This window comes from Psychrobacter maritimus (genome assembly GCF_029953575.1).
Taxonomy (GTDB): Bacteria; Pseudomonadota; Gammaproteobacteria; order Pseudomonadales; family Moraxellaceae; genus Psychrobacter; species Psychrobacter maritimus.
Genome location: NZ_CP124526.1, coordinates 1,614,802 through 1,672,472, shown reverse-complemented (window position 1 = coordinate 1,672,472; position 57,671 = coordinate 1,614,802). Strand labels below are relative to the sequence as shown.

The following is a 57,671-nucleotide window of genomic DNA, read 5'->3' as shown; positions in this document are numbered from 1 at the left end:
GCCTAAGTTAAGCGCAATATTATCGCCTAAACCAATGATGGTCAGTTTATCGGCGATGATATAAGCCAGCACGCAGAGTACACCTGTCAGCCACAATAATTCATAACGACCAGCTAATACGCCAGAAAAGTCACCAAACTGCCAAACACTTAGCATTTGTAATGACTCAGTCTGATACGCGATGAAGGTCGTCACTGCTTCAATGATGCCGCCAAAGACAATACCAATCAGCGGAATCATTAAAAAGTCTGTCGGTGGAATACGGTGAATCAGCAGCATAAATAACATCATGCCAAATAGAGCAGCGATGGTTGCCACGCCCATTTTAATAATAAGCGCACTGGCTGGAAACAGCAAGCTGACCACGAGCAACCCTAGCGCTGCACTTTGGGTAGCACCAACCATTGATGGCTCAACGAAGCGGTTTTTTAGTACTACCTGAATAATCATTCCAGCCACTGCCATTGCGATACCTGTTAAGATAATGGCAATGGTACGCGGTAGTCGGCTGACTAACATTAACGAGCTGTCTGAGTTGGCGCTATGACTGATGAGGCTTTGCAGGATACCTGACCAGGAAAAATCGGCTACACCGATTGATAAGCTTAATAACACCAAAAGCCCCATAATGATGAGGCTAGCGCTGTTAATGAACCATGGTGCCATAACGGCACGTCGAGGTTGAGCGCTAAAACTATTGCTCGCGCTTTTTGACGACTTTGCTGAGCTAGTGGACAAAGAAGCGCTTGCTTTATCCTCAACACTGATCTTATTAGAAAATAACGGCATAAAGTTTGCTGGCTTAGAAATTTATTGACGCACAAAGTGATCGTTTGAGGACAGTTATCTAATAATGCTTAATAAATCTAACGATTATTTAGCATTATTAAAAGCGTCTTTAATGGTCGTTAAATCTTTAATCCATTGATAATAACCGCCGAATGCAAGATAAGAGTCTGGACTGAGATATACCACTTGATCTTTACTCCAAGCAGTGGTTTGGGCAACCAGTTTATTATCTAATACTGCTTTTGCTCCAGCACTGTCTTCACCAATTGCCGCGCTACGGTCAATGACAAACAACCAGTCTGGATTGGTCTTTTGTAGATATTCAAAAGACACTGGCTGACCGTGGTTACCATCTTTGATTTGTCCATCCGCTATTGGAATATTGAGTACGGTGTGAATAAAACCATAGCGTGACTCAGTACCATATACCGACATTTTATTGCCATTGACCATGACGACTAGGCCTGTGCCCTTATCTTTGGTGGAAGCTTTGGTTTCTGCTAACAGGTCATCAATGTCTTTTTGCAGTTTGGCCGCTTGCTCACTTTTACCAAACAATACTCCTAAATCAGCCAGGCGGCGCTTGCTCGATTCATAAATATCGGCGGTATCGACACTCATATCAAGGGTAAGAGCAATGTTCGAAAGTTCATCGTATTTTTTAGCAGTGCGGCCGCCAATTAAAATTGCCTGCGGTTGTAGCGCATTCAAGGCTTCAAGATCTGGCTCAAATAACGTACCTACTTCTTTTGGCTCAGGTTGGTTTTTTGCTTGCAGATTGTCTAACAACATATTGTTTGGCATACCTTGAATAGGCACATCAAGAGCGGCTAAATCTTGCATTAGCGTCATGTCATATACTGCAATGGGTGATGGGTTCATCGGTAAGCTTACTTCACCTTTTACGGTATCAATTTTTACAGTAGTGGCAGACTCGCCATTACTAGTAGCATTTGAGACTGTATCTGTCGTTTTATTTTCTGTTGTAATCGTTGCAGTTTCAGAGTCGCTAGAGTCGGATGATGTACAGCCAGTCAAACTAACAGTGGCTACTAATGCCACCATCATAGTGGTTAATAAAGGACGCTTGAATACAGGTACTGGTGTAGAGAGTAAAGTGGTAAACATAAATAACTCATTATACAGGTTATAGAAAGTTGGTTAATCAAACGACTGCCAAATATATGAAGGGTAGTAAAGAGTCTGCATAACTGTATTAACAACAGTGTTCTTCGCTATTTATTTTGCCTTCAATCTTCAATCTTATTGCTTATTTCGTTTTTTGTAAGGTCAGATAAGTAAACAGCGATTATCATAGAGGAGTTAGTGATATATATCAATGATAATGAGAACTATTGTCATTATTTATATTGGTTATTTTCATAGATAGAGGTACTCATCTTTCTAGCAGCTTTTAAGAAACAGCTTGCCTTCCTCTTAAACCTATTTAAAGTAGAGAGGGTAATTTGTAAGCGGAAATTAACATCTGAAAGATAATTATTGTTAATAGTTATCGTTTGCATTACTATTACATTTTATTTTATAGACTTATTAGGCTGTTATGGGTTCAACAAGTTTCAATGTGCCATCACTTAAATTAACATCAACAGTTATGGGTTGTGTTGTCACATTACACTTGCTGACAGCACTTGCATTGGTGATAGTCAAAACCCCTGTGACTACTATTAAGCCACTTAAAATAACGCCACCTATAGAAATACAGTTGGTGTCAGAAGTTACGACAATTGCAGAGCCGGTGACGGCAGCCGCAGAAGTCGAACCTATTAAAGCGCTCAAACCACAATCTGTTAGCGTACCTGAGGCAAAACCAGAGCCTAAAAAAGCCGTGCAACCAGTTGTGAAAGAAGAGACATCAAAGCCTCAAGTTGATACTAAGCCAGCTACTGCGACAACAAAGGTAGTAAATAGCAAGCCTGTCATCAAACAACCAATAAAATCACAAGAATCAGACGCAGCAGCTCAAGCAAGCGCTTTAGCAGCCGATAACGAACGTAAGATATTGGCAGTACAGGCTGAAAAGGCTACTCAACAAGTGCATGCCAAAGCTATGCGAGAGGCTCAGGCAGCAGCGGATGCCAAAGCAAAGGCAGATCGTGAAGCGCAAGCCGAATCCGATGCCAAAGCGGCAAGAGAAGCCGCACAAGCCGCTGCTCGTGAGAAAGCCAATCAACAAGCTGCCGCCGCCGCAAGTAATACCCCCGTCAATTTTACTGCCACTAACGCTAACTGGGCCTCAGCACCGAGTTTTAGTTTTCCTGCTCGTGCCAGACGAGCTGCCAAATCAGGCGAAACCTTTAGGGTGGTTTTGATATTACAAGTTAATAAGCAAGGCGGCATTGATAATGTGAGCTTAGCGCAATCTTCTGGCAACGCTGCACTCGATAGAGAAGCTCAGCAACAAGTACGTTCTGGTAAATTTAAACCCTTTACGAAAAATGGCGTACCAGTGGTGGGTAATGTGACTTTACCTATCAGTTATGCAGTGCCGTAAAAGTTAGTTATTTACCAAGCCCATTATTTTCAAAGCGTCACTATTTATAATTTTTCATGATAAGTCGTTATGCGGTACTCGCAACGAACTCATATGATTGCATAACATATTAAGGAGTCTGATATGGACTTTACAAGCTACTGGCAATACAGCGATTTGGTGACCAAAAGCTTGTTTTTCTTGCTATTGGTCTTATCGGTGCTCTCTTGGGTAACTGGTATTATTCGCATATTACAAAGCCGAAAATTGGCCGCCTGTGTTGCTGATGATTTGAGTCAGCAGGTTGAGATGAAGCGTTCAGCTGTGACTAACTCTGATGCTGCTATGCGTCGATTAGTCATTGAGCAAGCATTATTAAAGCATATAGGGCGTTACCGTTTTGCTAGCGAACGTGGCTTACCTATTTTAGGTACCACTGCAGCGATCGCGCCATTTATTGGGTTATTTGGTACAGTGTGGGGTATTTTTCACGCGTTACATAATATCGGTACCAGTGGGCAAGCAGGACTTGGACAAGTGGCAGGGCCAGTTGGCGAGGCGCTCATTATGACAGGTCTCGGTATTGCCGTCGCAATTCCAGCAGTGGTGTTTTATAACCTTGCCGTACGTATCAATCGACGGGTAATGTACCATGCCAATGATAGAGCCCATGATTTATTGGCGCAGTCTGTTAATTTAGCAGCAATGCAACCTTCAATGGAGCCTCATAATGTAGCTGAAAAGCAGGGTATAACCACTAATGTCACTGGTAGTAAGAGTGCTCATAGCAATAGTAGTATTCATACTGATAAACAAGAAGCTTATCAACAGTAGCAGTGCTAGCCTTTATTTATAAAGCTGTTGTAAACGATAGAACTGCATGGTTTTTTTCAAAGCAAAAATTTATGATTTTGTATAAGACTGATACACAATTGAGAATATTATGGCATTTCAGTTAGGTGATGATGACGTCCAAAGTATGAATGAGATGAACCTCATTCCACTTATTGATGTCATGTTGGTATTAATGATTATCTTTTTATTGACAGCGACTGTTTTGAACCCAACAGTACCGCTTGATTTACCCAAGACCAGTGCGCTAATCAATGAGCAGCCACCTGAAGCAATCCAAATCAGTATTGATAAAGATGCCGGTATTTTTTGGGATAGCGATCCTATTAGCATAGAAGAGTTAGATACTCGTTTGCAGCAAGAAAGTGATTCAGGCAAAGACCCTTCTATTCAATTGCGCGCGGATAAAGACAGCAAATATGATACGGTGGCGCAAGTGTTAGCATCGGCAAGCCAAGCAGGTTTAAGTAAAATTGCCTTTGTTAATGAATAACAATGAAAAATAGGAGTCATTTACCATAGTTGGCTTTCTATATAATCAATCTCGTCCCGCTATTATTAAAAATAACTAAGATAATAATAAAAAATAAATATAATAACAATCTTTCTCTTCCGCCTTGCTTGGGTAACCTAGCGAGGTTTTTCTTATCCAGTAGATAAGGTCAGAGTGCTAAAGTTATCTTGAATAGGCTTAATCTTAGAAGTTCTTTAAGCTCTCTAATAGAGAGGTTGTAAATACCTCTCCATGAGATTGGTTGTAAAACTGATAGCTACAACGCTCCTCAAAGTGCTCACAGACTTCCTTGGCGAATTCTTTTTTACTCATCAGAGTAGGCGCTACTACTGGCATAGTGGTCTGCTCTGGAGAGTGACTAAAAGTGAGTCGTATTTGTTTGTGTTTATTATTGGATATATCTGCAAGTTGCGCTTTAGGAAGATTTTGATATGCCTGCCAATAGTTAATCATCTCTCCATTTTGCCACCAAAGTGATGGATCTGCACTGAAATACTGCTGATAAGCTTCAGGATGCTTGAACAAATTATATAACACAAACAAACCACCGTAAGAGTGTCCCCAAATGGCTTCTTGCTTCGGTTTCTCGCCCAACTGTTCATATACCCAAGGTTTAATTTCTTTTTCAATCAACGCATAAAAGTTTTCTACACCGCCGTTTAATCGCTCTCTACCTTCTTCTGTAAACGCATTGTTATCTGTAGTGTTGGCTAATAGTGGTGGGGTATAGTCATAAGCTCTGGCGTCAACATCAAAACGATAAGGCGTCTGATAGCCTATGAAGACCAAAGCGGGCGCTGATTTTTGTGGTGTGGATTTGGATAATAAGCGCAGCGTTTCTTTGTTTAAATCATCAATAGCCGCATTGCCATCAAGCATATAAAGCACTTTACTAGGAGTTTTTACAGAATTGTTAGAGAGTAGATGATCGGTTGTCTGCTCAGGAATAGCTAACCACACTTGATAATGACGAGGTTTTGCATAGGCTTGCAGCGTTTTCAATTGTGAATCGGTTAAGCTAGAGGAGGATAGTTCTGGTGCAGGTGCACTGAAGGTATGATATACGAAACGATACCCGATATCTTTGGCATGCAATAAGCTCATATCTACGGTCTTGGTCAAGTCAGGTTTAGCATAGCTTGGTGACATCATTACTCCTGCCATAGTTATCGTTATAATTGCAAGGCTTCCCTGAAATCTTGACATACTTATCCTTTATTATATTTAGTTTATTGAAAAAAGCCTTAGACATAGCGTTGCTTATATTGAAGCTGTAAGAGGATTAACAAATGCAGTTTATATCACTGATAATGATTGACAATTAGTTACAATATCGTAATAATAATGCATATGATAATCGTTATCAATAGTATTGCTTTCTAGTGGTTCTGTATTTCACAAAAATCCTTCTTATGAGATTAAATTATGTCACGTTCAACTCAGTCATGTTTCAGCAAAAACCTATTATCTAAAGTTTCTATTTTATCTATTGCACTATTATCTTTAGGGGTTGCAGGCTGTCAAAATACGATGTCATCATCTAGCGCAACGCCTGTATCTACCTCTAATGCTGTCACCACGGGTCTCATGAAAACTCAAAGTAACTATGCTGATACCCGTTATTTAACGATTGACGGCAAAGATTATCCTGTTTCTGAAAACTCTGCTCGAGTAGTCATCAATAAAGCGAAAAATGCACCAGAATTGGTCGCTGATATTTTTGATGGAAAAGGTAAAGTTGCAGTACCAGGCTATAAAGTGATGTTGATGGTTCGAACGAACTCAGTGGCTGCAGAAGGCAGAAAGCTAGATAATGGTAAAGTTATCGATAATCGCATGATCCATCGTGGCAGCAAAACTCTTGTTGGTATCCCTGTTGTCAATGGTCAAGCAAAACTTGATCAGGCACAATTATTAAATTTCGATATCATTTTTGACGATTTAACAACAGTCGTTGCAGAGGGCGAAGTGGTCAAACCACGTGGTACCAAACTAACCAAAGCAAATATACCAGTTACCAATAAAAAAGTGGTCGTACACTCTTTGACCTTACCTAACATTGCTAGCGGTGAGAGTGCAGGTGGTGGTGTTAATTTCGAAGCCAGTGCAACAGTAGATGGCAAAGTCATAAAAACTGGCGCTAATAGTGCTTTTAATATCTTTTATACCGCGACTAGTGATAATGCTAGAGGATTCTAGTTGTTGAGTGCTAACTGGTAAGAACAGACTCTGACTTCACTAGATGAAGCCAGAGTCGTTTCCGTTTAATCGTTATCTGTTTTTAAAACCACTAACAAACCCAATGGGTTATCTACTATTGCTTTAAGGAATTCTCACGTGGTTAATAATACCTCCAATCAATCCTCGCATTTCCGACTATCTCCGCTATGCTATTCTGTTTTATCGTTACTCTTTATGTCAGTACCAGCGACTGCTGCTGAATCACAAAATAATGCTGATTCAGAGCCTAGCACCACATTAGATACAATTGTCGTTACCGCAAACCCTTTATATGCCATTGATCCGAGTGAAGACAATAATTTATATAATGCCAATGTCGCGACGGTCGGCACCAAGATACCAGATTATCTAGAAAATATTCCACAGTCTATCAGTGTGATCACCCAAGCGAAAATCGATGACTTAAATCTTGATACCCTAGACCAAATTGCTAAGCGCACGACAGGCTTACGCGTCCTGCAAAATGATGATGGGCGCTCCTCTATTTTTTCTCGTGGTTATGAATATGACCAATACAGTATCGATGGGCTCGCCTCTCCAATGGCAAGTATCAATGGCACCTTGCCTAATTTAGCGGCATTTGACCGAGTAGAAGTCATGCGTGGTCCATCTGGCTTGTTTAATTCAGCGTCAGAGATGGGCGGTGTGATAAATTTGGTTCGAAAGCGTGGTGAAGCCGATGGCAAGCAAATCTTAGAAGCCAATGTTAGTAACCCAACAGGTTATGGCGTAACTGCTGATCTACAAGGCAGTTTAAGCGCCGATGACAGTCTGGTTGGTCGAACGGTCCTGCAATACAATCAGCGTGCTAATCCAGTAGTTGATGATATCGGCGGAAAAGACAATCAAAATAGTACGGTCTATGTCAGTGTTGATAAGCAATTGAATGATTCCAGCAAATTTGGTCTAGGTTATTTAATGCAAGATCGACAAATCACACCTAATAATGGTCTACCAACTTTTGCAGATAAATCATTAATATCTTTACCTCAAGATAAATTCTATGGCGCTAAATGGAATGACTTTAACAGTCAGAGCCATGATGTGTTTGCCGATTTTGAGCATCGTCTTGCCAGTGCCGGCGTCATAAGTGCCGGTATGCGCTACTCTGATCGAGAGGCTGATTATAATTATGCTTTTGCAGGAAGCGCCCTTGTAGACAATAAAACCAATGTTGCTGGTATTGGTGCAGATATTCATGAAACGTCACTTAGTGCTGATGTCAATCTAAGCCAACCTTTTAAGATTGGCAACCATCAAAGCGAATATGTCATTGGTGCTGACTATAAACGCTTTAAAACTGATAATGAGAATGCACGAACTCAAGCCTTGGGTAAAGGGCTCACAGTCGAACAAATCAACGATTTGAACGAAGTCAGTATTATTGAGCAAGCACGTCGCGGTGAGAAAGGTTTTGCCCTCGTACACACTGAAAATACGCTGAGTGAGACAGGTTTATATGGCAAAGTCAATTATAAACCTATCGATAAGTTAAGTTTAATCGCCGGTGGTCGTTTGAGTCACTATGAGATAGAAAGTGATGACAAGATTAGCAATGCTAATGCCAGTACTGACAGTAGTAGCAAAGCCACCGGCTATGGGGCTGCTGTGTATGAGTTGACGCCAAATATCAACGCATATGGTAGTTATACCCAAGTATTTACCCCACAGTATGTCGCCAATAAAGACGGTGAGTTACTAAAGCCGCGTGAAGGCGATCAAATAGAAATCGGTCTAAAAGGACATTGGCAAGATACCTTATCTGCAAGACTAAGTGCCTACCGTCTGACCGATGAAAATGCTGCTGCTCCTACAAAAGATGGCGATCAAGTTGCATTAGGTAAACGTCAAATGCAAGGCGTAGAACTAGAAGTTAATGGCGAGATTATGCCGAATTTGCAGGTATCTGGCGGTTATAGCTATCTAGATAGTGATATTAAACAAGCATCAAGTGATAGGGATGATGGCATTTTCTTACTAATGCCAAAGCATTCTGCGAACCTTTGGGTAAGCTATGAAGCGGATAATTGGCTTGCTCGTCCATTAACAGTAGGATTGGGTGTCAACGCCGTCGGTGAGTTTTCTTCCTCTCAAGGTATCAAAGCAGATTCTTATAATACTTGGGATGCAATGGTCAGTTATCCATTTAATGATCAGCTCACCGGACAGTTAAACGTCTATAACCTCTTTAACAAAGACCATTATGTCCGCGTCGGTTCACTCAATACCTTTAATATTCCGGGTGATGAGCGTGAAGTAAAAGCGTCATTGTCTTATAAATTTTAGAAATAGTCATGGCTTGTTAGGTTACAAGCCTAATAAATGAGGCGCATTGAGTGGATCAAGCGCCTTGTCTTTTTTATAAAACTAATTTTTTATAAAGGGTGCATTATGTCCCAAGTTTTTGATCAACATTATACAGACAAAGTGCCATTACCCGTGGCGGCTAAAATAAAGTTCATGAACCATATCAATGATGAACACCAAGATGAGCTGGCTATGTTTGTGGAGGCATTTGCTGACACTAAGCTCAGTAATGATGTAGCGGTTGTGGTGGCAGAGGTTTATAGCGATGGATTATTGCTCGAAGCAGCAGCTCAAAACTCAGAAAGTCTACCAAGTCATAAAGCTGAATCGTTGCCTGATGTGGTCAAGCAATTCTTTATTGAATTTGAAAATGTGATTGATGAAACGGTTACTTTGAAGTCGCAATATATCAACCTCTTGCAGGTGGCTTCAAAGAAACTTGGCAAGCAGGCGATAAAACAGCAAGAGCGTTATTTCACTGTGATTGATAGTTATTACGCCAGCCCGAATATGTATCGATTGGTCGTGATCGCGCCTGCTGACTCGCCACTGAATCATGCAGGATACGCTTATCTGTTTGAAATGAATACTGACATATCAAACAGTCATGAATCTGCTAATGCCTCTGATAACGCATCGGAGAGGTTACAACGTTATTATACCTTGCGAAAAGCATGGCAAGATGCAGGAACTCAGCGAATACATGGCTGGGTGGATACTTATATTCATGGTGACACGCCTGGTGGAAATTGGGCAAGAGCGGCTCAAGCTGGCACGCAGCTCAAAAGTGTTCGCGATTATCCTGAAAAGATTGCGCATTTAAATGACGGACAATGTCTGCTTATCTGCGACGAAACGTCTATACCAACAGTCGCTAACTTATTAGAAAATTGGCACAATCCAATAGCGCCAATCGTCATTGTCGTTACTCATGATGTGGCAGATAGAGCGTATTTACAAGATATCGAATTAAGTCAGACATTAGCACAGATAGATAATTTTAAAAAAGATAGTATAACGCATATCTTAAATACGCCAACCACCAATCTTCCTGATGCTGTCTTGTCAGTTATAGATACACGCTTAGAAGGCGCATCTATCGTTATAGAAAAGGTTTGGGGAGCGCTTGGAGCGTCTGATGCCAAAATATTAAAGCGTCAATTAAAGGCTAAGTTTGGTTTGTCTCGCCAAGATATGGTGATGAAAGTGTATTGGCGAGCGTCTTAAAAGGTGAGTATGAGTCGCTTTGAACTGTCCCGACTATATCGGAGGCTGTTTATTTAAGTTAGGCCGCTAGATCTAACGGATTGAGGTTATCATAATACTGTTTTTCAAACTCAAAAGGTGGCACATCATCAATAGCGCGATACTTAGTAGAAAATGCTTTCGCTTGTGCTTATATCTGGCTGAAATAATGAGTGTTCAACACGCCTAAATAAAAATAACCTTAGATTATAAAATAACAGTCATTCTATAAAACGGTCTAAATATGTCTGCACCAAAACCTTCCTTGTCCAATAAACCGATTGCCACTGATCGCGTGCGCTCTACTGATTTACCTGTTGCATGGATTATGATGCTTGGGTTGATTGTGGCGGTAGGGCCATTATCGATTGATATGTATCTACCAGCGTTACCATCAATGGCGGACGACTTTGGCGTATCAACTGCCTTTATGGCAAACTCCGTCCCTGCCTATTTTGTCGGCTTGGTATTTGGGCAGCTATTTTATGGTCCGTTAAGTGATCGTATTGGTCGGGTTAAACCCTTATATTTTGGTATGATTTTATATGTCATTGCTTCGATTGTGTGTGCCACCACAAGTAATGAATACGTATTGTTTGCTGGTCGTACCTTGCAGGCCCTTGGTGCTTGTGTTGGGGCGGTGGTTACCCGAGCTGCTATTCGTGATCGCCTGACTGCCAAACAAACCGCCAAAGCCTTTTCTATTATGATACTGGTAAAGGGCTTGGCACCAATATTAGCGCCGTCACTTGGCGCACTATTTTTGCAGTTCTTTAATTGGCACTCTATCTTTTGGTTTTTAGCCGCTTTTGGAACGCTTAATTTATTATTGACGAAGTTTTTCTTTTTTGAAACGCTCAGCGAAGAAAATCGTAATACGCGCCCTGCTAAGGAGGTGCTCAGTCAGTACTGGGACTTATTAAAAGACCCGGTGGTGTATCAGAAAGTATGCTGAGGAGATAAAAGGAGGGTGACAGTCAAAGCAAGATGATATATTTGAGGTTATGAAGACACAAATAGATATCAACTGCCCCGACTGTCACAGTCCCAGTTTAAAGAAAAATGGCAAAAAAAGCTATGGCAAGCAAAACTACCAATGCAAAGCCTGCAAGCGTCAGTTCATTGGTGATCATGCCTTAACTTATAACGGCTGTCACTCTAGAATAGAAGATAAAATACGGCTAATGACAGTGAGAGGCTGTGGCATTAGAGACATTGCTATTATAGCCTCAGTTAGCATTGGTAAAGTGCTTAGCACCATAGGCTCATCTGTTTATAAGATTGCGCCTAAGAAGCGCTACTATGAACGCTTAGAGGTTGATGAGTTCTGGACTTACGTGTATCGCAAGAAGCGTAAAGTCTGGCTCATCTACGCTTATGACCGTGCTACCAATGAGATTGTCGCTTATGTCTGGGGCAAACGTGATTTGAGAACGGCTAAGAAGCTAAGAGCACGTCTAAAGCAGCTCAAAGTCAGCTATGACTCTATTAGTATGGACAATTGGGATAGCTTTATAACGGCTTTTAAACCAGATCATAAGCGAGTTGGCAAACAGCATACGGTAGGTATAGAAGGTAATAACTGTCGCTTGAGACACCGATTACGTCGAGCGGTTAGAAAGACTTGTTGCTTCTCAAAAAAGCTTGATAATCACTTTAAAGTATTCGATCTGGTGTTCTTTTATGTCAATTATGGCTACGTCTGATGTCAGCATACTTTTTAGAACACCACCAATAATTCATATAAGTATTCTCAAATAAGGTGATTTTGGATACAGCTATGCTAATTTTTAGCAAGTGATTGAGAGCCTCCTAACATGGAGATAAGCAATAATCTTATTATTGAGAATAAGTGCCAGATTATTGATGTTATAGGATCTCGATTAGTGTTGAATCTGAGCGATCGAATATAGCTCATTTTTAATAGGTAATGCAATGAAATATCACTATTACACCAGTATGAACCGCCTCGAATCTATCGGATTATTTAATAAAGTCGGGCATTTCAGTCAGTCAAGAAATATGCTCACATATACAGGTACTTCAGTCGGATAAGGTTAATTGCGTTACTCACAGACAACATCGTTTAAGTAAGCATAACTCTGAGAAATAGTCTCAAATAGGATTTTCTATATGTGAGTTCCTTGCTTCTAAGTTGGCTTACCACCAACACCATCCAAAAACTGACAGACAGCTTCTGATAAATCTGAGAGAGCGTTTCCCTGAACATCGACTTGTTCCAATTTTTTGAGATTGGTAATACTATCAGGCAGAGTTTGTAGGCCATTGTGATAGAGTCCAAGACCTTTCAGTTTATTCAAATTGCCTATCGAGCTTGGCAGGGTTTTGAGGTCAGAAGCACGTATGTCTAGTTTTTCAAGGTTTGTTAAATTTCCGATACTCTCAGGCAGGGCTTTCAGTTTTTCGTTATAGTCAGTTCAAAATAAAAGCGATACGTTATAGCTATGTGCGACTGGTATAAATTTTCCTTGCTTGCTGTTATCACAGAGGCTACGAAAAATTCATCTCAGTCGCACTGTATCGATTTTAAAGTAATTCTACTATAGCATACAGTTCAATACTTGTGAGTTTGCTTAGATTGCCAATAGCGTCTGGTAACTCCTGAACCTGCGTTCCTCTCATATCAAAATGGGTAAGCGATGTTAGATTTCCGAGCTCATCAGGAAAGCTCTCCAAGCTTTTTGAAAAGATATTAAGCGATTTAAGATTCTTTAACTGACACAGTACCTTTGGGAACTCAGTAAAAGAGCACTTCATATAAACCAGCGTCTCTAAGCTGTCTAATTGAGCAATCTGTTCTGGTAGCTCCTCAAAACCTCTTAGTCTAAGGTGTTTTAGGTTTGTTAAATTGCCGATAGCGCCAGGTAGTGGCTTAGTGGACTCACTTTCGCTTTGTAATACTGGTTTATTATCAATATAGCTATAACTTGTAGATTTTCCATATCCCAAGTCTAGTCGCTCTAACTGGCGTAACGCTTCAGGTTCACGAGGGATAGTGCTGTCAGAACTGCCTGCTATATTATGGTTATCCATCCAGTCCCATATCTCTGTCATCCAGTCTTCAACGCGCGTATCTTGATTGATAGTGCTGTTGTCATCTTGGTTGGTTTTATCGCTATATGCTGTCATAAGGTTACCTGTTAAATAATGATGGTTAAATGAGGTGAGTGCATTCAAACTTTTAGTGGGTTTTATTGCTATGTGTCAAACTTAAGAGTCGTTAGGCACAGTAATAAAACCAAAGGAAGCCATATTTTTAACAAAGCTTAGACTACCGGTGACTGAAACTGATAAAGGTTTATGACGCTGTTTGGATGGGTTGCTTAAAAAAGCGGAATAGCAGAAAGCGCTCATAAGACTCAGTAGCTGAGTATGAGGAAAATGATTGAGAGGTTTAAAGTTTGGATGTAATTGACTAGAGATAGTCATAAAGAAATCTCCTGTTGCTCTGTCTGTGTCAAATTGAAACGACATAGTCACCTTACAGAGCGAAAAGGAGGTGTGCGTTTTACCAGTCTTTGTTTTTCATCGCGCTGGAAGTAGCGGTAAACCCACGATGTTTTTTTATCATAACAAGCTGTTTAGCATTTGTCAAAAGTGACATTGAGCTATGCTGAAGGAATTCTAGAGAAGAATGACAATATCTTAGCGACTGCAAAGCAGTTAGGCATAGCCATGCAAACCTTATCTAACTGGCAGAATAAAGCGAATGAAGGCTATTGTATTGTCTCAGCATACTGAGTCTTTGATAGTATTGGGGCAGTCTGTTATAAGTGTTTCCATTAGAGCAGTCTATTTTAAGTGGTCTATTAACAGGTTTAAAGAGTAAAATGACTGGTTCTGTTGAGATATAGATCGCTAAGACCGGTGTGGTTTGATTTTTATCGTCATGCTGCGTAATCAAAATCTCCCAAGTTAATGTCTACGGGATTGACAGCGGAGGTCATAGAGAGTGGGATGAATTTCATGATTGTTAATACATTTACGATTGAACCTGTCCAAAACTTAATTACTGCATCTACTGCAGCGCTAGGTTGTGGACTACTCATTGGTCTAGAAAGAGAGCGTAGCAAACAACGTGAAAATCAACACAGCTTTGCAGGTATTAGATCTTTTGCAATTTGCGCTCTATTAGGGGCAATTTGCTTTTCTTTCGGCTTGTTTATGGGACTCATAGGAGCATTGATAGTAGGTGGTATAAGTATCATCTCTATTCATAAACAAATTGAAGATCCAGGTGTCACCACTGAACTTGCTTTTATACTCACCTATTTTATAGGCGGACTATGTTTATGGCATATTCCTTATGCAGCGGCACTTACCGTCGTCCTTACCTTCCTTCTAATGACAAAGCATTCAATGCATGGAGTAGCGGTTAGATGGATTACTGAGCGTGAATTTAAAGATGGTATCTTTTTACTGGCTTTACTTTTAATTGCACTTCCTTTAACCCCCAATAGGGATCTTTGGGGTTCAGTACTAAATCCTTATATTATTTTAAAATTATTGATATTAATTTTAGCCATTCAAGCACTAGCACATATGGCAAAGAGGCTTTTACCATCACGCCACGCCATGTTTTTATCTGCTTTAGCATCAGGATTTATATCCAGTACAGCCACGATTGCAAGCCTTGGAATAGAAGTTCGTCAGGGTCGTGCAGATGCAAAAGAAAATGCTGGAGCTGCCCTTATATCCTGTGTCGCAACAGTCGTACAACTTCTTATTATCGTTGCAGGCGTAAGTTTTAGTTGGCTTAAAATTTTATTATTCCCATCTATTATTGCCATGATAGTTTTAATTATTCCTGGGGTATGGTTGATGAGAAAAACTCGATCCGAAGAGAAAGCTAAGTTAGCTGATACACCCATGTTTAGCTTAAAAGAGGCAGGTATCATTGTAGTGACACTTACTATCATTCAAGTACTTGTTTATGGTTTAAGTTTATGGCTGGGTGACGCCGGTCTTATTGCAGGAACCGTACTGAGTTCTATGTTTGAGGTGCATGCAGCAATGGCTGCTGTAGTCATGCAAGGGAACCCAACTAACCCTATTTTATTGCTCGCCTTATTATTAGGTTTAGCGACACATGCAATTTCTAAATCAATTAATGCGGCAATTACGGGTGGTTTTCAATACGCACTTGCTTTTGTTCCAATCCAAATTATTCACATGACTGTTTTAATTATATTGATATATACTATGACGAATAATTAAAAAATTTCTCTACTTCATTGGTGTAATGGACGTTTTTCATGCTGATACAGGGTCTAATGTGTAGTGGTATAATAAAATTGGACAGCTTATAAGGGGTTATACTATCTCAAAAAGCATATGTAGTGGCACACTAAATTTGGACTATATTTAAGAGAAAATATATTGCATACGAAAAAGCCAGGCAGCCCAAGCTGCCTGGCTTTAAAATCTTGAACAACTTATCTATGATTATGCTCCCGCCATACAGCATGCTCACATACCTCACAGCACCAACGCTCTTTTGAGCGCATATATGGAATGTCTGCTGGTATCTGTAAAGGACACACATAACCACAGTACTCGCATCGCACATCATCTAAATAAGCAAAACATTCACCGACTGTCTCGAATAGTACCTGTGCGCCAATCTCATACTTTTCACAGATGGTTTCTACATGAGCAATATAGTCACTTTCGTTATCATACGCCCAGTAATCCTCACAGATTCTTAGATCTCGCGCATTCTGCGTCATATTCGGCTGAAGTTTTACACTCATCACATTCTCCTTAGTAGCCGTCATAACCAGACTGCGGTAATAGCTCATAAAGTTCGCTCTGAAGCTTGCTGCTTATATCTTCCACAAAGTACCCATCCTGAGTATCCAAGCGCTTCTGCACCCATACACGCAGTGCCATATCATTATCAAAGCATCGCTTCACTTCTAAGAAGCGTGCTAGGTCATAACCCGATGAAATATATAACTCACGCATTAATGCATTAGCAATAAGGTTTGCATCTGCACTGATTGCACCGTCAGGTTTAAGTTCAGCAAACAGCTCTTCATAATTGATAATTGTCATAGTGACGTCTCCTTGTCAGTTTGTGCATTAGAGCTATTTGTATTTGCTGCGCTGGTTAGCTTTTCCTTACTCGCCAGTAGCAAGTTATCCATCGCTGAGCCATCCTGACGGGTGATATCAGGCACATAGCGGCTATACACCCGAAACAGCATCTCAGTACTACTGTGACCCATCTGCCGGGCTATCCACTCAGGATTCTCACCAGCAGCGAGCCAAAGCGTCGCTGCCGTGTGCCGAGTTTGATAAGCCCGCCGATGTTTAAGGCCGAGCAGGGCAAGTGTAGGCTTCCATACCCGTCTATTCACATTGCGGTATTCCATCGGATTGCCCTGTGAATTGCAAAACACAAACTCTGACTTACCAAAGGTGCGTGCCTTCTGCTCTAGTAGGGCGTCATAGACCAACTGCGACATCGCAATATCACGTTGTGAGCCTAACGTCTTAGTCGGGCCCATCTCACCGTTTACTAATGCTCCTCGAATACTGATCTCACGACGATCAAAGTTAATGCAGTCCCATTTCAGCCCATCAATCTCACTGGTACGCATCCCGGTAAAGAAGCGAATGGTGTAGTAGGGCTTATAATCCGCACGGACATGCTTTAAAATCAGCCATACCTCACTCAATGTAAACGGATTTACATCCGGACGAGCTTGCTTAAGATTCTTAATATTTTTATAAGGCATCTCAAACTCATGGCGATCAGACGCTTCTTCTAGTATCATACGAAGAAGTATCATGATCTGATTGATTCGTGCTACTGACAGACTTGACTGACCATCTTTACCGTAACGAACTTTGGCGAGGGAGCTACGGAAGGTCAGCAAGTCTGGTTTTTTTATGGCGTGTACTGCTTTGCCACCAAACTCAGGCAACAAGTACTTATCCAAGATAATCTGCGTCTTTTGCCGATAACTCGGCCGCCATTCAATCTTTTTCTCCTCATACCAAATCTCTGAAAACTGCCTAAAGGTGGGATTACGACTGATACAAGCTTCCGCTCTATCAGCCAGTGCCGTCATCTCTTTTAAACGCGTACTCTTCGGAAAGTAGGCGCCATAGTCAAAGATGCCTAGGGTTATTTTTGCATCTATCTCTTTTGCCACTAAAGTCAATTTTTTAACGTTTGCGGGAGTATCAGGGAAGATTGTTGTCTCACGGCAACGAATATTCATATATGTGAAATCTATGAATAGCTTGCCACGCCTTGCTCTTACTGATGCCATTGTTAATCTCCTTGTTTAAATAAAACTTACTGTAAAGCCATACCATTGATCGCACTCATAACAGGTTTGCACATATCCTCTTCGATACGCTCCCATACATATAAAATCTTCCGACCGCCAAAAGGACGAATGTAGTGAATATTTTCAATCAAGACAGTATCCTTAAGCTGGTTACGGATAGTACGAGCATCGTATTTGATACGTTCAGCTAATTCTTGAGTAGTGAGATAAGTCTGTGACATAATAGTTCTCCATGTGAAATAAATTTACTATTAGTGAATGATTAGTTATCACTAATGAGTACATATTATCTATAAATATTATCACTTGCAAGCACTTTTTTATCACTTTAGGGACTTTGTATATGATTAAGCTCAATTTACCTGTTTTATTTGCACAAAGAGGCATCCGTGTAGCTGATGCTGACAGGATGTCTAAACTAGGAAGGTCTACTTTGTATCGAATGTACAATAATGAAGTCACTAGAATAGACTTTGATTCATTAAATGAGCTTTGTAAGCTTTTAGATTGCACACCCGGCGATATTATCCTCTATGAAGAAGATGAAGTTTGTGAGGAAGAGAGTTCAAAAGAAAGTTAGAATGCTTACTAGGATGGTTGTTCGAAGTGTCTTGAAAATCATTAAGCTTAGCGCCGATACATATTTTACTCGGTCTAATTACTTTTAAATATTAGGTTGTAGTCATCACTGTTTAAGCGACAATTAATTTCGAATGTTATAAATATGAAATAGATTTCGGAAAATTTAGGCCTCTAAAAAACACGTTTTTTGCTGAATTGAGGTTGGGCTCAAAAATCAGCATAGTGCCAAATTCACTAGGTTAGGTGTCATGATGGTTTTTGAACCAAAAATAGCTAGGTTGTGGTCAGATACGTATACGCAGTTTTAGGGCAGGGCACGGTTTGGGCACCAAATGGGCACCGCTCTAAAAACGCCCCTTTTAGTTAGTTAGTTTTTCTTAATTATTACTAAGATAGTTTTATTGAAAAACCGCTGTAACCTATGAAAATTGGACAAAAAAAAGCCTCACTGTTAAGAGGCTTTTTTCAATTTACATCATACAACTTCATAACTTAAGGAATAACAAAATAATCCTTTAAAGCCTTTATTCTATTGATATTGAGCATTTATAGATATATCATGTACTACAACGTACAACATTATTATATAATATAAAGCATTCTAAATGGCTACCAAAGTGGCTACCAGAATGGCTATCAAAAAGGGTTAAGGTAATGGCAAAGCAAGAGATAAAACTAGACTCACAAATACCAAAGGCCATAAGAGAAGCTACTCAAGCTGGCAAGACAACTATTTACCCTATTGCTGGCTATAAGGGCTTAGAGCTAAGAGTTAGACCGCATAAAGATAGCCCAGACGCTACAGCCGATTTTAGACACCGTTATACCCACCCAATTACTGGCAAACGCCCTTATATGACGCTAGGACAATACCCAGCGTTAAGCCTTGCTGATGCCCGTCAATATCACAGCGACAATATGCAACTACTAGCCAAAGATATAGACCCTTTAGAGAACAAAGAAACACAGAAACGGCAAGAAATAACCGATCGTCAAAACATACTTAATCATTTCATTAATGAGTGGCAAGCATTACAGGATAGTAAGAACCTGAGCGCAAAAACAATATATAACAATCAGCTACTAATTAAGCCCATCAAACAAAAACTAGGGCATATGAAAGTAACAGATATAACGCCAAGTATCGTTATAAGGTTTATTCAAGATATACAAAAAACGCATCTCAACAAAGGGTTAAGGGCTAAGATCATACTTAAAAGCATTTTACAAATAGCTAAGGCTCATATGATTATTGAGTACAACCCAGCAAGCGACCTACAAGGAACGCTTAAAAGCCCCAAAACACAACACCGCCCATCATTAACAGACCCAAAAGAATTTGCCGAACTGCTAAGAGATATTGACCAGCTAGACGATGCAAGCCAGCTTTATAATAAAAGAATATTACAGCTATTATCGCTTACGTTTGTTCGCATTGGTGATGCTTGTACTATGAAATGGAGTGATATTAACTGGCTTAAAAAACAATGGGAGTTTAAACCGCAAAAGTCTGGCAATAGAGGCGATATGGTGGCCAGTATCGTTATACCACTAGCACCGCAAGCCATAGCAATATTAAAGCAGATGCAAGCCTTAACAGGTGATAGCGAGTATGTATTTCATAACCCTAGACGCAAAAAAGAGCCTTATCACCATACGCAAGAAGTGAATAAAGTATTGAATGGTGATCTAATGAATAACGGACTAGGCTATAAAGATATTCACAGCCCACACGGTTTTAGAAGTAGTGCAAAAACTATGCTAATGGAGCGGCTAGGTTATGACGAACTGATAACCGAACTGGCACTAGGCCACCGCATGCTTAACGCTTATGGCACTGCTTATAGCCGTATGGATTTACTACATCAAAAAGCTAATATGATGACAGCATGGGCGAACTACCTAGACGATATTAAAGCAGGTAAGTTTGACAATGTTATTCATGCTGATTTTAAGAAAGCAGCCAAACAGAACCACGGCTAAAACCTAACCAACAAAACCCACCAATGGAGAAGTAACAATGATGACACTAGACACCAAACCAACACGCCAGCAATTAGATGACCGCGCATTTTGGGATAGTTTACCGCCAGATGGTGCAGAATATGACGGCTTTATGTATGTGCCTACTTATTCTATTTTGCGTGATGATGAGCCTATCAATCTTAAGACAGATAACGGCAAAATATTAAGAAACTCGTTACCTTATGAGTTGGCAGTTACAGAGGTGCAACGCCTATCTAAAAAGCATGACAATATCACCTTAAAGATCACTGGGTATGGTCAAAGCCTAGTAAGAATGGATAAACGATTAACAGCATAACCTTATTTAGCGACTAAACACCGCTACAATGACCATGCAAGGCTAGGATTAATTACCCGAACGCCAGCCATTTCATGCCTTAGGCTGGCATGCCTTGCACCTATTTTTATTAAGGTATGAATGACAAGTAAGGCATGATTATGGCAGTACTACCAAAGAAGTATTTATCGGTTTACGATGTAGCAGACTATCTAAATGAATTAGGCTATGAATACGATTTAAACCAGTCTTTTGATAGGTACAAATTGAACAAAGATATATATGAGTTCGTGTTACACAATCAAATTAAATTAGTTTATAAAGCATTAAGCATAAATTTTACGTCTGACTATATTGTCTTGCTTGAATATCAGGCTAAGGCTATCTTGATTGAAGATAATATTACAAGTGCTGGTGGTTCAAGTTGTCTTATTTATCAGCATGAAGATGGTAGTTACCCAAAAACGGGAAATGAAAGAACTAGTATTGAGTATCAACAAATCAATTTAGATAGTATATATATACCTAGAGTTGAACTCGATAATCTATTCAAAAATGATATTAGCCAACAGCTAATAATAGCAAAAGCTGAAATAACAGATCTGGAAACTGAACTTGCACAAGTCAAAGCGCAATTAAAAGAACAAATAGACAATCCAGCAAATGCAGAAATTGACGAAGGACAAGGCGATACTCTACTAATACTAGGGGCTGTAATGGACTGTATTAAGGAAGTTGCAAAGCCAAACTATACCCAAGGGTTACTAATAAACGCTATAACGGATAAGTATAAAAACACTTCTAGCTTAACCCAAAGCACTTTGACAAAGAAATTTCCAAAAGCTAAAACCCATTTAAAACAGAACGTTACGTCTTAAACCCTTTCTATAGCAATTTTGCTTTTTTCTATAGAAACGACTTACAACACCCCACACCGCACAATAAGCCTTAACAACTTTCATTCACTGAATAGGAGTTAAGGCAATGCCTAACACTACCCACGCAGCACCCACCAATAAGCTAAACCTAGCTTACCTATTAGCGAACCCAAAAGAGCTATATCAGGTTAAGCAGATAGCCGATGTATTCCAAAAACACCCTGAAACCATTAGACGCTGGATCAAAGCTGGCACGATAACAAAGCCGTTATCTATCAATGGCGTTTACTACTTTAAAGGTAGCGATATTGTGGACTATCTAAACGCTACTAATGAGGGGGCTTAATCATGGATAAGCTAAAACGCAGCCAAAACCAAATAATCAAAGACCATCTTTTAACTGGCCAATCAATCACACGCTGGCAAGCTATCGAACTTTATAGAATAGCCACGCTACCCACGCGCATTAATCAGTTAGAAAATAAAGGCTTAACCATACAGCGCAAGCGAGTAGATAAAGACGGCAAACACTGGAACGTCTATTGGATTGATACCGCTAATCTAGCTAATGGGGTGCAATCATGAGCCAGTCAAACGACATATTAGAGCCGCGCCTAGTGGCAGTTGATAGTTATTACTTGTCTGTCATTGATGACCGCATACAAGATCTATCAAACGATAGCGAGCACCTAGCAATGGCACTTAGTGCTATCCATACCGATGATGACGCAAGCCGCGGCGTTATTGTGGCTGTAAGGTCTGCCTTACTTGCTAATAGTGAGCTGGCAAGTATCGTTAGCGAGATGTTGAGTGGGCTTATCCTACTACCTGAAATCAAGGTGAATAATGATGAGTAATAGCGACTTAGTAAACGAAGTTATAGACAGGTTAAAAGATGAAGGTTTTTTGATGATAACTGATGACTTTATCGACCAGTTAATCATTACCTTACACGCCAATGTGAGCGCCATTAATAGCCTGATAGAGATAGTAGAAGTAGAAAATCAATTACTAGCTATACGCGGCTCGCTACCTACAGGCAGTAGGCAAGTAAATTCACTCAAAGAGCTAGCCACACGCATAGCAGAAATAGCGTTTAATGTTGAGGGGGTAAGAGATGAGCAACGATAACAAAAGCAATCCAAAAGCCGACCACGGGCCGCACAGCACCAGCCAACCGCAAAAACGCGGCTTACTACTTAGCTTTATCATCTTTATGGCATGGGTTATAGGCATTGGCTTAGCATTGGCATTGATCGCTTGCGACCCAGCAAAAGCGCAAGGGGTTACTTATGAGCAGCGATAACCCTAAAACATTCATGGACGCTCAAATGGCCTATGCTAAATCAATACATGGCAGGGAACAGAAAAGGCGTGATAAAGAGATGCAACGCTACCACCAAATCAAACGGGCAGCGGACAAGATACAGCAATCATATGATGATGACGGCAAGGAGGGTGACAGATGATCACACCACAAACCGACAGCCAAGAAAAAACCCGCGGCAAGGCGGGCTTAGTTAGCATTTTAGGTGAACATCAACCAGCAACGGCGCAAACGCTACAAGATGACGAACTGCTAAAGAAATTACACGATATTTTAGAACCTAACAGACTACTAGATATTAAGGCTAATTTGTCAGTAAATCAAGGTGAGCTACTAACCACTGGCATGGTGGGCCTAGTATTGCATAACAAAGACTATGAGCCGGTAAACTTGTTATGCATGCCACCAAACGGCAAGCCCAAAGACTATGTAGTGACTGATCCTTTTGAAACGGCCGCTTTTATCATTGGCACGATGGACAGCACCCACGAACTAATAGCCGTTGATAATATAGCTGATGCCGTAGAGCTGTCTTATATTTTGTTAGGTGAACCGGTGACGATACTAGCCAGCCGTGATGAGTGGTCATTTAATGACATGGTTAAGCATTTTTCACAAGATGCACCCGTTACCGTGATGACTACAGCGGACGTTAAAGACAAGTTTATAAAACCACTGATAGGCTCAAACGTGAGGGCCGTTATTACCAGTGAACGCACCGTATTAGAGCACTTAGAGTATGGCTCGTTAAGCTATCAAGCCATATTAGCCCTTGATGATACAAAGATAATCGACCTAAAAAGCACAGCATGGCCCACACCTGAGCCGCTATCAAGCGACCCAAGCAAACCGACACGCTACCCAATAGAAGCATGGGACGGACTGCTACAAAAGGTCATTAAGAAAATAGCTTATTATCAGCAAGTGCCTGATGCTATGGCCGGTCAATGTATCTTAGGCGCACTAGCCCACATGGGACAGGCCCACGTTGATGCACCTATTGGCTATAAGCACATGCCGGCAAGCCTGATCTTAATCACTGAGGGGGAAAGTGGCAGCGGCAAAACGCAAGCTATGGACTTAAGCCACCATAAAATAAAAGAGTATGAGCAGAAACAGTATGAGCAATATATAACAAGGCATGAGGAGCACAAAGCACAGCTTGCCAGCTTAAAAGGTGCAGAACTCAAAGACTACCAAGCCAATGAGCCAGCACCCCACAACCCCGAACGGCTATTTAAAGATGCCACTATTGAGCCGGTACTCGATAAGTTTGTTAATGGTGAAATTACAGATGCATCATGGTCCACTGATGACGCGGCCCAATTCTTTAATGGTCATACAATGAAAGGTGACACAGCCGGCAACGCACTAGCAGCCATTACAGACCTTTACAGCGGCGGCGAAGTGAACCGGACACGATCACAAAAGAACGCTTATGCCAACCCACGCACCAAAGCCTATAACGTGCGTATGACGTTAATGCTAATGGCTCAACGTATTATCTTAGAACCGGCCTTAACTGATGACATGATGAACCAACAAGGCTTTTTAGCAAGGGCCTTGATTGCATGCCCTAACAGCTTGCAAGGTTATAGAACATGGGACGATATAGAGCGCAGGCAGCAAAGCCCATTTATGGATAGCGACCTACAAGCCTATTGGAGCAGATGCAACGACCTACTAGACCCCGTGGACAGTAACGCGCCCACCGATGAGAAAGGAGCACCTAAACGCTTTAAAATGTGCTGGCAGGACAAACAGACAGAACAAGTATTCTATGAGCATATGCAGGCAATAGAGAACCAGCAAGCTAAGAACATGCCATTAGAGTATTTAAAAGCGTATGCCTCACGTATGGCAGAAAATGCCAGTCGCATAGCTACATTGATAGCATTCTTTGATAAGCGTAAGACCATTACCACCGATGACATTAAACGGGCTTTTATGTTGGTTAGCTACTCAACGGCCGAACGCTTGCGCTATCAAGATGCAACGCCAACCGGTGAACAAACTGACCTTGAAAAGCTAAGCATATGGTTAATAGACAAGGCCAAAGCTTACAACCCAGCGGTATTAAATAAGTCTTTTGTGACACAGCATGCACCCAATGCGCTAAGAGGTAAAAAGCTTAATTACTTACTTGATGACCTAGAAAGCATGGGGCATATCAGGTTAGAAAGTGAGGGCCGCCGCCGCTTAGTGTATGTTAACCCCAAGCTTATGACTGATTAGCGACCAGTAAAAGCCGCTAGACTTGCTAAACTTACCTACAGCCCTTACCAGTTAAGGGCTTTACTTTAGCTGTATGACTGCTAAGCATTGCTAGACTTGCTAATCTATCGCTAAACTTAGTCAATACAGACGAACGTTAGCAGAACTATAGCAACTTTAGCGACCCTTAGCAGGTGGCAAGCTAAGCCAAACGCCTTATAAATAAAGGGATAGAGCGAACTTTAGCAACTTTAGCAGTTTTTTTAGATATACAACTATATTAGCAGGCGTTTATCGTCTGCCTTTATAGTGTAAAGAAACCCTAAGGTTAAGCGCTCACTGTTTATCATGGTATAGCTCTTACTACACATCTATTTAAAACTTCTAATCACTTTGTACTTAATTTCTTGGTTATTAGCCTCTAAGACATCAATCAAAGCGCCTTTATAACCTATTTGTTTAGACTCAGACAGATCATACTCAACATCATTATTAAATGCAGGTCTAGCTGTATCACTACTAAATTCTCGATAGCCTATATTAATTTTATTGCCAACTTTACCGTTATAAATTAAAGTTTGTTGGAAGCTGTTTTTGTTAGCCGTTTCCCAGTTTTTACGTTCAAACGGGGCTTGATTACAAGATGCTATAATATTGTATATCGTCATAACGCATAACGAGTTATCTTCCTTACGAATAGCTAAGGACATTGGTGGATCAGATAAGAGCCCTTTTGTGATATTACCTCCATCGATACCGCCAACCATTTTATAGTGTTCATATTTTAGGTCATCACCTTGTTTTGCAAAGTAACCGTTAGTTAAGCTATAACCGCCTAGTTTCATTGGACTACTTATATAGATAGCTTCCTGTTGAACCATAATGCCCTGTGTTAGCATATGATCGCCAAGGCTAGCAGTTGTAATAATTCCTACTGGTGGCTTATTAATTTCTTTCGTTGTAGGCGTGTAGTTGTAGCTAGGGGTAGCACAGCCCACCATAGATAGACTAATGGCAGACATTAATAATAGCTTTTTCATAATTTAATAAACCTCAAAATTCAAAACGTAATTTACTCAAAATAGAAAATGATATGTAGTCATTTTTTAATGGCAGTGATAAGTGCCTCTTTTAGTGTCGTTATGACAACCTGCTGAGTTAGTTCCACCACCATGAGCGAATGCGGCAGAAGCGAATGTTACTGTGAAGACTACTATTAATAATTTTTTCATAATTTTTCTACTATAGTTGATTAATAAAGACTTCACTATACAAACAAAATTCAATTATTGATATTTAGTAGATTATTGAAAAATCATAGATTAAAACTGTTCTATCAATCGACCCAAGCATTAGTGTTATAATATAACAACTCACTTAATGATTTAGATAACGATTATAGGTAGTCATGCCAGCCATTGCCACCACTCGCAGCCTTAGCGACTATTCAAAGATTAATATTTCAACATATCAGGAGAAGTTAAAACAAGCAGCCGAACCCTTTTTAGATCTTAGTTATCAATACCGTGGCAAGGCTTATAACTACTCTATTCAAGTATCAAAGACCCCATGCAATTATGGCGGTTATCGTCATTGGTTTATATGCCCGTCATGCTCAAAGCGTATAAGCGTTTTATATTTTGCTGCTACTTACGTTTGTAGGCATTGCATAGGCTGTAATTATGGCTCGCAGTTACAGCAACCAATAGACCGCTTATTCAGCCGCTTACATACGATTAGACAGCGTTTAGGCTGGCAAGCAGGGATTGCCCACGGTATTGGTGAACGACCCAAAGGAATGCACCACAGCACGTATAACAAGCTGATGAATGAGCATGAGCAGCTAACGGCTAAGGTATGGCAATCTACACTTGATAAACTAAATTGCACCCATTGAGGTTAAGAGATGCGACTACCTGACATTAACGACTTGATCCAAGACTTACAGCTTGCAAAGCAGATAGCGATTGAAGATAGAAACCCGAACGCTTTAATCATGGCCACCGTTAGCCAAGCAAAGTTACTAGGATTAGATAAGCCGCAGATTAGAGATGTTAATGCCGATGCCGTGCAGACCATTAGCGACCTGATGAATGAATTGGCAAACGATGACCAGTTGCTAACTCAAAGGATAAGCCATGCAAAAAATGAGTATTGATGACCTGATGACAGAATTAGACGATGCTAGATTGACCGCCAAAGCCAATGGTCAAGCGTCTGCTATGGTAGCTGCTACGATGAGTAAAGCAAAGCTACTGGGGCTAGATAAAGGTGATAGTGATAAGGACAGCGAGGTAATGCCCGTTAAGATAGTTATTCAAACTGTAGACGCTCGCAATCTTGATAGAGTGTGTTAGTTTTCGGACACGTTAGAGGGGGGCTATAAATCGAGATTAAACAGGCAAACCACATAAGAGCGCCACTATTCACACGCACAAGAAAAAAACTGTTTCAAAAAAAGGTTAAAGCGACTTTTGCTACAAATGACGTAAGCGTAGGACTTACAGCTACTATAAGTAAGTTAATGCCATGTTAAAAAGTTAAGAGAGGTTAAAGCAGAAAGCAATAGCTAAACTTTTAATTACGCGCGCGCAAAAATATGCATATGGCAGCGGTCATTACTAATAAAGAGCTAAACAATCACACCGCCCTATGGCCACCAGTAAGCATAGGTAACTATGAAAATGGCTACCAAACTGGCTACCATATAGCAGGTAATTTAAGAAAACTATATTATAAACAATAACTTACGCATAAAAAAAAGCCTCACTGTTAAGTGAGGCTTTTTAAGTATTTGGAGCGGGAAAAGAGATTCGAACTCTCGACCCCAACCTTGGCAAGGTTATGCTCTACCACTGAGCTATTCCCGCTAATTATCAATTAACTATCGTCAGTTGATGAAGGCGTATTATACGCAGTTTTATTTGTCTGTCAATACCTATCACGAAAAAAAGTAAAAGTTAGCAAAACAGGCATGTCATCCAGCCATAATTTTATGTTATAACAGTTTATTATAATATGTATTCCAAAAGCTTTGTATGGAAGAAATAAGCTGGTGTGCATTTTATAAAAAACGTCGTTCTTATTGATAGTCATCAATATTTATAATCTTAAGCATTAAGGATAAAAAATGAGTCAACAATACACAATCGCTGATTACTTATTTGATCGTATCGCTGAAGCGGGTGCGACAGAAATATTTGGCGTGCCCGGTGATTTTAATTTAACGTTTTTGGATAACGTGATTGCTTCTGATAAATTGCGCTGGGTCGGTAACACCAATGAGCTAAATGCTGGTTATGCTGCTGATGGCTACGCACGCGAGCGTGGCTTTGCCGCTATGGTGACGACCTTTGGCGTGGGCGAGCTGTCGGCAATTAATGCCACGGCAGGCTCTTTTGCCGAGTATGCACCGGTATTGCATGTGGTCGGTGCTCCAAGCACGGCGTTACAAGATTCAAAACGCCGGATTCACCACACATTGGGTGATGGCGTATTTAATCATTTTATCAAAATGGTTGAACCCGTCACCGTCGCGCGCGCGCATATCACGCCTGATAACGCGGCCTCTGAGATTGATCGCGTCATTCGCTTGATTCTAAAAAAGCATCGCCCCGGCTATTTGTTATTATCACCAGATGTGGCAAAAATGCCGATTTATCCGCCAACGACCAAGCTTGATGACAGCCAAGAAGATATTACTAGCCAAGCAGCGTTGGCAGATTTTAAACAAGCATTGATAGATTTTTTACCTAATAAAACCACCACTTTGATGGCAGATTTGATGGTGCATCGTTTGGGGTTACAAAATCAGCTAAAAGCCTTAATCGCTGATACCGACATTCCTTATACCACGCTGTCATGGGGTAAAACCCTGCTTGATGAAAACAGCGAGCGTTGGGCGGGTACTTATGCAGGCGTGGCGTCACGTCCTGTGGTTAAAGATGCAGTAGAAAATTGCGAATGCTTAATTAAAATCGGCGTGCAATATACCGATACTACCACTGCAGGTTTTAGCCAAGATATTGATGAAAAAGTCGTGGTCGATTTGCATTATGAGCGTGCGTCTATCAGTGGTCGAAACTTTGCGCCGATTGCACTAAAAGATGCTCTGCAAACCCTACATGAAGTCATGACCTCGGGTATTGAGATTGTGCCCAAGCAATTCTGTAAAGAGATGAAGCCGCATGAGCAAAACGGCAAGGATGATGAGCCGATTCGCCAAGATGACTTATGGCATATCATCGCTGACTCTCTCGATGATAAAAACCTCGTGTTCTCTGACCAAGGTACGGCGTACTTTGGTATCAGTGATGTGCGTCTGCCAGAAGGCGTGACCTCTTATGGGCAACCGATGTGGGGCTCAATCGGTTATACCTTGCCAGCGAGTTTGGGTGGTGCTATCGCTTCACCGCATAAGCGTAGTATCTTATTGATTGGTGATGGCTCGGCTTTATTAACGGTGCAAGAAATCGCGGTAATGATTCAAGAGCGCATCAATCCGGTGATTGTACTGATTAATAATGACGGCTATACCGTTGAGCGGGCGATTCATGGTGAAAACCAACGCTACAATGACATTCCTAAGTGCGACTGGCAAATGATGCCAAAAGCCTTTGGTGCGACGGAAGAAAATAGCTTAATTATGAAAGTGGAAACCGCTGGCGAATTAAAAGCGGCGTTGAAAAAAGCCGCTGCCACCAAAGATAAGCTGGTGATGTTAGAAGTGATAGCAGATAAGCATGATATTCCACCATTATTGGCTGATATCAGCGCCGCCCTTAAACCTAAATAGCCTAAGTAGTATAAAGGGTTTTAAATTAAAATAGATGAATACTTTTTAATCACTTTATTTATTAAAACCATACATTAAAAAAGCTTATAAAAAAATCCCTATTTGGCGTCATGCTAAATAGGGATTTTTTATGTTGTAGCATGGCAATTTTTATAACATTAATGATGCGTGTGGCTAATGTTTTATGGCGCTGATGATTTATTATCGACCATTTTGCTTGGGATGTTCATTATCATGCTAAATTATGCGATTAACACATGATAGGAGATGGGCCGTCATGATTTGGCTAAAAATGCTTATTGGCGCTTTGATGGTATTACTGATTCAACTTTTTGCGCAGACGCGCTTCTTTTATTTGGCAGCATTGGCACCGCTGTTTCCCACCTTTACCTTAATTAGCCATTTTATTGTCGGCACTGAGCGTAGTCCTGCTGACTTAAAGGTGGCATTGATTTTTAGTATGCTGGGTGTCATTCCGCATCTTATTTATACCTTGGTGGTGTTTTTTAGCATCAGTTATGTCAGCTTATATAAGGCGCTTTTATTGGGCGTGGTTGCTTGGACAGTGGCAGCGGCTATCTTAGTGATTGCATGGCAATATATTCAAGCTTAATGGTGATTTAAAAACGGCAATATTTTCTACTATTCAAACAATAGAATAAAAGTGGCTTTTTATAAACTGATGTTTTAGAAGCTGATAAAGCAAATGAAATGATTAATAAATGATTAATAAAGGATTTTAAGACGATTGCTATGAATATAGGTTCTCTAGCTTTGGTCAACGATGTTATTCTTAAGGACGGTTTTATTATTTTGTCTGCAATATCAAACACGATGCTATCCGCCGCAAAATAAGGTCAATATCAATATCAATATCAATATCAATATAAAGGTTAGTACTTAGATCAATACTATCGCAATCATTCCACTCGTTATCACTGATAAAATAGGGCTTAAAAAAAGATGGATACCTTAAATATCCTGTATCTCGTAGGAGCAGTATTAATTTTTGCCAGTATCATGGCAAGTACGTTATCGGCGCGTTTGGGCGTTCCTCTTTTGCTATTGTTTTTAGTCGTTGGGATGCTGGCGGGTGAAGAAGGCCTGTTAGGTATTGAGTTTTCTCAATACGGTCTTGCGAACTTTGTCGGGCAAGCGGCATTGGCTTGTATTTTATTAGATGGTGGACTGCGCACCTCTTTTAAATCTTTCCGAGTCGGGCTAAGACCAGCCATCACGCTTGCCACGTGGGGCGTACTTGCGACGGTCATCATACTGGGTGTGTTTGTCACGTGGCTGCTCGATGTCGATTGGCGCTTTGGATTATTGATGGCGGCTATTGTCGGTTCAACCGATGCGGCAGCGGTATTTTCATTGCTGCGTAATGGCGGGGTTAAGCTTAACGACCGCGTCCAAGCGACGTTGGAGCTAGAATCCGGTGCCAACGACCCGTTAGCTATTTTATTGGTGACGGGGTTGATTGCTTTAAATGTTGACCCTGCCGGACAGACAGCATTTGGCTTTTTAGGCTTGCTGTTACAACAGCTTAGCTTTGGCCTTGGTATGGGTTTGCTGTTTGGCTATTTATTGGCAAGGCTATTACCGAAAATACATTTGGCAGAAGGCATGTATGCCATCTTGATATTGTCGGCGGGCTTGGCGGTGTTTGCAGCGACCAATTTAATCGGCGGTAGCGGGTTTTTAGCCGTTTACCTCACCGGGGTGCTGATAGGCAACCATAAAGTACGCTCAACCGAGCATGTCATGCGGGTGATGGATAGCTTTGCTTGGTTATCACAAGCGGTCTTGTTTGTGGTGCTGGGTCTACTGGTCACGCCATCGAACGTGCTCAATGTTTGGTATTACTCGGTCGCCATTGCCGCCTTTATGATTTTGATTGCTCGTCCTATCGCCGTTTATAGCAGCGTTAAACCTTTTAAATTTAAAGACAGAGAAATCGGTTTTATCTCTTGGGTCGGCTTACGCGGTGCAGTGCCTATTACTCTTGCGATTTTACCGGTGATGGCAGGTATTGATGGCGCCTTTATGTTGTTTGATATTGCCTTTGGCGTGGTGGTTTTATCTTTGATTTTGCAAGGTACGACCATACCCTTTATGGCGGATTTATTTAAAGTACGTATTCCCAATAATAAAGACCCTGAAGAAAAGCATGAGGTTTGGGTATCGGACAAAGCGAGTATTACGTTATATCAGTTCCAAGTAAAGTCAGGGGCGTTTGCGATTGGTCGCCATCCGATGGGCATCTCTAACCGCGTCAACCCTGATGAGATTAGTGTGTTTGCCTTAGTGCGCGGGCAGCAGATTGTCATTGTCGATGAAAATACCAAGCTCAAATTTGGTGATAGTGTCTGGTATGCCATGCGCGGCAATCATGCCAGTCAGATAGCTAAGATTTTTAATGATACAACCTTAGACCGTAAAGCCATCGATGACTTTTATGGTGATTGGCTACTATCACCGAGTGTTAAACTGGGCGATTTGCCATTTTTTACCGGTGTTATGACTTCTGAGTCTTTGGTCGATAAGCTTAAATCTAAACCAGAAGATAACGAAAAAAGCATGTGGGAGCAAACGGTTGCTGAATATGTCAAAGACAGCTTGGATATGGCGCCGGTATCGGGTGACACGGTGGCGATTAACGATGAATGGTCACTGGTTATCAAAGAAGTCGATGATAAAGGTAAGCTTAGAACGATTGGTTTAAAACGCGAGGAGCTACCCAAAGCGGGGTAGCTGTTTGCCGTTGTTATTTATCGTTATTGTCTATACAAAGCTCGTGATTCTATAAAAGCCCCGTCATTTGCTGTAAAAAGTCAGCAACGTGCTTATGCAAATTTTCTCGATAGGCCCAATGATGCTTGACCTCGTAACTTGCCTCATTGGGCAACAGTATTTTCATCATCCCCATCTCTTCATAACGCTTTGCCAAATCATTGGGCAAGTAGCCGACATGATGACCTGCCAAAATCAACTGCGCGGTCGCCTCCATATGGTAAGTGGTGGCGCTTAATGTTTTTGGGCGGACATGATTGATACTCAAATCGGTAATATAACCTCGTTTTATCCAAGGATAATTTTGTTCCAAATCCTCAAAGGTTAAACCTTCTGCCTCATAAAATAGCCGATGCTCGCGTCCGCAGCAGACCACTTGCTTTTCGATAAATGCTGGCTGAAAGGTCAATAGGGGTGGGAAGCTGCCAAAATAGCCCACGCCAATATCACTTTCATTACTTAAAAGCTTATCAAGCATACTCTCAGGGCTTTGCACATCGATAGAAAAATGTATCAATGGATTATTACGATAGCTTGCAGCCAAGCACTGACGTAACGCATCATAAAAAACCGTCGGCATTTGATCGATAAGACACAGTCGAATATGACCGCCGCGTACCGAATCTAATTGCCGAATATAATGCAGTTGATGCTGAAAGCTGGCCACCGCTTCGGTAAAACTTAAGCAAGCCTCGTAAACCGCGGCACCGTCTTCGGTGAGCTTAAAGCCCGCGCGCCCGCGATGACAAAGTGTCATACCCAAACGATCTTCTAAATGGGTTAAATGACCGCTAATGACAGACGGCGTGACATTTAAGCGTGACTGCGCGGCGGTCACACCTTGACACTCCACGATGGCCATAAAGCTCCGTAAGGTTTTGATATCAATTTTTATTAATTCATCTAGCATCGAAAGTCATGTCCCCGTATCTATTGTCTTAACCGATTTTTTTATAAAACTTCTATAAATAACGAATAAATCAAAGTTACTACGAAAAACCAGAAGTTTACTTCTAAATTTTACCATGGTCTCGCCTCTGATATTTAGGTATTGTCAGAGCTATAAAAAAAGTGACATAGATAAAAAGTGACATAGATAAAAAGTGACATAGACAAAAAGTAATATAGATAAAAAGTAATATAGATAAAAAGTAATATAGATAAAAAGTAATATAGATAAAAAGTAATATAGATAAAAAGTAATATAGACAAATTGTCTGTTTTGACCAATCGATACAAGGATGTAAGTGATGAAATTTAATCAACCATTAAGCGGCAACGACATGCCAAGATTTGGCGGCTTCGCTTCTATGATGCGCCTGCCAACCCAAGCCGATGGTGAAGGGCTAGATGTGGCATTCGTTGGGGTGCCTTTAGATATCGGCGCCTCAAACCGTAGCGGTGCAAGATTGGGACCGAGACAGATTCGTGATGAATCACGCATGATTCGCCCTTATAACGTCGCCACTCGCGCAGCTCCCTTTGAGTCCTTACAAGTCGCTGACATTGGCGACGTGCCTATCAATACCTTTAACCTGCTAAAAAGCGTCGATATTATCGAAAAATTCTATACCGATAAAATCGTCAGTCATGGCGCTATTCCTTTAACCTTAGGCGGCGACCATACCATTGCCTTGCCTATCTTACGTGCGCTCGCCAAAAAACATGGCCCTGTGGGTATGGTGCATATCGATGCGCATGCCGATATCAATGATGAGATGTTTGGTGAAAAAATCGCCCATGGCACGCCATTCCGCCGAGCTGTTGAAGAAAACCTCATCGATGGCAATCGTGTGGTGCAGATTGGTTTGCGTGGTACGGGTTATAGCGCTGAAGAGTTTGATTGGTCAACCGAGCAAGGTTTTCGCGTAGTGCCTGCTGAAGAATGTTGGTATAAATCACTGACACCTTTAATGGCAGAAGTGCGCGAAAAATTAGGCGCTGGCCCGGTATATTTAAGTTTCGATATTGATGGGATTGATCCTGCGTTTGCACCGGGTACGGGAACCGCTGAAATTGGTGGCTTGACGTCAACGCAAGGTATCGAAATCATTCGCGGTATGCGCGGCCTTGATGTAGTTGGTGGCGATTTAGTAGAGGTGTCACCGCCGTATGACCCGTTTGGTAACACCTCGGTACTAGCCGCGAACCTGCTATTTGAGATGCTATGTATCCTACCGGGCGTGCGCTATGACGATAAGGTCAAAGCCATTTATTGAAAATAATTTATAAACCCAAACTGTCCTTTATAAGGAATTAAAGGGCAGTTTGGGTTTAGCTTGGATTTGATACCGAACGACTTATTTAATTGCTATTGAATTTTTTAGGATGATTAACTCATGACGCATTCTCTACAAACGCCTTCTTCATTGCCAAATTCCGCGCCAACTGCCTCATCTCTAACTTGTGGTGAGCTGCTCGTACAGTGGCTAGAGTATTATGGGGTGGAGACGGTATTTGGTATTCCGGGCGTACATACGGTCGAGCTATATCGTGGCCTGCCCAATACCGATATTCGCCACGTGACACCGCGTCATGAGCAAGGTGCAGGCTTTATGGCCGATGGTTATTACCGCGCTTCTGGTAAAGTCGGAGTGTGCTTTATTATCACCGGTCCCGGCATGACCAACATCATGACGGCGATGGCGCAAGCATTGGCAGATTCTATCCCGATGCTGGTGATATCTAGTGTCAATAAAGTGCAGCATACCGGCAGCGGTGAAGGGCACTTGCATGAATTGCACGACCAGCAAGGTATGGTCAGTAAGGTTGCGCTTATGAGTAAAACGATTTGGCAGCCTGAGTCATTACCCAAAGTCATCGCTGAAGCTTTTGCGTTATTTAATGGCGCGCGTCCGGGACCGGTGCATATCCAGCTGCCCATTGATGTGATTACCGCCGATGCCAGTCATGTCGCCAAGCCGCCTAAGCTAAATAAGCTAGATGCTTCTCTAAACAGCCAATCTGCTAATAATATTTTGACGCAATTACAAGCAAACAAACCGCTACCTCATCCTGCGCAATTGGATTTGATTATTGAGCAGCTTAAAAGCGCAAAAAATCCAGTCTTACTTTACGGCGGCGGCTGCGTTGATGTTAATCATGACGCACAAAAATTGGCAGAACTTATCGATGCACCGACGTTTTTGACCATTAATGCCAAAGGTTTACTGCCACCTGCTCATCCGTTGAGTTTGGGTAGCAATCAGTCATTGGCTGTTGGTCGCGCTGTCATTAGCGAGGCCGACTTAGTATTGGCGATAGGTACTGAGCTTGGCGAGACTGATTATGACGTTTTCTTTAATGGTGGGTTCCAAATCAATGGCACGTTGATTCGTATCGACTGCGATGCTCAGCAATTACAGCGTCCGTTTAGAGCAGATATTGCCGTATTGTCGGATGCGCAAATGGCTATCAGCGGTTTATGTACGCGCTTAGAGAATCAACCGCTGAATCATCAAGCCCTCGCGCGAGTAGCAAAGGTAAAGCAAGCGTTGATAGAAGAAATGACGCCAGATTTTGCTGGTCAAAACGCACTGCTACAGCTGATTCGAGATGAAGTAAAAGACGTCATTTTCGTTGGCGATTCAACCCAACCTGTTTATAGTGGCAACCTTGGTTTTGAGGCTTTAGCCACGCGTCGTTGGTTTAACTCATCGACTGGTTTTGGCACCTTGGGTTATGGTTTGCCTGCCGCGATTGGTGCCATGATTGGCTCAAAAGCGCCGGTTATTAGCCTGATTGGCGATGGCGGCATTCAGTTTACCATCGCAGAACTCATCTGCGCCGCCGAGCTTGAGCTACCATTGATTGTGCTGTTATGGAACAACCAAGGTTATGGTGAGATTCGACGTTATATGGAAGAGGGTGGCCTGCCACTGATTGGGGTCAATATTAAAACCCCGAACTTTGAGCCATTAGCCGCAGGATTTGGCGCAGGTTATCGTCGAATCACGGATAAGCAGCAGCTGCTCGAGGCATTAAAAGAAGACATCAAAGGCAAACAACCAATTATTTATGAAGTTGATGAAGCCGATAAATTTCTTCTTGAAATGGGTAAGACCTTTACCTGCTTTAGCTAATATTCTAAAGCGTCATTGGTACTAAAAATAACTCATAAAACGTTATCCAACTGTTTGCGCAATTCGCTCAATCTATGGACAGATTGGGCCGCGAAAGAAAAAATTGGCGCTCGACGCCTATCAAGGAGGATTAAATGACGAATTATATAGATAAATCCCAGCAGCCAATTTTAGGCAACGATACCATTGTTTCAGGCACCCCTGAAGGCCTACATTGGCGAGCTTCCATGTGGAAATTTTTGCTATTTTCAGCACTGGGTATTGCGCTGTTTATTATTCCCTTTCAGTGGGATGGCAAAATCACCATTTTATTGGGCGTACTAACCGATACTCTGCAAGCAGTGCTGGGTAGTTATGTGGTTTACGCGGTATTGGCCATTGTGACGGCTTCCTTTATCGGAGCACTGGCCGTTAAGGTATTAAGACCCAATTTGCCCGCAGGCTCCATGTGGACAAAGCTTTTTGATGTCGACTGGTTTTGGCTTGCTGCTCGCTTTTTGGGCGTACTGTTTGCGTGGATGATTTATTTACAAGTTGGCCCTGAGTTTATTATTAACCGTAATACCGGCGGCGTGATTTTTGAAGACCTGATTCCTATTTTGATTCCTTTGTTCTTTTTTGCCATTTTATCCTTACCATTTCTGACTGATTTTGGTTTGATGGAATTCTTGGGTACTTTATCTAGCAAGATGTTTGTTAAATTATTCAGATTGCCGGGTCGCTCTGCGGTCGATGCGATGTCTTCTTGGTTTGGTGCCGCTTCCATTGGCTTGCTTGTGACTATGCAAGAGTATGACAAGAGTTACTACAGTCAGCGTGAAGCAGCTATTATCGCGACGACTTTTTCGGTCACCTCCATCGCCTTTACCTATGTGGTTGCCAAAACCATCGGCGTTGACAATAACTTCGTATATTTTTATCTGACCATTGCTTTAACAGGCTTTATTGCTGCCGTTATTATGCCGCGCCTACCACCATTGTCTATGAAGCCTGATACCTATCATTCAGGTAAAAGTATGCTGGATGAAGAAATTCCTGCTGAGTACTCTACCTACCAATGGGCGGTCAATCGTGCCGTTACGCGCGCGCATTCTATGCCCAGTTTGGGTAACGTATTCAAACATAGCTTAAAGAATTTATTTGATATATACCTTGGCCTCATTCCTGTGATTTTCGCTATCGGTACCATTGGTCTTGGTTTGGCAGAATATACACCGGTCTTTAATTGGCTGTCTGCGCCGCTCGTGCCATTGCTTGAACTATTGCAGATTCCAGAGGCAGCAGAGGCGGCTCCAGCGATGATTATGGGCTTTGCCGATATGTACTTGCCAGCCTTGGTCGGTAAAAGTATCGAGAGTGAAATGACGCGCTTCATCGTTGGTGCTGCTTCTATTACCCAGATTATCTATATGTCTGAGGTGGGCGCGTTGATTTTGAAATCAAACATCAAGCTTAACGTGTTAGAGCTGTTTTTGATTTTCATCTTACGGACGCTGATTAGCTTAGTAGTCATTACGTCAGTGGCGCATCTACTGTACTAAAACGTCCTGTTATATAACGCTAACGGCTATTGATTCTGATATACAACGATACTACACCCTCAGTCGGTTTTGCCTTGATAAGGTAAAATCGACTGTTTAATTGGCAATATGAATAGAGTCTGTTAATAAGCATTTTCAATAAAAATTACACCGTAAATAAAAATAGTAAAAGGAAAACAAACATCATGGACACGACAAACTTTGCATCTATATCAAAATATATCGCCATACAAACGATGCAAAATGAAGTTAGGTTAAATGCCGCCTATATCGATGGGGATTGGGTCACTATTGAAGCATCTGATTCAGTAGATGAGCATGCTTTATATGACCCAAGCTCTGGCGAGGTCATTGCAATAACTCGTTTGTGTAATAGCGCACAGGTAGAAAGCGCAGTTAATGCTGCGGCTCGTGCTTATCCGTCTTGGTCGCAGACCAGTGTCAATGAGCGCGCGCATTATTTACAGGCTATTGCAGATACGATGGAGCAGCAGTTTGATAAGCTGGTTGGGCTGTCTGTATTGAATAACGGAAAGCCGATTGCAGAGGCGAAAATAGACGTGAGCGACGCCATTGCTTGTTATCGCTATTATGCCAATCTTATCAATGCGCAGACGACTTGGTCTGAGGTCACCACCAACGAGACAGGCATACGCTTATTAAAAACCTATGCACCCGTTGGTATTTGCACCCTTATCGTGCCTTGGAACTTCCCGATGGTCACTACTGCTTGGAAATTAGCACCGGCATTGGCGGCAGGTTGCACCGTACTGTTAAAACCGTCAGAGGTGACACTATTACCAGAATTGATGCTGGGCAATATATTGTCCGCTATTGAGCTGCCAAAAGGGGTGGTCAATATCCTACCGGGCGCAGCTGAAGTAGGCGCAGCGATGACCAGTCACCCACTCATTGACAAAGTTTCTTTTACCGGTAGTAATATCGTCGGCGAAAAGGTAATGAGCCAAGCAGCAAAAGGTATCAAGGATATCAGTCTAGAGCTGGGTGGTAAGTCCGCCATCGTGGTGTGCGCAGATGCTGATATTGATTATGCCTGTGATTTAATCATGGGCGGTATATTTACCAATGCCGGTCAAATCTGTTCTGCAACCTCAAGATTGCTTGTCCATCAAGATATTGCCCAGTTGTTATTTGAAACACTGAAAACAAAAACAGAAGGTTTGAAAATTGGCGATGGTTTTGCTGCTGACATGCAAATGGGTCCATTGGTCAGTGCGCAGCAACTTGCGCAAGTTAAAAAATATATCGATATCGCGGTTGATGAAAATCTTAATTGCCTAACAGGTGGCGAGATACTAGAGCGGCAAGGATATTTTGCAACGCCGACCATTTATACGAATGTGCCAGTGAGCAGCCAGTTATGGACAGAAGAAGTATTTGGACCGGTGTTGGTCAGTACTACCTTTGCAGATGATGCACAGGCGATTGAACTTGCCAATGATAGTAAGTATGCCTTGGCAGCGACTATTGTCAGCGCCAATGAGACTGCAGCGTTAGAGATGGCGCTACAAATTCAATCTGGTCATATTTGGGTCAACGAGCAGCAAATCGTACTGCCTGAAGCAGGTTGGGGCGGGTTTAAGCAAAGTGGCATTGGTCGCGAGTTGGGTATTGATGGCTTGTCTGCTTATCAGAAGAGTAAGCACGTTTTGCTACCGTCGTAATTGCTGTTTTTATTGCTCTGTCAAAAAATCCCCTATATAGGGGATTTTGGTTAATGCTTAGCCATTAGCAATATGATGAATAACTACTACCTACCACATCAAATCATCTGGAATCACGTAAGCGGCATAGGGGTCATCTTCTGCTAGCTCAACCTCTGACTTATCATTCGATACCACCATAAAGCCTTCTAGCTTGGAGTTGATGCGGTCAGCCAAGGGGCGCGGGAGCAGCGCATAATCGTCTTCTAAGCGCGCAATCACCACATGACCTGCCACTATCTGGTCATAGAGCTTTTGGGTAATATAAATCTTTTTAATTTTAGCGTCGTCAACAAACTGATAGGTAACATCGCCTTGTGTCTCTGTGATTTGGTGTTGCTTAATCATCTGAATAACGTTGGCTCTTAGCATTTTTTCTTCTAAAAGTTGCTGTTTTTCCTGATTGAGCTTTTGGTCTTTTTCTATTTTTTTGGCTTGGGCTTCTGCCAAGGCTTTTTTGGCTTCAAGGTTTGAGGCGTCACCTGTGCGCTTGGCATGCTGCGACTGTTTGCTGATTTTTTTGGCTTTTTTGCTATCCACCAATCCAGCTTTTAAGAGTTGTTCTTGTAGGGCGTTTTTGGCCATGTCTGTATTACCTAAGTGAAATTACCTAAATCTGAAATTACTTAAATCATAATATTTAAAAAGTCATGGTAACAAATTTTGCCCAGACATGTCATTACATTGAGCGGGCTATTAATTATTTGACGTAGAACTCTGATGAGTAATAGTATAAATTTAGCGAGAGTTAGAAGCAGTGTTTAGAATTAGATTTATTAAACCAATTTTCGGTCAATAAAAAAGGTTACCAGTTTCTTGAAAACCTAATATATTCAATAAGTATGGTGAATCTAAGATGAATTTAAGCTATAAATTCATCTTAGATAGTTCGATGGTTATATGGTAAAAATATACTTAAGAAAGATTCTTGACTCTCATATTTGACTTAGGCGGCCGATATATCTAACTGCACTGCTTGTACTCGACTCTTTTTACCATCAACCGCAGCATTTAAGTTAACAAGGAAAATCGCAATAGCGGCAATAACACCGGGAATGGCGATAAATAAGAAGTTCGTTTGGTGGCTTAGCTCAAGTGTCAGTAACGCTCCAGTCAAGATAGGACCTACGATAGCGCCAATGCGGCCGATACCTGATGCCCAGCCCATAGCCGTCGTACGTACAGCAGTCGGGTAGTACTGAGCGACAAAGGTGTAGAGCAGTATCTGTGAGCCAATAGTGGTTGCTCCGGCAATGGCAATCAGAGTATATAGCACCACCTGAGGGCTATTGTAGCCAAGCAGTATCAACGACACCGCACCTAAAGCAAACATAACAGTTAAAACAGGTTTCAGATGGAATCTATCAGCCAGTACACCGCCCCCGATTGCACCGACCATACCGCCGATATTGAGTGCAAATAAGAACAGCATACTAGCACCTAGCGAGTAACCGGCCTGAATCATAAGCTTTGGTAACCAGCTGGCGAGAGCATATACCATTAACAAGCACATAAAGAAGGCTACCCAAAACATAGTGGTGGTAAAACCTCTGTTTTTTAGGAATAACGCTTTGATAGGAGCGTCATCGCCTTTGGTTGGTTCATCTAATATTAAGTTGGTTGAAGCCGTGATGGTCTCTTGTGGTGCAAGTTTGCGGACGATTTTTTTGGCTTCATCATGTCTTTTTTCTTTGACCAAATACATTAAGGACTCAGGTAGCATTTTCCAGATAATTGGCAATAGCAGGGTAGGTATTCCTGCAATATAAAACATAATCTCCCAACCGTAATCTACCACCAAAAACGAGCCTAATAATGCTGATGCCATTCCGCCTATCGCGTAACCACTAAACATAATAGCAACCAGAGTACTACGGATACGTTTTGGGGCATATTCAGAGGTCAGCGCTACACAAATCGGCATTACGCCGCCGATACCAAGACCAGCAATGAAGCGTAAAGCAGCAAACTGCATCGGACCATTAGCAAAAGCACCGAAAAAGGTAAAGCTACTGAATAGACCGACGCAGATCATGATGGTCTTTTTTCGACCGATTTTATCAGACAAAGTACCAAAAATCATGGCACCAAACATCATGCCAAAGAGTGCTGCGCTGGCCAGAAAGCCTGCTTGTACCGCGGTCAATGACCACTCCTCCATGAGTAACGGTAGGGCCACGCCATAAATAATAAGATCATAACCATCAAAGATAATGATCAGTAGACACCAAAACAGTACCTTCCAATGAAAAGGAGCAAATTTGGCTTCATCAATAACTTTATTGATGTTTAAGGTTGGTGATTCCATTCGTATTTCTCCATGGGTAATATCCTTATAAGTGTCTAACAAGTTATTGTTTTCTAATGATCAAGTCAAAAACTCTCTAAGTATTAGTTTATACCTAGAAGGTATGGATTTTTTATTAACAGATGGGAGTGTAAGAGTGTATAGATAGCTTTGATAAAAGAAGCAGAAAATGAAAAAGAGATTTTCTTTAAGCAAACGCATTAATAGTCAGTCAGGCTACGGATATACGTTATATTTGTTTTTTATGAGAAAAATATGTGCTTATTATTAATAGCTAATATCTATTAATAGATAGGTAAAAAAAGATTGCTCATATATCTAAAAGATATATGAGCAATCTAAATGTAAAGAATAGCAGTCATACAAACACCGCCAACATTACAAATGGCAGTGAGTGTATTTGGACAAAGGCTATAGCACCATTAATGTTTCAAATACTGTCGCACGAGCTGATTAAATGCTTCAGGCTGTTCAATATTCGAGATATGCGAGGCATCGATAGTAGCGAGCGTAGCGTTAGGGATGTGATCGACCATATATTGACCATCGGTAACCGTCGTCACTGGATCCTCAGAACCTGCAAGCACTGTGACAGGCACGCGGACATTTTTTAATTGCTCGCGAGTATCAGCGACAGATAATGCCTCGCAGCAGCTGGCATAACCCTCGCTACTGCCAGCTGCGAGAGCGTCAGATAATGCTTTAACGACATCAGGATAATTATCGATAAAACTTGCTGTGAACCAACGCGAGGCAGCGGTAGCGGCGATAGGTTTTAGTCCTTGCTCACGTACCAATTGCGCGCGATCTACCCATGCTGCCTCATTACCAATCTTTGCGGCGGTATTGCATAGCATCAAGTGATGGAAGCGCTCAGGATGATTGATAGCTAACCATTGACCAGTCATGCCGCCCATAGAGATGCCACAAAAAAATGCTTTATCAATGTTTAAATGATCAAGCAAATCAATCACATCTTGTCCAAGCTGATCGAAACTATAAGGACCTTTTGGTGCGGAAGACTTACCATGGCCACGGGTGTCATAGCAGATAATAAAATAATCGTTTTGTAAGGCATCGATTTGCGGCTGCCACATATGATAGCTGGTACCTAAAGAGTTAGAAAATATCAGAGCAGGATTGCTGTTATCACCAAAAGTGGCATAGTTTAGGGCAATTTCTTGGTTATTAAATATGGGCATACTAAGCATCCTTATTTAGGATTAAAATGTTGAAGGCATATGTAGGGATGAGTATTACGCTTGGTAATTAACCCGTTCAATAATCATCGCAATGCCTTGTCCAACCCCAATACACATCGAGCAAATAGCATAACGCTTATCAGTTTTCTCAAGTTGATTGAGTGCTGTTAAAATTAAACGTGCGCCTGAGGCACCGAGTGGATGACCAAGGGCAATGGCACCACCATTAGGGTTGACGCGCGCGCTGTCATCAGCTAACCCTAAGTCACGCGTACAAGCGAGAGCTTGAGCGGCAAAGGCTTCGTTTAATTCAATGACATCCATCTCATCAAGTGACAGTCCAGTTTTTACCAGTAGTTTTTTTATCGCTGGTGCTGGAGCAAAGCCCATAATACGTGGCTCAACGCCTACCGTAGTTGAGGCCACAATACGTGCACGCGGTTTTAGATTGAACTTTTTCACCGCTTGCTCTGATGCCACTAAAAAAGCCGCTGCGCCATCATTGATACCTGACGCATTGCCAGCCGTCACGGTGCCATCTGAGGTGACGATAGGGCGCAGTTTGGTCAACTTCTCAAGCGTGGTATCAGCGCGAGGGTGTTCATCGGTATCGACAGTGATAGGCTCGCCTTTGCGTTGCGGGATGCTGACAGGAGTAATCTCATCTTTGAAAAACCCTGCCTTTTGCGCCGCTGCGGTCCGTTGTTGACTACGTAGGGCAAAAGCATCTTGGTCAGCGCGATTGATATTGAATTGCTCTGCGACATTTTCAGCGGTTTGCGGCATCGTTTCCGTGCCATATAGCTCATCAAGCTTTGGATTGATAAAGCGCCAGCCCATCGTGGTATCTTCAAGCGTTTGACTACGATCAAAGGGTTTATTTGCTTTACCCATTACCAATGGCGCACGGCTCATGCTCTCAACGCCACCTGCGATAATCAAATCAGCTTCACCGGCTTTAATCGCATGAGCGGCGATGGCTAACGCATCCATTGAGGAGCCGCATAAGCGATTCACCGTAGTGGCAGGCACTTGATAAGGTAGGCCAGCTAGTAACGACGACATACGTCCGACGTTGCGGTTGTCTTCACCGCTCTGATTAGCACAGCCGTAGATGACGTCATCTACTTGTACCCAATCGACATTGGCATTACGTTCCATTAACGCCTTGATAGGGATAGCCCCTAAGTCATCGGCACGGACAGGGGCTAGACCGCCGCCGTAGCGTCCAAATGGGGTGCGAATGGCATCGATAATATAAGCGTTGTTTAAACCAGTGGTTGAATCAGTCATCATCCTTGTCCTTTTTATTATTTTGAATTTGTAGCGTCAATTAATGTCGCACCCGTCAATGCTTGTAAGTTCGCAAAGCTTAAGTCATCGACCATTTCAGTGACGGCTAAACCTTTATCAGTGACATCAATGACACATAAGTCAGTATAAATACGATCAACACAGTTTTTGCCAGTCACGGGGTAGGTAAGCTTGCTAACGATTTTAGGGTCGCCAGTTTTGGTGGTGTGATTGGTCATCACAAAGACTTTTTTGGCACCGACGGCTAAGTCCATAGCGCCGCCAACAGCAGGTATTGCATCTGGCGCACCCGTGCTCCAGTTGGCTAAATCGCCATTGGCAGCCACTTGAAACGCGCCTAATACACAGATATCGATATGACCACCGCGCATCATGGCAAAAGAGTCGCCATGATGAAAGAAGCTGCCGCCATCGAGCATGGTGACGTACTCTTTTCCGGCATTAATCAGCTCGGGATCCTCTTCGCCTTTAGTAGGTGGGGGTCCAAAAGCTAATAAGCCGTTTTCTGAATGTAAAAAGACATCTTTATCATCAGGTAGGTATTGCGCAATTTTGGTCGGTAGTCCGATGCCTAAATTGACATAGGCGCCATCTGGAATATCTTGTGCAGCGCGCTCGGCGATTTGATCGCGGGTCAAAACGGTGTAGGAAGTATGGCTCATGATTATGATCCTTATAATTAGCAGTATTAAGCGGTGGCTGTAGTAGCTGTGCTAGAAAGTTAAGCGCTAGCAGATTCAGTGCTAGCAGGCTGAATTTGCACCACATGCTGCACAAAAATACCCGGTGTAATAATGTGTTCAGGATCAAGCGCGCCAAGCTCAACCGTTTCAGAGACTTGGGCGATAGTAATATCAGCCGCCATTGCCATGATTGGGCCGAAGTTACGGGCAGACTTGCGGTACACCAAGTTGCCCCAACGATCGCCTCTAGAAGCTTTAATTAAAGCAAAATCAGCCTTAATGGGATATTCAAGAACATAGTCTTTACCATCGATTTCTCGAGTCTCTTTACCTTCTGCGAGTAAAGTACCAAAGCCTGTGGGCGTATATACCGCACCGAGTCCCATACCAGCTGCTTGAATACGGCAAGCCAAATTCCCTTGTGGTACTAGCTCCAGCTCAATCTTGCCAGCATGATAAAGCTCGTCAAATACCCAAGAGTCCGATTGACGCGGGAAAGAGCAAATGATTTTACGCACAGCACCTGTTTTTAAGAGCTTGGCAAGGCCATGGTCGCCGTTACCGGCATTATTATTAATGATGACTAAATCCTTTACGCCTAAATTAATAAGTCCATCAATCAGTTCAGCAGGTTGACCCGCTGTGCCAAAGCCACCAATCATAATGGTGGCTCCGTCTTTGATTTGACTGAGTACGTCAGCAATACTTTTATCTGCTTTGTTAATCATATTAATATCCTATAAAAAGTCATATGAGGTAGTGTCTTTAAGATTGATAAGCGGTGTACAGGTTGAGTCATTGCTCTGAAACTACTTAAATTTTTCCGTAAGAGACTTGCTCTTAATTGGCTTCATTATTAGAGGTCGTTAATGAGATAGATGATGTTGGTAGTAGGCGTTTTTTGGTCAGAATATAGTGAGCAATCATGCCGATAAGAATGCCCCAAAACACAGAGCTTAATCCCAAAAAGCTCATACCCGATGCTGTCGCCAAAAAGGTAATTAACGCTGCATCTCTTTGCTCATCATTTTTCATAGCAATGGTGATATTGGCAGAAATGGCACCGATTAACGCAAGGCCGGCCAGTGCCGCGACAAGCTCTTTTGGAAGCAAGCTAAATACCATCACGATACTGCCAGCAAATAAACCGCCAAATAAATAGAAGATGCCATTAGCGACACCTGCGATATAGCGCTTTTCCTTAAGTTCATGCGCATCTTTGCCAGTACAAAGCGCGGCTGTGATAGCGGCAAGTACGATAGTGATACCGCCGACACATGCAACTGCTAACGAGGCGAGGCTTGTAACACTCACAATAGGCTTGGCTGGCGTGTCGTAACCGCTAAGATTTAAGATCGCCATACCGGGTAAAAACTGGCCAGTTAAGCTCACAAGGATGAGTGGTATAGCGAGGTTAAACGTTGAGTTCCACGACCATTCAGGGGCAATAAAAGTAGGTATAGTGATGGCTAAATCGAAATGGACAGGGTTCATTTTGCCAAGTAAGACGCTTAAGATAACACCGCACAGTAGTACCCAAATCATCGTATAGCGCGGCGAAAAGCGTTTAGCTAATAAATAGCAACCGAGCATGCTAAAGACGATAAATGGCATACTATCAGTGGCTTTAAATAATTCTAAGCCGAACTGAAATAAAATCCCTGCCATCATGCCAGCGGCAATACCGTTAGGAATCCATTTTAATATTTTGTCGAAGTAACCTGTCGCTCCAACAATAAATATGACAATCGCCGAGATGATATAACCGGCAACAGCTTCATTAATACTCATCTGTGGAAATAGGGTAACCAGTAAAGCGGTACCAGGGGCGGACCATGCTGTAATAACCGGTGTTTTATATTTAATGGATAAATATATACCAGGAATGGCAGCACCGATGGAGATACCCCAAATCCAAGACGCCATCATGGCATCTGATACTTGTGCGGCTTGTGCGGCCTGAAAAAAAATAATTAAAGGCCCCGCATAAGAAATAAGAACCGCTAAGAACCCTGCAACCGATGCGGAGAGCGACCAGTCGCTTTTTAAGGTTTGGATTACAGAGGCCATATTGCTTCCTTGCAAATTAGCATTCGTTACGGGGTTGCAAATTAAGATGCATGCTACTGATTGGCAGATTTATTATTAGCCTTCGTCGCCACCGCCCACAGGAATGGTACTTCCAGTAATATAAGAAGACTCATCGGATGCTAAAAACAAGATGGCATTGACTTGCTCATCAATCGTGCCGTAGCGTTTCATAAAGGTGCGATCAATGGTCTGATCAACCACCGCATTCATCCATGATTTTTCATCATCAGTTAATGGTTTGGCGTTACGTGGAATCTTTCTGGGCGGCGCTTCAGTACCGCCAGTTGCTACAGCATTCACACGGATGCCATCGTTTGCATACTCAAAAGCGAGCGATGCGGTCATGGCGTTCACGCCGCCTTTCGCTGTCGAATAGGGTATGCGGTTGATACCGCGAGTAGCGATAGAGGACACATTAACAATAGTGCCTGATTGCTGTTTGACCATGGTTGGTAATACCGCATGACAACACCATAATGTTGGAAATAATGAGCGGCTGATTTCCTTTTGGATTTCTGCTTCAGAGAAGCTGGTAAAAGGTTTCATCCATATTGCGCCGCCGACATTGTTGACTAATATATCGATACGCCCATAGCTATCAAGTGCCTTATCAATAGCCTCTTTAGCACCTTGATGGGTTTCAAGGTCAGCTTGAATGGTAATTGCCTCTCCACCATTAGCGATAATTTCAGCCAGCACCTCTTCTACTAATGGAGAAAAGTCTGCCATGACGATTTTTCCGCCTTCACTTGCTAAGCGTAATGCGACTCCGCGTCCGATGCCTTGGGCGGCACCAGTAACGATACATACTTTATTATCAAATCTTTTACTCATGACAGTCTCCTAAAAATCTTGCTCATGCTTTGCTAGTAGAGTAATACGGCTAGGCTACGTTATTGTTCACTGGGCGTGAATTTTTCATAGTAAAAATTACTCGGTTTTAGATTGCTGCTGTCTAACCAATTACTCACCGCATCCACCATCCCTAACGGACCACACAAGTAGACATCGACGTCACCATCGTTCAGCCACTCATTATCAACATGACTGGTAACATAGCCTTTACGCTCATGATTACTGTCTTCAGCGGCGACACAGGTGCGGTAGTCAAACCAAGGGTGGTTTTGTTTGACTTCTTCTAGTTTCTCAACTTCTATAAGATCAAAGTCGTTGGTGACGCCGTAGACCATCCTGACAGGATGATGAGCACCAGACACCTCTAAGCTTTTTAGCATCGATAAAAAAGGTGCGATACCAGTACCACCTGCTAGAAATAGGGTCGGGCGGATTAGAGGGCGCAGGTAAAAGCTACCAAATGGACCCTCAAAATTAATCTCTTGACCTATAGTCGCAGTATCAGATAAAAAGGTGCTCATTTTGCCGTTAGGAATATTGCGGACGACAAACTCAGCCTGATTGGCACTAGGTATAGAGCTAAATGAATAGGAGCGTGTCTCGTTAGAATCAGGAATACTGACATTGACATACTGGCCTGGCAAAAATACTAGCGCATCTGGATTGTCGACTTCGACGCCAAAGTGAATGGTAGATTCTGACAGTACATTCAGCTGCTGTAGTTTGCCTTTGAATACAGACTTGCCGACTTTGCAGGCTTCAGAGGAGGTTGGTACTTTGATCACGCAGTCGCTTTCTGGAATCATCTGACAGGTGAGTACATACCCTTCAGCAGCTTCAGCTTCTGTCAGTGCATCTTCGATATACATATCAGGGTGCATGTCGTAGCTGCCAGATTCACAATGGCAACGGCAAGTACCGCAAGCGCCATCAAGGCAATCCACAGGGATATTAAATTTTTGACGATACGCTGCTTCGGCGACGGTTTCGTCGGCTTCACATTTGATGAAGCCTGTGACGCCGTCTTCGAACTGTAGAGCAATATTATATTCCATGAGAAATATCCCTTTTCAACACGTATTAATTAAAAGCTAGTGGCTAAATAATGAGTGAATAATGATTAGACGTGATAGACGTCCATGATTTGATGCACATAGTCGTCTTTTAAGACCACATACTTATCCAAAATTTTTGGTTGGTCTTGAGTCATGTCTATTTTGTACTGAGAGTAACCCCAATAGGTATTGGTCTCGTGATAGCGAAAGGACTTGTTGATCCAGTTGAAACGCACCGTCACAATACCGTCATTGTCTTCGAGTAGTTCAATATTCGATAAATTGTGCGTGGTACGCGTATCAGGAATGGTCGCTGATGAGCGCTCAGTCTCGATGCGGAAGATACGATCTTCAAGACCACGGCGATCCGGATAATAAATCAGCGAGATTTCTCGTTGTGGGTCGCTAATGAGCTGACCATCATCATCCCAACTTGGCATCCAGAAAGGGCAGTCTTCATCGTAATAAGTGAGCCATTCTTCCCATTTTTTCTCATCCAATAAACGCGCTTCACGGTATAGAAACTGTCTAATGTCTTCAATGTTAACAGTTGCATTTTTCATGATTGATATCCTTATTTTTTTGTCAGTTCTACAATAAATAGCAGAGTAATAATAAAAATGTATTAGTCGCTATTAGCACCGTGTAGCTGCTGCTCTTGCTCTAGAGCTTTTTTCATCTCTTCATGCCAGTAGCGATGTTGGACGGTATATAGTCCTTCATCTTCAGTCTTAACACCACTCATCAAAGGTTTGAGGTCAATAGCGGCAGCGCCTTCATCTGCACCTTGAATCCAATGCTCAGAGCCTCGGCACATATCATTCCATTCAAGCTTGATACCGTTATAACCTTCTTGACACGAGCGGAACTCTTCTAAGTCATCAGGTGTTGCCATACCAGTAACGTTAAAGAAATCTTCATACTGACGAATACGGCGTGCACGTGCCTCATCGCTTTCGCCTTTTGGTGCGATACACCAGATACTGACTTCAGTTTTGTCAACCGCGATAGGGCGGAGCATGCGAATTTGTGAGCTGAACTGATCCATGATGTAGACGTTTGGATATAGGCATAAATTACGTGAGCGCCCAATCATCCAGTCGGCCATTGCTTCACCGTAGCTGGCGACATAGTCATCGCGATAAGCATAGTTTGGACGGTCTTGTGGGTTTTCCCATTGTGTCCATAACAGCATGTGACCGTTTTCAAAAGAATAAAACCCACCGCCTTGTCGACCCCATTTGCCAGCGTTCATGGCTTTGATATTGTCTTCTTTGACAGCTTCAGCTTCTTTACGGCGCGCAGTTGTCGCAGCGTAGTTCCAATGGACGGCTGATACGTGATAGCCGTCGGCACCGTTTTCAGCTTGCAGTTTCCAGTTACCATCAAAGGTATAGGTTGAGGTGCCGCGTAACACTTCTAGACCTTCTGGCGACTGATTGACAATCATGTCAAGAATTTTGGTAGAGCCGCCAAGCCAGTCTTCGAGTGACTGAACATCATCATTTAAGCTGGCAAAGATAAAGCCTTTATAATTGGCCATCTTCACTTGTTTTAGGTCGTGTGAGCCTTCTTTATTGAAGCATTCTGGATAGCCTGCATGTCTTGGGTCTTTAACTTTAAGCAGCTTACCTGAGTTGTTAAAGGTCCAACCGTGGAATGGGCAGGTGTAAGTGGCTTTATTGCCTTTTTTATGTCGGCAGAGCTGTGCACCACGATGTGAGCATGAGTTAATCATGCAGTGCAGCTCGCCTTCTTTATTGCGGGCAAGAATAACAGGCTGACGACCAATGTATGAGGTGTAGTAGTCGTTGTTATCAGGAACTTGAGACTCATGAGCCAAATACACCCAATTGTTTTCAAAGATGTACTTCATCTCAAGCTCGAACAACTCTTCGTTAGTGAAGGCGCTACGATGCAGGCGATAAATCCCTTTTTCACTGTTCTCTTCTAAAAAATCATCAATAGTGATGTCTGATCCTTCAGGTACTAGATTGATACGCTCGCTCATGGCTGCCTTCCTTGTATAATGACGGTATAAAATGAGATTAGAAGCTAACGTTTGATACGACAACTGAGGACATATCAAACGTAAGTCGCTAATCGTTATTAATGAATGCTATTTAATATGAGTGCTCATTAACCTTGAGCACGGCGACGTTCGACTTCACTGCCTTGGACGTTTTGGTCGATATCTTTTACTAAATGAAAGTCGAAATCGATACTTGCGTAAGGCTTATCAAGCGCTTTTTCTTTTAGCTTGTCCGCATCTTCGACCATCGTTACCTCTGGTACCAAGCCTTCGCGGCTTGCAAAAGCAAAGTCATCCCATAGGTACTCATCGCCATCGATGTTAATCTGCGTGGTCAGTTTGCGATGACCATCAGCACTGGCAAAGAAATGAATGTGAGCTGGGCGATGACCGTGACGTCCTAGCGCGCCCAATACTTTTTGCGTCATTCCTTCTGGTGGTACCGAGTAACCTAGCGGCACGATGCTGCGGAATGCATAATTTCCGTTTTCATCCGTGATGATGCTACGACGTAAGTTGAAATGAGACTGTGATTCATCAAAGAAAGAGTAGTTACCTAAGCTGTTGGCATGCCATACTTCAACTTTTGCGTTTGGCAGAGGCTGACCATCTTCACCATAAACAGTGCCTTGCATAAATAGCACGGTACCATTATCAAGGTCAGTGCCATCATCTAGACGCGCAAAGCCCTTTTCTTCTGGCGCACCAGCGACATAGAGTGGACCTTCAATAGTACGTACAGTACCACCGTCAAGACCGGCTGCTTTTAAATCCTCTTCAATCATTAAATCCATGAAGTGATCGAAACCCAAGCCTGGTGATAATAAACCAGCTTCTTTGCCCAAATCACCGATAAACTCAACGCCAGACCAATATTCATCGGCAGTGATTTTTAAGTCGTTAATGGTTTGCATAAGGTCGGTCACGATACGCAAGACAATCTCTTGTACGCGTGGATTGACTTGCTCAGGGAAGTCGATTTTGCCTTTGATGAACTGAGTGGCTAATGCTTCAATTTGGCTGCGTTCCATGTCTCTCTCCTTGTTGAGGACTGTTTTATTAAGGGGTAATTACAGTGAGTATTCTTACTCAGTTTTTATAGATTCTGATATCAGCTGTACTGGCTTGCTTTAGCTGTCATCACTACGAACAGATGATGGATGACGTAACAATGGTGTCACTTCAACCTTCATGTACGGATAGAGCGGTAATGACATCATAATGTCGTGTAGCTCTTCATTACTCTCAACATCAAAGATACTGAAGTTAGAGTACTGACCTGCTATGCGCCAAATATGACGCCATTTACCTTGCTCTTGGAGCTTTTGTGATAATGCTTTTTCGGTGGCTTTAAGCTCGTTGACCTTGTCGGCGTCCATATCTGTTGGGATTAAGACATCCATTCTGACGTGGTATAACATAATTATTTCCTTATATTTGATGACGGGTAACTTTGTTAGCTGTTACAGCATTTCAGTTTGAGCATTAGTGGCAAATTGCGGCTTCGATGATTTAAGTGAATTATTGATTGCTTGATTGGCGTAGTGATAGACTTTATCGCTATCTACTTCGATACCAAGACCTGCGCCCATAGGTACATTTAAACCAAAATCTTGATAATCAAGAGGCTGTACTAAAACGTCTTCGGTTAATAGTAAAGGACCAAAAAGTTCTGTATCAAAATTTAAACTGGGATAGGTTGAGAATACATGGGCGGATGCGGCTGTACCGATAGGACCTTCAAGCATAGTGCCACCATAGAGCTCGATACCTGCTAGATGTGCCATTTGTCCGATTAAGCATGCTGCTTTTAATCCGCCTGCTTGATTGATTTTCACGGCAAAGACGTCAGCACAATGATCTGCTGCTAAGGTAAAAGCATTCTGAGGATCTTGGACAATTTCATCCGCCATAATGGCCACATCAAAATGTTCGGTTAAGCGTTTTAGGGCGGCTTTATTGCGCATTGAGACAGGTTGCTCTATTAAATCAACGCCGCCAGCTTGCAATAAGCTAATACCTTGCATTGCCTCAAGTTCTGTCCATGCTTGGTTGACATCAACCGTAATGCGGCAATCAGGCAGCGCTTTTTTGATAGCCAATACGTGGGCAACATCATCAATAATCGGATTGCTACCGATTTTTAATTTAAAAATGCGATGGCGCTTTTGCTCAATCATGCGCTTAGCTTCGGCGATATCGGTCGCTGTATTGCCGCTGGCAAGCGTCCATGCCACTTCGATACGGTCACGAACACGACCACCAATCAGCTCACTTACTGGTAGGTTTAGGCGTTTGCCTTCGATATCGAGTAGGGCAGTTTCAATCGCGCACTTTGCAAAGCGGTTGCCATTGATATGAAGACTTAGCAGCTGCATGGCTTTTGCTGTGCTAGTAGGCTGTTCTTTTAATAAAAGAGGCGTAAAGTAGGTGTCGATATTAGTCTTGATGCTATGAGGGCTTTCTTCTGCGTAGCTTAGACCGCCAATGGTGGTTGCTTCACCCCAACCTTCATAGCCATCTTCTGTTTGAATGTGCACCAACACCAAAACTTGTTCGTTCATAACGGTACAAGCGAGCTTATGAGCTCTTATAGTAGGTATCGGTACCAATAAAGTATTAATTGAACGAATCATAACAGTCCCTATTAAGTTAATGCTGCTTCCTTATGCTTAATAAGAACTATAGTTGCTGTATAACGACATGTCTAAGACCCATTTAGTCTATTATTAATACCTTTTAGGTATTTTGATAACCAACCCGCACCATGTTATGTTCTTTAGGTATCGATAAGCTTATAGATCACTCAAGGAATAACATTCAATGGAATTGAGACATTTACGCTATTTTGTAGCGGTGGCAGAGGAAAAAAGTTTTAATAAGGCAGCAGAGCGTTTGTTTATTTCACAACCACCACTGAGCCGTCAGATAAAACAATTAGAAGAAGAGATAGGCGTCACGCTCATTGATAGGGACAATCGCCCTTTAAAACTTACTGAAGCTGGCGAGTTTTTTTATGATCATGCTCTGCAGATAATAAAAAAATCAGATGATCTGCGTGCTATGACTTTTCGTAAGGGTAATTTTGACAACTCACTCTCTATAGGTTTTGTATCGTCGATATTATATGGCATATTGCCAAAAGTGATTGCGCGCTTCAGAGAGGTCTATCCAAATATAGAAATTAAGTTATATGAATTAAACTCTTGGCAGCAAACACAAAGCTTGGTAGAGGGTAAAATAGATGTTGGTTATGGAAGGTTATTATTCGAAGACGCTTCTATTAGGCGATTACTATTAAGAGAGGAGAGCTTAGTTGTAGCTGTTCCTGTTAAACATCGTTTGGCACAAGAGAAGCAAAAGAGCATTCGTTTAATGGATTTAACCAATGAAAACTTATTGTTATATCCGATGGCACCTCGTCCTAGTTTTATCGACTATGTCTTAGAGTTGTTTGAGGCACGCAATCTAAAAGCAAACTATTTTACTGAGGTACGTGAGCTGCATATTGCGTTAGGGTTGGTAGCAGCAGGCGAGGGCTTGACTATCGTACCAAAAACGCTTGAGCATCTGCGAAGTCAGGAAGTGACTTATATTCCTTTCGAGGACGGGCTTTTAACCTCGCCTATCGTCATGAGTGTGAGACACTTTGACAAATCAGAGCTATTAAAAATATTGTTGGAGGTGACTTATCAGATTTATGATGAAGAAGGGTTTGATTATAAGCGTGAGCAAATTTGAGCACACTCTGCACTCATTAAGAATCCTAATATGAACTCATAAAAGGGTGGTTTTATGCAAGAATTTCATTATAAAGCCTTACCAGTTGACGTTCATTTTGGCGTGGGAAAGTCAGCTGAAACCAAAGATATATTACTTCAGCATGGTTATCATAAGGTATTAGTGATTACGACACCTGGTCAAGAAGAAGCGGGTCGTAAATTGGCAAAAGAACTACAAGAAATCTGTGCAGGCGTGTATCCGCATGCTGTCATGCATGTGCCAGTTGACGTGGCGAATAAAGCAGTAGAATTTGCCAAAGAGAGTGATATTGATTGTTGTCTGGCTTTGGGCGGCGGCTCTACAATTGGACTTGCCAAAATAATTGCTTTGAAAACATATTTACCTATCGTTGCCATACCGACTACCTATGCTGGTAGCGAGATGACAGCCATTTATGGTTTGACCAAAAACAATCTAAAAACCACTGGCAAAGACAGTCATGTCCTACCTAAGGTAGTGATTTATGATCCGAAGCTAAACCAAGCATTACCCGCTAAAATCTCAGCTTGCTCAGGTATGAATGCTATGGCGCACGCTGTAGAAGCGTTATATGCTAAGGACAAAAACCCAATCATCAGCCTGATGGCGATTGAATCTATCAAAGCATTAAAGTCTTCCTTGCCTGTGATTGTCAAAGAGCTCACCAATATTTCAGCCCGTCAAAAAGCAAGCTATGGTGCATGGCTTGCGGGTGTTTGTCTTGGTTCGGTTGGTATGGCCATTCACCATAAAATCTGCCATACCCTAGGTGGCACTTTTAACCTACCGCATGCGCAAGCACATGCCATTACGCTTGCGTATTCAGTACACTATAATCGTAACGCTGATATTGAAGCGATGGATAGACTGGCAGAGGCTTTGGACGTCAGCAGCCGTGAAGAAGTTGGCTTGGCAATTTACCGTCTAAACCAGTCTCTAGGTATTGAATTGGCACTAAAAGATATCGGTTTACCTGAAGAGGGCCCCGCTGATGTGGCAAGGATGGTATGTGACAGCCCTTATTATAATCCTCGTGAATACAATTACGATGAACTAGAAGGCTTATTACAAAGAGCTTATAAAGGTTTACCGCCTGCTTAAATATCATTATAAATCTGTAGATTTCAAAGTTGAACTACCTCAAAATTATCAGAGAGCACATATCAAACAAGCAGGTTGCTGTGACAATATTATTCGCTAACAAATTGCCAAGTCCACTAACAACCAAATGAACTGCATTTATATAAAGTAAGACATCTCGCTGACAACGACTTTGCTGAGCTGTACACATAAGTAATTACCCATGCATACTCTCTCAGCAATTATTCAACCACGTCAGTCATTAACCCGTATTGCGTAGACCCGCTGCCAAAGCATTGATACTACGGATTAATGGATCTTCAACAGCAAGATCATCGTCATTATCTGTAGCGTCTTTTTGTCTGGCACGTTTTAACAACTCAATTTGGATGTAATTAATCGGATCTAAATAAGCATTTCGCCATTGTAGTGACGCGGCAAGGCTTTGCTGATGCGCCAATAACGATGTCTGGTTAAGCAAAGAGTTCAAACCTGAGAAGGTTAGATGATGCTCATCGATTACCGCTTGCATAATCTTTTCACGTAATCCCTCATCTTCACATAACTGACTATAAGCCTGAGCAATGCTCATCTCAGATTTGGTAAACGCCATTTCAATATTACTAATAAATACGTTAAAAAATGGCCAGCAACTGTTCATCTCCCTCATTAAAGCTTCGTCTTCTTTGACGCTATGAAGAGCACTACCTACGCCGTACCAAGCAGGTAAAGTGAAGCGCGCTAGAGACCAACCAAATACCCAAGGAATCGCCCGCAAGGTTGTTTTACTTGGCAGGCCTTTATTACGGTGCGCTGGGCGCGAGCCAATATTTAATAAAGAGATTTCCTGCACTGGCGTCACTTGTGAATAGAACTGATAAAACCCTTCGGTATGGTCCGTAAGCGTACGATAACTTTGTTCACCCGCATCGGCTAGACGCGCAAAGAGTGCTTCATAATTTGGTAGTTCAGGCGGTTGCACCACAAATCTTGTTGAGCACGCTTTAAGCGTACCAGTGATGCCCATGGTAAGCTCAAATACAGCAGTATCGGTGTTGGCATATTTGGCATAAAGGACTTCACCTTGCTCAGTGACTTTAATTTCTCCATGCAGTGTCCCTGCGGGCTGAGCGGCAATTGCATTATGCGTTGAGCCACCGCCACGACTGACAGAGCCACCGCGCCCATGAAACAGGCGTGTTTTGATACCATATTCAGCAGCAATACGGTTAATGGTTTGCTGCGCGCTATAAAGCTGCCATGCAGACGTAATAATACCGCCATCTT

The 57,671-nt window shown here is 42.1% G+C and carries 58 protein-coding genes, 1 tRNA gene and 1 pseudogene (2 of these 60 only partly in view); 32 read left to right on the top strand and 28 right to left on the bottom strand.

Going from position 1 to position 57,671, the window contains the following annotated elements; translation table 11 throughout:
• Together QJS82_RS06950 and QJS82_RS06945 are read right to left on the bottom strand one after the other, a co-directional pair.
• On the bottom strand, positions 1–666 hold the 5' portion of the coding sequence (locus QJS82_RS06950; RefSeq protein WP_376779287.1) for an ABC transporter permease. 312 nt of this gene lie to the left of the window's left edge; 666 of the gene's 978 nt are visible here — the first part of the coding sequence; it begins with the start codon at positions 664–666; its stop codon lies beyond the left edge, outside the window.
• 207 nt (positions 667–873) lie between these two features.
• The gene (locus QJS82_RS06945) at positions 874–1,917 is read right to left on the bottom strand and encodes a siderophore ABC transporter substrate-binding protein (protein WP_191692372.1); all 1,044 of its coding nucleotides are present in this window, start codon (positions 1,915–1,917) and stop codon (positions 874–876) included.
• Between the two features lie 484 nt (positions 1,918–2,401).
• Here QJS82_RS06945 and QJS82_RS06940 point away from each other — a divergent pair, with 484 nt between their 5' ends.
• From QJS82_RS06940 to QJS82_RS06930, 3 genes are all read left to right on the top strand, one after another.
• Entirely contained in the window at positions 2,402–3,301 is a 900-nt protein-coding gene (locus tag QJS82_RS06940) for an energy transducer TonB (protein ID WP_225211732.1), read from the top strand.
• Positions 3,302–3,424: 123 nt separating this feature from the next.
• The gene (locus QJS82_RS06935; RefSeq protein WP_191692370.1) at positions 3,425–4,114 is read left to right on the top strand and encodes a MotA/TolQ/ExbB proton channel family protein; all 690 of its coding nucleotides are present in this window, start codon (positions 3,425–3,427) and stop codon (positions 4,112–4,114) included.
• 109 nt (positions 4,115–4,223) lie between these two features.
• The gene (locus QJS82_RS06930; protein ID WP_191692369.1) at positions 4,224–4,625 is read left to right on the top strand and encodes an ExbD/TolR family protein; all 402 of its coding nucleotides are present in this window, start codon (positions 4,224–4,226) and stop codon (positions 4,623–4,625) included.
• Positions 4,626–4,829: 204 nt separating this feature from the next.
• Here the strand turns inward: QJS82_RS06930 and QJS82_RS06925 are convergent, their stop codons facing one another.
• Positions 4,830–5,852 (bottom strand): alpha/beta hydrolase, encoded by a 1,023-nt coding sequence (locus QJS82_RS06925; protein WP_191692368.1) that lies wholly within the window; start codon positions 5,850–5,852, stop codon positions 4,830–4,832.
• Positions 5,853–6,071: 219 nt separating this feature from the next.
• Between QJS82_RS06925 and QJS82_RS06920 the strand changes: the two genes are divergently transcribed.
• The 5 genes and pseudogenes from QJS82_RS06920 to QJS82_RS06900 all read left to right on the top strand — a co-directional run bounded on the left by QJS82_RS06920 (position 6,072) and on the right by QJS82_RS06900 (position 12,145).
• Positions 6,072–6,845, top strand: coding sequence for a hypothetical protein (locus QJS82_RS06920; RefSeq protein WP_198328169.1), 774 nt, complete (start codon positions 6,072–6,074; stop codon positions 6,843–6,845).
• Between the two features lie 138 nt (positions 6,846–6,983).
• Positions 6,984–9,173 carry a TonB-dependent siderophore receptor gene (locus tag QJS82_RS06915; protein ID WP_198328168.1) on the top strand — a complete coding sequence of 730 codons (2,190 nt, stop codon included), beginning with the start codon at positions 6,984–6,986 and terminating at the stop codon, positions 9,171–9,173.
• A gap of 105 nt (positions 9,174–9,278) precedes the next feature.
• A complete protein-coding gene (locus QJS82_RS06910) occupies positions 9,279–10,421 on the top strand; it encodes a siderophore-interacting protein (RefSeq protein ID WP_198328167.1) in 1,143 nt (380 codons plus the stop codon).
• 262 nt (positions 10,422–10,683) lie between these two features.
• Positions 10,684–11,367: pseudogene (locus QJS82_RS06905) on the top strand (MFS transporter); the annotation flags it as partial.
• A gap of 76 nt (positions 11,368–11,443) precedes the next feature.
• Entirely contained in the window at positions 11,444–12,145 is a 702-nt protein-coding gene (locus QJS82_RS06900) for an IS1 family transposase (protein WP_281490006.1), read from the top strand.
• A gap of 444 nt (positions 12,146–12,589) precedes the next feature.
• Here the strand turns inward: QJS82_RS06900 and QJS82_RS13755 are convergent, their stop codons facing one another.
• Both QJS82_RS13755 and QJS82_RS06895 read right to left on the bottom strand, forming a co-directional pair.
• Complete coding sequence (locus QJS82_RS13755; RefSeq protein WP_438656681.1) at positions 12,590–12,805, bottom strand: hypothetical protein; 216 nt, start codon at positions 12,803–12,805, stop codon at positions 12,590–12,592.
• A gap of 181 nt (positions 12,806–12,986) precedes the next feature.
• Positions 12,987–13,589 (bottom strand): leucine-rich repeat domain-containing protein, encoded by a 603-nt coding sequence (locus tag QJS82_RS06895; protein WP_281490005.1) that lies wholly within the window; start codon positions 13,587–13,589, stop codon positions 12,987–12,989.
• An 828-nt stretch (positions 13,590–14,417) separates the two neighbouring features.
• Here QJS82_RS06895 and QJS82_RS06890 point away from each other — a divergent pair.
• Positions 14,418–15,677, top strand: a complete 1,260-nt coding sequence (locus QJS82_RS06890; protein ID WP_438655820.1) for an MgtC/SapB family protein — start codon at positions 14,418–14,420, stop codon at positions 15,675–15,677.
• Between the two features lie 218 nt (positions 15,678–15,895).
• On the opposite strand, the gene QJS82_RS06885 is transcribed toward QJS82_RS06890, so the two are convergent.
• Genes QJS82_RS06885 through QJS82_RS06870 form a run of 4 tightly spaced genes read right to left on the bottom strand, consistent with a single transcriptional unit; the run spans position 15,896 to position 17,985 of the window.
• Complete coding sequence (locus QJS82_RS06885) at positions 15,896–16,213, bottom strand: hypothetical protein (protein WP_281490003.1); 318 nt, start codon at positions 16,211–16,213, stop codon at positions 15,896–15,898.
• 10 nt (positions 16,214–16,223) lie between these two features.
• Positions 16,224–16,517, bottom strand: coding sequence for a hypothetical protein (locus tag QJS82_RS06880; protein WP_281490002.1), 294 nt, complete (start codon positions 16,515–16,517; stop codon positions 16,224–16,226).
• Positions 16,514–17,743, bottom strand: a complete 1,230-nt coding sequence (locus QJS82_RS06875; RefSeq protein ID WP_281490001.1) for an Arm DNA-binding domain-containing protein — start codon at positions 17,741–17,743, stop codon at positions 16,514–16,516. The genes QJS82_RS06880 and QJS82_RS06875 overlap by 4 nt, the downstream gene beginning before the upstream one ends.
• Before the next feature lie 26 nt (positions 17,744–17,769).
• The gene (locus QJS82_RS06870) at positions 17,770–17,985 is read right to left on the bottom strand and encodes a hypothetical protein (RefSeq protein WP_045456309.1); all 216 of its coding nucleotides are present in this window, start codon (positions 17,983–17,985) and stop codon (positions 17,770–17,772) included.
• Between the two features lie 122 nt (positions 17,986–18,107).
• On the opposite strand from QJS82_RS06870, the gene QJS82_RS06865 reads away from it, so the two are divergent.
• The 11 genes from QJS82_RS06865 to QJS82_RS06815 all read left to right on the top strand — a co-directional run bounded on the left by QJS82_RS06865 (position 18,108) and on the right by QJS82_RS06815 (position 25,088).
• Positions 18,108–18,344: a helix-turn-helix domain-containing protein gene (locus tag QJS82_RS06865; RefSeq protein WP_281490000.1), complete on the top strand. Its 237-nt coding sequence runs from the start codon at positions 18,108–18,110 to the stop codon at positions 18,342–18,344.
• A gap of 656 nt (positions 18,345–19,000) precedes the next feature.
• Positions 19,001–20,329, top strand: a complete 1,329-nt coding sequence (locus tag QJS82_RS06860) for a tyrosine-type recombinase/integrase (RefSeq protein ID WP_281489999.1) — start codon at positions 19,001–19,003, stop codon at positions 20,327–20,329.
• 37 nt (positions 20,330–20,366) lie between these two features.
• Positions 20,367–20,669, top strand: a complete 303-nt coding sequence (locus QJS82_RS06855) for a hypothetical protein (RefSeq protein ID WP_281489998.1) — start codon at positions 20,367–20,369, stop codon at positions 20,667–20,669.
• A 140-nt stretch (positions 20,670–20,809) separates the two neighbouring features.
• Positions 20,810–21,526, top strand: coding sequence for a hypothetical protein (locus QJS82_RS06850; protein WP_281489997.1), 717 nt, complete (start codon positions 20,810–20,812; stop codon positions 21,524–21,526).
• A gap of 106 nt (positions 21,527–21,632) precedes the next feature.
• A complete protein-coding gene (locus QJS82_RS06845; RefSeq protein ID WP_201569317.1) occupies positions 21,633–21,872 on the top strand; it encodes a helix-turn-helix domain-containing protein in 240 nt (79 codons plus the stop codon).
• A gap of 2 nt (positions 21,873–21,874) precedes the next feature.
• Entirely contained in the window at positions 21,875–22,111 is a 237-nt protein-coding gene (locus QJS82_RS06840) for a helix-turn-helix domain-containing protein (protein ID WP_281489996.1), read from the top strand.
• The gene (locus tag QJS82_RS06835) at positions 22,108–22,383 is read left to right on the top strand and encodes a hypothetical protein (protein ID WP_281489995.1); all 276 of its coding nucleotides are present in this window, start codon (positions 22,108–22,110) and stop codon (positions 22,381–22,383) included. Before QJS82_RS06840 ends, QJS82_RS06835 begins: the two co-directional genes overlap by 4 nt.
• Positions 22,376–22,657: a hypothetical protein gene (locus tag QJS82_RS06830; RefSeq protein WP_281489994.1), complete on the top strand. Its 282-nt coding sequence runs from the start codon at positions 22,376–22,378 to the stop codon at positions 22,655–22,657. The genes QJS82_RS06835 and QJS82_RS06830 overlap by 8 nt, the downstream gene beginning before the upstream one ends.
• Positions 22,644–22,832, top strand: a complete 189-nt coding sequence (locus QJS82_RS06825) for a hypothetical protein (protein ID WP_281489993.1) — start codon at positions 22,644–22,646, stop codon at positions 22,830–22,832. Before QJS82_RS06830 ends, QJS82_RS06825 begins: the two co-directional genes overlap by 14 nt.
• Complete coding sequence (locus tag QJS82_RS06820) at positions 22,819–22,995, top strand: hypothetical protein (protein ID WP_281489992.1); 177 nt, start codon at positions 22,819–22,821, stop codon at positions 22,993–22,995. Before QJS82_RS06825 ends, QJS82_RS06820 begins: the two co-directional genes overlap by 14 nt.
• Positions 22,992–25,088, top strand: a complete 2,097-nt coding sequence (locus QJS82_RS06815; protein ID WP_281489991.1) for a DUF3987 domain-containing protein — start codon at positions 22,992–22,994, stop codon at positions 25,086–25,088. Before QJS82_RS06820 ends, QJS82_RS06815 begins: the two co-directional genes overlap by 4 nt.
• Positions 25,089–25,438: 350 nt before the next feature.
• Here the strand turns inward: QJS82_RS06815 and QJS82_RS06810 are convergent, their stop codons facing one another.
• Positions 25,439–26,107, bottom strand: coding sequence for a hypothetical protein (locus QJS82_RS06810; protein WP_281489990.1), 669 nt, complete (start codon positions 26,105–26,107; stop codon positions 25,439–25,441).
• A gap of 66 nt (positions 26,108–26,173) precedes the next feature.
• Entirely contained in the window at positions 26,174–26,299 is a 126-nt protein-coding gene (locus QJS82_RS06805; protein ID WP_281489989.1) for a YHYH domain-containing protein, read from the bottom strand.
• A gap of 176 nt (positions 26,300–26,475) precedes the next feature.
• Here QJS82_RS06805 and QJS82_RS06800 point away from each other — a divergent pair, with 176 nt between their 5' ends.
• From QJS82_RS06800 to QJS82_RS06790, 3 genes are read left to right on the top strand one after another with little or no spacing between them, the layout of a single operon-like run.
• Positions 26,476–26,964 carry a hypothetical protein gene (locus tag QJS82_RS06800; protein ID WP_281489988.1) on the top strand — a complete coding sequence of 163 codons (489 nt, stop codon included), beginning with the start codon at positions 26,476–26,478 and terminating at the stop codon, positions 26,962–26,964.
• A gap of 9 nt (positions 26,965–26,973) precedes the next feature.
• Positions 26,974–27,225, top strand: coding sequence for a hypothetical protein (locus QJS82_RS06795; RefSeq protein ID WP_281489987.1), 252 nt, complete (start codon positions 26,974–26,976; stop codon positions 27,223–27,225).
• A complete protein-coding gene (locus QJS82_RS06790; protein ID WP_281489986.1) occupies positions 27,206–27,424 on the top strand; it encodes a hypothetical protein in 219 nt (72 codons plus the stop codon). Before QJS82_RS06795 ends, QJS82_RS06790 begins: the two co-directional genes overlap by 20 nt.
• A 438-nt stretch (positions 27,425–27,862) precedes the next feature.
• Here the strand turns inward: QJS82_RS06790 and QJS82_RS06785 are convergent.
• Positions 27,863–27,937: transfer RNA gene (locus QJS82_RS06785), tRNA-Gly, on the bottom strand.
• Positions 27,938–28,197: 260 nt separating this feature from the next.
• Here QJS82_RS06785 and QJS82_RS06780 point away from each other — a divergent pair.
• From QJS82_RS06780 to QJS82_RS06770, 3 genes are all read left to right on the top strand, one after another.
• Positions 28,198–29,862 (top strand): alpha-keto acid decarboxylase family protein, encoded by a 1,665-nt coding sequence (locus QJS82_RS06780; protein ID WP_183618513.1) that lies wholly within the window; start codon positions 28,198–28,200, stop codon positions 29,860–29,862.
• Positions 29,863–30,139: 277 nt separating this feature from the next.
• Entirely contained in the window at positions 30,140–30,475 is a 336-nt protein-coding gene (locus tag QJS82_RS06775; RefSeq protein WP_201565299.1) for a GlpM family protein, read from the top strand.
• A gap of 350 nt (positions 30,476–30,825) precedes the next feature.
• Positions 30,826–32,616, top strand: a complete 1,791-nt coding sequence (locus QJS82_RS06770) for a potassium/proton antiporter (RefSeq protein ID WP_281489985.1) — start codon at positions 30,826–30,828, stop codon at positions 32,614–32,616.
• A 49-nt stretch (positions 32,617–32,665) separates the two neighbouring features.
• Here the strand turns inward: QJS82_RS06770 and QJS82_RS06765 are convergent, their stop codons facing one another.
• Positions 32,666–33,517, bottom strand: coding sequence for a LysR family transcriptional regulator (locus QJS82_RS06765; protein ID WP_281489984.1), 852 nt, complete (start codon positions 33,515–33,517; stop codon positions 32,666–32,668).
• A gap of 388 nt (positions 33,518–33,905) precedes the next feature.
• Here QJS82_RS06765 and speB point away from each other — a divergent pair, with 388 nt between their 5' ends.
• From speB to QJS82_RS06745, 4 genes are all read left to right on the top strand, one after another.
• On the top strand, positions 33,906–34,874 hold the full coding sequence (gene speB, locus QJS82_RS06760; RefSeq protein ID WP_281489983.1) for an agmatinase: 969 nt from the start codon (positions 33,906–33,908) through the stop codon (positions 34,872–34,874).
• Between the two features lie 120 nt (positions 34,875–34,994).
• Positions 34,995–36,737 carry a 5-guanidino-2-oxopentanoate decarboxylase gene (locus QJS82_RS06755; RefSeq protein ID WP_281489982.1) on the top strand — a complete coding sequence of 581 codons (1,743 nt, stop codon included), beginning with the start codon at positions 34,995–34,997 and terminating at the stop codon, positions 36,735–36,737.
• Between the two features lie 134 nt (positions 36,738–36,871).
• Positions 36,872–38,278: a YjiH family protein gene (locus QJS82_RS06750; protein ID WP_281489981.1), complete on the top strand. Its 1,407-nt coding sequence runs from the start codon at positions 36,872–36,874 to the stop codon at positions 38,276–38,278.
• A 185-nt stretch (positions 38,279–38,463) separates the two neighbouring features.
• The gene (locus QJS82_RS06745; RefSeq protein ID WP_281489980.1) at positions 38,464–39,963 is read left to right on the top strand and encodes an aldehyde dehydrogenase family protein; all 1,500 of its coding nucleotides are present in this window, start codon (positions 38,464–38,466) and stop codon (positions 39,961–39,963) included.
• 90 nt (positions 39,964–40,053) lie between these two features.
• Here QJS82_RS06745 and QJS82_RS06740 read toward each other — a convergent pair whose 3' ends face one another.
• The 14 genes from QJS82_RS06740 to QJS82_RS06675 form a co-directional block, all read right to left on the bottom strand.
• Positions 40,054–40,587 carry a DUF2058 domain-containing protein gene (locus QJS82_RS06740; RefSeq protein WP_271134661.1) on the bottom strand — a complete coding sequence of 178 codons (534 nt, stop codon included), beginning with the start codon at positions 40,585–40,587 and terminating at the stop codon, positions 40,054–40,056.
• Positions 40,588–40,948: 361 nt separating this feature from the next.
• The gene (locus tag QJS82_RS06735; RefSeq protein ID WP_281489979.1) at positions 40,949–42,310 is read right to left on the bottom strand and encodes an aromatic acid/H+ symport family MFS transporter; all 1,362 of its coding nucleotides are present in this window, start codon (positions 42,308–42,310) and stop codon (positions 40,949–40,951) included.
• Positions 42,311–42,732: 422 nt separating this feature from the next.
• Complete coding sequence (pcaD, locus tag QJS82_RS06730) at positions 42,733–43,512, bottom strand: 3-oxoadipate enol-lactonase (RefSeq protein WP_281489978.1); 780 nt, start codon at positions 43,510–43,512, stop codon at positions 42,733–42,735.
• Positions 43,513–43,566: 54 nt separating this feature from the next.
• Positions 43,567–44,805 carry a 3-oxoadipyl-CoA thiolase gene (pcaF, locus tag QJS82_RS06725; RefSeq protein WP_281491688.1) on the bottom strand — a complete coding sequence of 413 codons (1,239 nt, stop codon included), beginning with the start codon at positions 44,803–44,805 and terminating at the stop codon, positions 43,567–43,569.
• Between the two features lie 17 nt (positions 44,806–44,822).
• A complete protein-coding gene (locus QJS82_RS06720) occupies positions 44,823–45,488 on the bottom strand; it encodes a 3-oxoacid CoA-transferase subunit B (RefSeq protein ID WP_281489977.1) in 666 nt (221 codons plus the stop codon).
• 59 nt (positions 45,489–45,547) lie between these two features.
• A complete protein-coding gene (locus QJS82_RS06715) occupies positions 45,548–46,237 on the bottom strand; it encodes a 3-oxoacid CoA-transferase subunit A (RefSeq protein ID WP_281489976.1) in 690 nt (229 codons plus the stop codon).
• Between the two features lie 112 nt (positions 46,238–46,349).
• Positions 46,350–47,579 carry a benzoate/H(+) symporter BenE gene (gene benE / locus QJS82_RS06710; protein ID WP_201619410.1) on the bottom strand — a complete coding sequence of 410 codons (1,230 nt, stop codon included), beginning with the start codon at positions 47,577–47,579 and terminating at the stop codon, positions 46,350–46,352.
• Between the two features lie 75 nt (positions 47,580–47,654).
• Positions 47,655–48,434 (bottom strand): 1,6-dihydroxycyclohexa-2,4-diene-1-carboxylate dehydrogenase, encoded by a 780-nt coding sequence (locus QJS82_RS06705; protein WP_102076547.1) that lies wholly within the window; start codon positions 48,432–48,434, stop codon positions 47,655–47,657.
• A 59-nt stretch (positions 48,435–48,493) separates the two neighbouring features.
• Entirely contained in the window at positions 48,494–49,510 is a 1,017-nt protein-coding gene (gene benC / locus QJS82_RS06700) for a benzoate 1,2-dioxygenase electron transfer component BenC (protein ID WP_281489975.1), read from the bottom strand.
• 65 nt (positions 49,511–49,575) lie between these two features.
• Positions 49,576–50,073, bottom strand: a complete 498-nt coding sequence (gene benB, locus QJS82_RS06695) for a benzoate 1,2-dioxygenase small subunit (RefSeq protein WP_020443471.1) — start codon at positions 50,071–50,073, stop codon at positions 49,576–49,578.
• A 62-nt stretch (positions 50,074–50,135) separates the two neighbouring features.
• Complete coding sequence (benA, locus tag QJS82_RS06690) at positions 50,136–51,521, bottom strand: benzoate 1,2-dioxygenase large subunit (protein WP_281489974.1); 1,386 nt, start codon at positions 51,519–51,521, stop codon at positions 50,136–50,138.
• Positions 51,522–51,649: 128 nt separating this feature from the next.
• Complete coding sequence (gene catA, locus QJS82_RS06685) at positions 51,650–52,573, bottom strand: catechol 1,2-dioxygenase (RefSeq protein WP_281489973.1); 924 nt, start codon at positions 52,571–52,573, stop codon at positions 51,650–51,652.
• Between the two features lie 99 nt (positions 52,574–52,672).
• The gene (catC, locus tag QJS82_RS06680) at positions 52,673–52,963 is read right to left on the bottom strand and encodes a muconolactone Delta-isomerase (RefSeq protein WP_011513602.1); all 291 of its coding nucleotides are present in this window, start codon (positions 52,961–52,963) and stop codon (positions 52,673–52,675) included.
• Between the two features lie 42 nt (positions 52,964–53,005).
• On the bottom strand, positions 53,006–54,178 hold the full coding sequence (locus QJS82_RS06675; RefSeq protein ID WP_281489972.1) for a muconate/chloromuconate family cycloisomerase: 1,173 nt from the start codon (positions 54,176–54,178) through the stop codon (positions 53,006–53,008).
• A gap of 220 nt (positions 54,179–54,398) precedes the next feature.
• Here QJS82_RS06675 and QJS82_RS06670 point away from each other — a divergent pair, with 220 nt between their 5' ends.
• Together QJS82_RS06670 and QJS82_RS06665 are read left to right on the top strand one after the other, a co-directional pair.
• Positions 54,399–55,283: a LysR family transcriptional regulator gene (locus QJS82_RS06670; protein WP_281489971.1), complete on the top strand. Its 885-nt coding sequence runs from the start codon at positions 54,399–54,401 to the stop codon at positions 55,281–55,283.
• 54 nt (positions 55,284–55,337) lie between these two features.
• Positions 55,338–56,405, top strand: a complete 1,068-nt coding sequence (locus tag QJS82_RS06665) for a maleylacetate reductase (protein ID WP_281489970.1) — start codon at positions 55,338–55,340, stop codon at positions 56,403–56,405.
• Positions 56,406–56,646: 241 nt separating this feature from the next.
• Here QJS82_RS06665 and ppc read toward each other — a convergent pair whose 3' ends face one another.
• Positions 56,647–57,671, bottom strand: the end of a protein-coding gene (ppc, locus tag QJS82_RS06660; RefSeq protein WP_281489969.1) for a phosphoenolpyruvate carboxylase. Its footprint extends 1,750 nt past the window's final position; only the last 1,025 of its 2,775 coding nucleotides appear in the window; the start codon falls outside the window, past its right edge; its stop codon occupies positions 56,647–56,649.

What these genes read in the sequence shown, in the direction of transcription:
- QJS82_RS06945 (WP_191692372.1), bottom strand. Translation starts at nt 1,917, where the DNA reads ATGTTTACCACTTTACTCTCTACACCAGTACCTGTATTCAAGCGTCCT.
- QJS82_RS06940 (WP_225211732.1), top strand. Translation starts at nt 2,402, where the DNA reads ATGGGTTGTGTTGTCACATTACACTTGCTGACAGCACTTGCATTGGTG.
- QJS82_RS06935 (WP_191692370.1), top strand. Translation starts at nt 3,425, where the DNA reads ATGGACTTTACAAGCTACTGGCAATACAGCGATTTGGTGACCAAAAGC.
- QJS82_RS06930 (WP_191692369.1), top strand. Translation starts at nt 4,224, where the DNA reads ATGGCATTTCAGTTAGGTGATGATGACGTCCAAAGTATGAATGAGATG.
- QJS82_RS06925 (WP_191692368.1), bottom strand. Translation starts at nt 5,852, where the DNA reads ATGTCAAGATTTCAGGGAAGCCTTGCAATTATAACGATAACTATGGCA.
- QJS82_RS06920 (WP_198328169.1), top strand. Translation starts at nt 6,072, where the DNA reads ATGTCACGTTCAACTCAGTCATGTTTCAGCAAAAACCTATTATCTAAA.
- QJS82_RS06910 (WP_198328167.1), top strand. Translation starts at nt 9,279, where the DNA reads ATGTCCCAAGTTTTTGATCAACATTATACAGACAAAGTGCCATTACCC.
- QJS82_RS06900 (WP_281490006.1), top strand. Translation starts at nt 11,444, where the DNA reads ATGAAGACACAAATAGATATCAACTGCCCCGACTGTCACAGTCCCAGT.
- QJS82_RS06895 (WP_281490005.1), bottom strand. Translation starts at nt 13,589, where the DNA reads ATGACAGCATATAGCGATAAAACCAACCAAGATGACAACAGCACTATC.
- QJS82_RS06890 (WP_438655820.1), top strand. Translation starts at nt 14,418, where the DNA reads ATGAATTTCATGATTGTTAATACATTTACGATTGAACCTGTCCAAAAC.
- QJS82_RS06885 (WP_281490003.1), bottom strand. Translation starts at nt 16,213, where the DNA reads ATGAGTGTAAAACTTCAGCCGAATATGACGCAGAATGCGCGAGATCTA.
- QJS82_RS06880 (WP_281490002.1), bottom strand. Translation starts at nt 16,517, where the DNA reads ATGACAATTATCAATTATGAAGAGCTGTTTGCTGAACTTAAACCTGAC.
- QJS82_RS06875 (WP_281490001.1), bottom strand. Translation starts at nt 17,743, where the DNA reads ATGGCATCAGTAAGAGCAAGGCGTGGCAAGCTATTCATAGATTTCACA.
- QJS82_RS06870 (WP_045456309.1), bottom strand. Translation starts at nt 17,985, where the DNA reads ATGTCACAGACTTATCTCACTACTCAAGAATTAGCTGAACGTATCAAA.
- QJS82_RS06865 (WP_281490000.1), top strand. Translation starts at nt 18,108, where the DNA reads ATGATTAAGCTCAATTTACCTGTTTTATTTGCACAAAGAGGCATCCGT.
- QJS82_RS06860 (WP_281489999.1), top strand. Translation starts at nt 19,001, where the DNA reads ATGGCAAAGCAAGAGATAAAACTAGACTCACAAATACCAAAGGCCATA.
- QJS82_RS06855 (WP_281489998.1), top strand. Translation starts at nt 20,367, where the DNA reads ATGATGACACTAGACACCAAACCAACACGCCAGCAATTAGATGACCGC.
- QJS82_RS06850 (WP_281489997.1), top strand. Translation starts at nt 20,810, where the DNA reads ATGGCAGTACTACCAAAGAAGTATTTATCGGTTTACGATGTAGCAGAC.
- QJS82_RS06845 (WP_201569317.1), top strand. Translation starts at nt 21,633, where the DNA reads ATGCCTAACACTACCCACGCAGCACCCACCAATAAGCTAAACCTAGCT.
- QJS82_RS06840 (WP_281489996.1), top strand. Translation starts at nt 21,875, where the DNA reads ATGGATAAGCTAAAACGCAGCCAAAACCAAATAATCAAAGACCATCTT.
- QJS82_RS06835 (WP_281489995.1), top strand. Translation starts at nt 22,108, where the DNA reads ATGAGCCAGTCAAACGACATATTAGAGCCGCGCCTAGTGGCAGTTGAT.
- QJS82_RS06830 (WP_281489994.1), top strand. Translation starts at nt 22,376, where the DNA reads ATGAGTAATAGCGACTTAGTAAACGAAGTTATAGACAGGTTAAAAGAT.
- QJS82_RS06825 (WP_281489993.1), top strand. Translation starts at nt 22,644, where the DNA reads ATGAGCAACGATAACAAAAGCAATCCAAAAGCCGACCACGGGCCGCAC.
- QJS82_RS06820 (WP_281489992.1), top strand. Translation starts at nt 22,819, where the DNA reads ATGAGCAGCGATAACCCTAAAACATTCATGGACGCTCAAATGGCCTAT.
- QJS82_RS06815 (WP_281489991.1), top strand. Translation starts at nt 22,992, where the DNA reads ATGATCACACCACAAACCGACAGCCAAGAAAAAACCCGCGGCAAGGCG.
- QJS82_RS06810 (WP_281489990.1), bottom strand. Translation starts at nt 26,107, where the DNA reads ATGAAAAAGCTATTATTAATGTCTGCCATTAGTCTATCTATGGTGGGC.
- QJS82_RS06805 (WP_281489989.1), bottom strand. Translation starts at nt 26,299, where the DNA reads ATGAAAAAATTATTAATAGTAGTCTTCACAGTAACATTCGCTTCTGCC.
- QJS82_RS06800 (WP_281489988.1), top strand. Translation starts at nt 26,476, where the DNA reads ATGCCAGCCATTGCCACCACTCGCAGCCTTAGCGACTATTCAAAGATT.
- QJS82_RS06795 (WP_281489987.1), top strand. Translation starts at nt 26,974, where the DNA reads ATGCGACTACCTGACATTAACGACTTGATCCAAGACTTACAGCTTGCA.
- QJS82_RS06790 (WP_281489986.1), top strand. Translation starts at nt 27,206, where the DNA reads ATGCAAAAAATGAGTATTGATGACCTGATGACAGAATTAGACGATGCT.
- QJS82_RS06780 (WP_183618513.1), top strand. Translation starts at nt 28,198, where the DNA reads ATGAGTCAACAATACACAATCGCTGATTACTTATTTGATCGTATCGCT.
- QJS82_RS06775 (WP_201565299.1), top strand. Translation starts at nt 30,140, where the DNA reads ATGATTTGGCTAAAAATGCTTATTGGCGCTTTGATGGTATTACTGATT.
- QJS82_RS06770 (WP_281489985.1), top strand. Translation starts at nt 30,826, where the DNA reads ATGGATACCTTAAATATCCTGTATCTCGTAGGAGCAGTATTAATTTTT.
- QJS82_RS06765 (WP_281489984.1), bottom strand. Translation starts at nt 33,517, where the DNA reads ATGGCCATCGTGGAGTGTCAAGGTGTGACCGCCGCGCAGTCACGCTTA.
- speB (WP_281489983.1), top strand. Translation starts at nt 33,906, where the DNA reads ATGAAATTTAATCAACCATTAAGCGGCAACGACATGCCAAGATTTGGC.
- QJS82_RS06755 (WP_281489982.1), top strand. Translation starts at nt 34,995, where the DNA reads ATGACGCATTCTCTACAAACGCCTTCTTCATTGCCAAATTCCGCGCCA.
- QJS82_RS06750 (WP_281489981.1), top strand. Translation starts at nt 36,872, where the DNA reads ATGACGAATTATATAGATAAATCCCAGCAGCCAATTTTAGGCAACGAT.
- QJS82_RS06745 (WP_281489980.1), top strand. Translation starts at nt 38,464, where the DNA reads ATGGACACGACAAACTTTGCATCTATATCAAAATATATCGCCATACAA.
- QJS82_RS06740 (WP_271134661.1), bottom strand. Translation starts at nt 40,587, where the DNA reads ATGGCCAAAAACGCCCTACAAGAACAACTCTTAAAAGCTGGATTGGTG.
- QJS82_RS06735 (WP_281489979.1), bottom strand. Translation starts at nt 42,310, where the DNA reads ATGGAATCACCAACCTTAAACATCAATAAAGTTATTGATGAAGCCAAA.
- pcaD (WP_281489978.1), bottom strand. Translation starts at nt 43,512, where the DNA reads ATGCCCATATTTAATAACCAAGAAATTGCCCTAAACTATGCCACTTTT.
- pcaF (WP_281491688.1), bottom strand. Translation starts at nt 44,805, where the DNA reads ATGACTGATTCAACCACTGGTTTAAACAACGCTTATATTATCGATGCC.
- QJS82_RS06720 (WP_281489977.1), bottom strand. Translation starts at nt 45,488, where the DNA reads ATGAGCCATACTTCCTACACCGTTTTGACCCGCGATCAAATCGCCGAG.
- QJS82_RS06715 (WP_281489976.1), bottom strand. Translation starts at nt 46,237, where the DNA reads ATGATTAACAAAGCAGATAAAAGTATTGCTGACGTACTCAGTCAAATC.
- benE (WP_201619410.1), bottom strand. Translation starts at nt 47,579, where the DNA reads ATGGCCTCTGTAATCCAAACCTTAAAAAGCGACTGGTCGCTCTCCGCA.
- QJS82_RS06705 (WP_102076547.1), bottom strand. Translation starts at nt 48,434, where the DNA reads ATGAGTAAAAGATTTGATAATAAAGTATGTATCGTTACTGGTGCCGCC.
- benC (WP_281489975.1), bottom strand. Translation starts at nt 49,510, where the DNA reads ATGGAATATAATATTGCTCTACAGTTCGAAGACGGCGTCACAGGCTTC.
- benB (WP_020443471.1), bottom strand. Translation starts at nt 50,073, where the DNA reads ATGAAAAATGCAACTGTTAACATTGAAGACATTAGACAGTTTCTATAC.
- benA (WP_281489974.1), bottom strand. Translation starts at nt 51,521, where the DNA reads ATGAGCGAGCGTATCAATCTAGTACCTGAAGGATCAGACATCACTATT.
- catA (WP_281489973.1), bottom strand. Translation starts at nt 52,573, where the DNA reads ATGGAACGCAGCCAAATTGAAGCATTAGCCACTCAGTTCATCAAAGGC.
- catC (WP_011513602.1), bottom strand. Translation starts at nt 52,963, where the DNA reads ATGTTATACCACGTCAGAATGGATGTCTTAATCCCAACAGATATGGAC.
- QJS82_RS06675 (WP_281489972.1), bottom strand. Translation starts at nt 54,178, where the DNA reads ATGATTCGTTCAATTAATACTTTATTGGTACCGATACCTACTATAAGA.
- QJS82_RS06665 (WP_281489970.1), top strand. Translation starts at nt 55,338, where the DNA reads ATGCAAGAATTTCATTATAAAGCCTTACCAGTTGACGTTCATTTTGGC.